The organism is Nostoc sp. PCC 9305, assembly GCF_963920915.1.
Classification (GTDB): Bacteria; Cyanobacteriota; Cyanobacteriia; order Cyanobacteriales; family Nostocaceae; genus Nostoc.
The window spans coordinates 1-57671 of sequence record NZ_CAWUDN010000029.1 but is presented as its reverse complement, the minus strand read 5'-3'; the positions used below and the strand labels follow the sequence as shown (position 1 = coordinate 57671).

The 57671-nt window shown below is 41.4% G+C and carries 61 protein-coding genes and 2 pseudogenes (1 of these 63 running past the window's edge); 43 read left to right on the top strand and 20 right to left on the bottom strand.

Annotation, left to right across the window (positions count from 1 at the left end):
- Positions 1-596, bottom strand: the 5' portion of a protein-coding gene (locus ACM0OX_RS13215) for a peroxiredoxin-like family protein (protein WP_414515375.1). 208 nt of this gene lie to the left of the window's left edge; only the first 596 of its 804 coding nucleotides appear in the window; the start codon lies at positions 594-596; its stop codon lies off the left edge, out of view.
- Between the two features lie 265 nt (positions 597-861).
- Here ACM0OX_RS13215 and ACM0OX_RS13210 point away from each other — a divergent pair, with 265 nt between their 5' ends.
- Together ACM0OX_RS13210 and ACM0OX_RS13205 are read left to right on the top strand one after the other, a co-directional pair.
- The gene (locus tag ACM0OX_RS13210; RefSeq protein WP_334836724.1) at positions 862-1053 is read left to right on the top strand and encodes an NblA/ycf18 family protein; all 192 of its coding nucleotides are present in this window, start codon (positions 862-864) and stop codon (positions 1051-1053) included.
- 252 nt (positions 1054-1305) lie between these two features.
- Positions 1306-1440 (top strand): hypothetical protein, encoded by a 135-nt coding sequence (locus ACM0OX_RS13205; RefSeq protein WP_414515349.1) that lies wholly within the window; start codon positions 1306-1308, stop codon positions 1438-1440.
- Positions 1441-1524: 84 nt separating this feature from the next.
- Here ACM0OX_RS13205 and ACM0OX_RS13200 read toward each other — a convergent pair whose 3' ends face one another.
- Positions 1525-1734 (bottom strand): hypothetical protein, encoded by a 210-nt coding sequence (locus ACM0OX_RS13200; protein ID WP_414515347.1) that lies wholly within the window; start codon positions 1732-1734, stop codon positions 1525-1527.
- 535 nt (positions 1735-2269) lie between these two features.
- Here ACM0OX_RS13200 and ACM0OX_RS13195 point away from each other — a divergent pair.
- From ACM0OX_RS13195 to ACM0OX_RS13160, 8 genes and pseudogenes are all read left to right on the top strand, one after another.
- A complete protein-coding gene (locus tag ACM0OX_RS13195; protein ID WP_094350800.1) occupies positions 2270-2698 on the top strand; it encodes a hypothetical protein in 429 nt (142 codons plus the stop codon).
- A gap of 566 nt (positions 2699-3264) precedes the next feature.
- Positions 3265-4623, top strand: coding sequence for an APC family permease (locus tag ACM0OX_RS13190; protein ID WP_414515346.1), 1359 nt, complete (start codon positions 3265-3267; stop codon positions 4621-4623).
- Positions 4624-4849: 226 nt separating this feature from the next.
- Complete coding sequence (locus ACM0OX_RS13185; protein WP_414515344.1) at positions 4850-5503, top strand: class I SAM-dependent methyltransferase; 654 nt, start codon at positions 4850-4852, stop codon at positions 5501-5503.
- 659 nt (positions 5504-6162) lie between these two features.
- Positions 6163-6709 (top strand): annotated as a pseudogene (locus ACM0OX_RS13180) (SDR family oxidoreductase).
- A 320-nt stretch (positions 6710-7029) separates the two neighbouring features.
- Positions 7030-8433, top strand: a complete 1404-nt coding sequence (locus ACM0OX_RS13175; RefSeq protein WP_414515342.1) for a glycoside hydrolase 100 family protein — start codon at positions 7030-7032, stop codon at positions 8431-8433.
- Positions 8434-8947: 514 nt separating this feature from the next.
- Complete coding sequence (locus ACM0OX_RS13170) at positions 8948-9250, top strand: hypothetical protein (RefSeq protein ID WP_414515340.1); 303 nt, start codon at positions 8948-8950, stop codon at positions 9248-9250.
- 103 nt (positions 9251-9353) lie between these two features.
- A complete protein-coding gene (locus ACM0OX_RS13165) occupies positions 9354-9821 on the top strand; it encodes a hypothetical protein (RefSeq protein ID WP_414515338.1) in 468 nt (155 codons plus the stop codon).
- Positions 9822-10341: 520 nt separating this feature from the next.
- Positions 10342-10983, top strand: coding sequence for a DUF938 domain-containing protein (locus tag ACM0OX_RS13160; protein ID WP_414515337.1), 642 nt, complete (start codon positions 10342-10344; stop codon positions 10981-10983).
- A gap of 174 nt (positions 10984-11157) precedes the next feature.
- On the opposite strand, the gene ACM0OX_RS13155 is transcribed toward ACM0OX_RS13160, so the two are convergent.
- Positions 11158-13407 (bottom strand): family 10 glycosylhydrolase, encoded by a 2250-nt coding sequence (locus tag ACM0OX_RS13155; protein WP_414515335.1) that lies wholly within the window; start codon positions 13405-13407, stop codon positions 11158-11160.
- A gap of 205 nt (positions 13408-13612) precedes the next feature.
- Between ACM0OX_RS13155 and ACM0OX_RS13150 the strand changes: the two genes are divergently transcribed.
- Complete coding sequence (locus tag ACM0OX_RS13150; RefSeq protein ID WP_414515333.1) at positions 13613-14074, top strand: DUF3592 domain-containing protein; 462 nt, start codon at positions 13613-13615, stop codon at positions 14072-14074.
- A 6-nt stretch (positions 14075-14080) separates the two neighbouring features.
- Here ACM0OX_RS13150 and ACM0OX_RS13145 read toward each other — a convergent pair whose 3' ends face one another.
- From ACM0OX_RS13145 to ACM0OX_RS13135, 3 genes are all read right to left on the bottom strand, one after another.
- Positions 14081-14353 carry a Precorrin-3B methylase gene (locus ACM0OX_RS13145; RefSeq protein ID WP_414515331.1) on the bottom strand — a complete coding sequence of 91 codons (273 nt, stop codon included), beginning with the start codon at positions 14351-14353 and terminating at the stop codon, positions 14081-14083.
- A 262-nt stretch (positions 14354-14615) separates the two neighbouring features.
- Positions 14616-15029 (bottom strand): GFA family protein, encoded by a 414-nt coding sequence (locus tag ACM0OX_RS13140; RefSeq protein ID WP_414515329.1) that lies wholly within the window; start codon positions 15027-15029, stop codon positions 14616-14618.
- A 147-nt stretch (positions 15030-15176) separates the two neighbouring features.
- Positions 15177-16460: an MFS transporter gene (locus ACM0OX_RS13135; protein ID WP_414515328.1), complete on the bottom strand. Its 1284-nt coding sequence runs from the start codon at positions 16458-16460 to the stop codon at positions 15177-15179.
- Positions 16461-17260: 800 nt separating this feature from the next.
- On the opposite strand from ACM0OX_RS13135, the gene ACM0OX_RS13130 reads away from it, so the two are divergent.
- Together ACM0OX_RS13130 and ACM0OX_RS13125 are read left to right on the top strand one after the other, a co-directional pair.
- Complete coding sequence (locus ACM0OX_RS13130; RefSeq protein ID WP_414515325.1) at positions 17261-17842, top strand: NADPH-dependent FMN reductase; 582 nt, start codon at positions 17261-17263, stop codon at positions 17840-17842.
- Between the two features lie 177 nt (positions 17843-18019).
- On the top strand, positions 18020-18208 hold the full coding sequence (locus ACM0OX_RS13125) for a hypothetical protein (RefSeq protein ID WP_334703386.1): 189 nt from the start codon (positions 18020-18022) through the stop codon (positions 18206-18208).
- Between the two features lie 81 nt (positions 18209-18289).
- Here the strand turns inward: ACM0OX_RS13125 and ACM0OX_RS13120 are convergent, their stop codons facing one another.
- A complete protein-coding gene (locus tag ACM0OX_RS13120; protein WP_289798102.1) occupies positions 18290-18472 on the bottom strand; it encodes a hypothetical protein in 183 nt (60 codons plus the stop codon).
- A 208-nt stretch (positions 18473-18680) separates the two neighbouring features.
- Between ACM0OX_RS13120 and ACM0OX_RS13115 the strand changes: the two genes are divergently transcribed.
- The 3 genes from ACM0OX_RS13115 (at position 18681) to ACM0OX_RS13105 (ending at position 20006) form a co-directional block, all read left to right on the top strand.
- Positions 18681-18818 (top strand): hypothetical protein, encoded by a 138-nt coding sequence (locus ACM0OX_RS13115; RefSeq protein ID WP_414515324.1) that lies wholly within the window; start codon positions 18681-18683, stop codon positions 18816-18818.
- Positions 18819-18999: 181 nt separating this feature from the next.
- Complete coding sequence (locus ACM0OX_RS13110; protein WP_414515323.1) at positions 19000-19155, top strand: hypothetical protein; 156 nt, start codon at positions 19000-19002, stop codon at positions 19153-19155.
- 8 nt (positions 19156-19163) lie between these two features.
- Positions 19164-20006, top strand: coding sequence for an aldo/keto reductase (locus ACM0OX_RS13105; RefSeq protein ID WP_414515322.1), 843 nt, complete (start codon positions 19164-19166; stop codon positions 20004-20006).
- A gap of 173 nt (positions 20007-20179) precedes the next feature.
- Here the strand turns inward: ACM0OX_RS13105 and ACM0OX_RS13100 are convergent, their stop codons facing one another.
- A complete protein-coding gene (locus ACM0OX_RS13100) occupies positions 20180-20377 on the bottom strand; it encodes a hypothetical protein (protein WP_414515320.1) in 198 nt (65 codons plus the stop codon).
- A gap of 31 nt (positions 20378-20408) precedes the next feature.
- Between ACM0OX_RS13100 and ACM0OX_RS13095 the strand changes: the two genes are divergently transcribed.
- The 8 genes and pseudogenes from ACM0OX_RS13095 to ACM0OX_RS13060 all read left to right on the top strand — a co-directional run.
- Positions 20409-20909 (top strand): DUF4174 domain-containing protein, encoded by a 501-nt coding sequence (locus tag ACM0OX_RS13095; RefSeq protein WP_414515318.1) that lies wholly within the window; start codon positions 20409-20411, stop codon positions 20907-20909.
- A 531-nt stretch (positions 20910-21440) separates the two neighbouring features.
- Positions 21441-21713 (top strand): GlsB/YeaQ/YmgE family stress response membrane protein, encoded by a 273-nt coding sequence (locus ACM0OX_RS13090; RefSeq protein ID WP_104909288.1) that lies wholly within the window; start codon positions 21441-21443, stop codon positions 21711-21713.
- Positions 21714-22877: 1164 nt separating this feature from the next.
- Complete coding sequence (locus ACM0OX_RS13085) at positions 22878-23576, top strand: hypothetical protein (RefSeq protein WP_414515317.1); 699 nt, start codon at positions 22878-22880, stop codon at positions 23574-23576.
- Between the two features lie 315 nt (positions 23577-23891).
- Positions 23892-25244: a hypothetical protein gene (locus tag ACM0OX_RS13080; RefSeq protein WP_414515316.1), complete on the top strand. Its 1353-nt coding sequence runs from the start codon at positions 23892-23894 to the stop codon at positions 25242-25244.
- 258 nt (positions 25245-25502) lie between these two features.
- Complete coding sequence (locus ACM0OX_RS13075; protein ID WP_414515314.1) at positions 25503-25652, top strand: hypothetical protein; 150 nt, start codon at positions 25503-25505, stop codon at positions 25650-25652.
- 56 nt (positions 25653-25708) lie between these two features.
- Positions 25709-25861 carry a hypothetical protein gene (locus tag ACM0OX_RS13070; protein WP_414515313.1) on the top strand — a complete coding sequence of 51 codons (153 nt, stop codon included), beginning with the start codon at positions 25709-25711 and terminating at the stop codon, positions 25859-25861.
- A 68-nt stretch (positions 25862-25929) separates the two neighbouring features.
- Positions 25930-26391 carry an efflux RND transporter periplasmic adaptor subunit gene (locus tag ACM0OX_RS13065; protein WP_414515312.1) on the top strand — a complete coding sequence of 154 codons (462 nt, stop codon included), beginning with the start codon at positions 25930-25932 and terminating at the stop codon, positions 26389-26391.
- Positions 26357-26527 (top strand): annotated as a pseudogene (locus ACM0OX_RS13060) (ABC transporter permease); the annotation flags it as partial. The gene ACM0OX_RS13065 and the pseudogene ACM0OX_RS13060, both read left to right, overlap by 35 nt.
- A gap of 169 nt (positions 26528-26696) precedes the next feature.
- On the opposite strand, the gene ACM0OX_RS13055 reads toward ACM0OX_RS13060, so the two are convergent.
- From ACM0OX_RS13055 to ACM0OX_RS13035, 5 genes are all read right to left on the bottom strand, one after another.
- Positions 26697-27494 carry a superoxide dismutase gene (locus tag ACM0OX_RS13055; RefSeq protein WP_414515310.1) on the bottom strand — a complete coding sequence of 266 codons (798 nt, stop codon included), beginning with the start codon at positions 27492-27494 and terminating at the stop codon, positions 26697-26699.
- A gap of 336 nt (positions 27495-27830) precedes the next feature.
- Positions 27831-28394, bottom strand: coding sequence for an exonuclease domain-containing protein (locus tag ACM0OX_RS13050; RefSeq protein WP_414515308.1), 564 nt, complete (start codon positions 28392-28394; stop codon positions 27831-27833).
- 189 nt (positions 28395-28583) lie between these two features.
- Positions 28584-29018, bottom strand: coding sequence for a hypothetical protein (locus ACM0OX_RS13045; RefSeq protein ID WP_414515373.1), 435 nt, complete (start codon positions 29016-29018; stop codon positions 28584-28586).
- Positions 29019-29143: 125 nt separating this feature from the next.
- The gene (locus ACM0OX_RS13040) at positions 29144-30406 is read right to left on the bottom strand and encodes a sensor histidine kinase (protein ID WP_414515306.1); all 1263 of its coding nucleotides are present in this window, start codon (positions 30404-30406) and stop codon (positions 29144-29146) included.
- A gap of 30 nt (positions 30407-30436) precedes the next feature.
- Entirely contained in the window at positions 30437-32323 is a 1887-nt protein-coding gene (locus ACM0OX_RS13035; RefSeq protein ID WP_414515305.1) for an ATP-binding protein, read from the bottom strand.
- A 258-nt stretch (positions 32324-32581) separates the two neighbouring features.
- On the opposite strand from ACM0OX_RS13035, the gene petN reads away from it, so the two are divergent.
- From petN to ACM0OX_RS13000, 7 genes are all read left to right on the top strand, one after another.
- Positions 32582-32671, top strand: a complete 90-nt coding sequence (gene petN / locus ACM0OX_RS13030; protein WP_012408302.1) for a cytochrome b6-f complex subunit PetN — start codon at positions 32582-32584, stop codon at positions 32669-32671.
- 7 nt (positions 32672-32678) lie between these two features.
- On the top strand, positions 32679-32840 hold the full coding sequence (locus ACM0OX_RS13025; protein ID WP_094350864.1) for a hypothetical protein: 162 nt from the start codon (positions 32679-32681) through the stop codon (positions 32838-32840).
- 152 nt (positions 32841-32992) lie between these two features.
- Complete coding sequence (locus ACM0OX_RS13020; protein WP_414515302.1) at positions 32993-36142, top strand: GAF domain-containing protein; 3150 nt, start codon at positions 32993-32995, stop codon at positions 36140-36142.
- Positions 36143-36267: 125 nt separating this feature from the next.
- Positions 36268-36504 (top strand): hypothetical protein, encoded by a 237-nt coding sequence (locus ACM0OX_RS13015; protein ID WP_414515301.1) that lies wholly within the window; start codon positions 36268-36270, stop codon positions 36502-36504.
- 22 nt (positions 36505-36526) lie between these two features.
- Positions 36527-36826: a type II toxin-antitoxin system PemK/MazF family toxin gene (locus ACM0OX_RS13010; protein WP_414515300.1), complete on the top strand. Its 300-nt coding sequence runs from the start codon at positions 36527-36529 to the stop codon at positions 36824-36826.
- Positions 36827-36982: 156 nt separating this feature from the next.
- On the top strand, positions 36983-37285 hold the full coding sequence (locus tag ACM0OX_RS13005; RefSeq protein WP_414515299.1) for an HNH endonuclease signature motif containing protein: 303 nt from the start codon (positions 36983-36985) through the stop codon (positions 37283-37285).
- A 61-nt stretch (positions 37286-37346) separates the two neighbouring features.
- Positions 37347-38069, top strand: coding sequence for an HNH endonuclease (locus ACM0OX_RS13000; protein WP_414515297.1), 723 nt, complete (start codon positions 37347-37349; stop codon positions 38067-38069).
- Positions 38070-38234: 165 nt separating this feature from the next.
- On the opposite strand, the gene ACM0OX_RS12995 is transcribed toward ACM0OX_RS13000, so the two are convergent.
- The 3 genes from ACM0OX_RS12995 to ACM0OX_RS12985 form a co-directional block, all read right to left on the bottom strand.
- On the bottom strand, positions 38235-39641 hold the full coding sequence (locus ACM0OX_RS12995; RefSeq protein WP_414515296.1) for an NAD(P)(+) transhydrogenase (Re/Si-specific) subunit beta: 1407 nt from the start codon (positions 39639-39641) through the stop codon (positions 38235-38237).
- Positions 39638-39931, bottom strand: a complete 294-nt coding sequence (locus tag ACM0OX_RS12990; protein WP_012408294.1) for an NAD(P) transhydrogenase subunit alpha — start codon at positions 39929-39931, stop codon at positions 39638-39640. The genes ACM0OX_RS12995 and ACM0OX_RS12990 overlap by 4 nt, the downstream gene beginning before the upstream one ends.
- Positions 39932-40010: 79 nt before the next feature.
- The gene (locus ACM0OX_RS12985) at positions 40011-41183 is read right to left on the bottom strand and encodes a Re/Si-specific NAD(P)(+) transhydrogenase subunit alpha (protein WP_414515294.1); all 1173 of its coding nucleotides are present in this window, start codon (positions 41181-41183) and stop codon (positions 40011-40013) included.
- A 769-nt stretch (positions 41184-41952) separates the two neighbouring features.
- On the opposite strand from ACM0OX_RS12985, the gene ACM0OX_RS12980 reads away from it, so the two are divergent.
- The 7 genes from ACM0OX_RS12980 to ACM0OX_RS12950 all read left to right on the top strand — a co-directional run bounded on the left by ACM0OX_RS12980 (position 41953) and on the right by ACM0OX_RS12950 (position 46035).
- Complete coding sequence (locus ACM0OX_RS12980) at positions 41953-42465, top strand: DUF2808 domain-containing protein (protein WP_289798079.1); 513 nt, start codon at positions 41953-41955, stop codon at positions 42463-42465.
- Positions 42466-42571: 106 nt separating this feature from the next.
- A complete protein-coding gene (rpmH, locus tag ACM0OX_RS12975; RefSeq protein WP_084227158.1) occupies positions 42572-42706 on the top strand; it encodes a 50S ribosomal protein L34 in 135 nt (44 codons plus the stop codon).
- Between the two features lie 25 nt (positions 42707-42731).
- A complete protein-coding gene (rnpA, locus tag ACM0OX_RS12970) occupies positions 42732-43154 on the top strand; it encodes a ribonuclease P protein component (RefSeq protein ID WP_414515292.1) in 423 nt (140 codons plus the stop codon).
- On the top strand, positions 43141-43533 hold the full coding sequence (locus ACM0OX_RS12965; RefSeq protein ID WP_414515290.1) for a PH domain-containing protein: 393 nt from the start codon (positions 43141-43143) through the stop codon (positions 43531-43533). Before rnpA ends, ACM0OX_RS12965 begins: the two co-directional genes overlap by 14 nt.
- Before the next feature lie 153 nt (positions 43534-43686).
- The gene (yidC, locus tag ACM0OX_RS12960) at positions 43687-44838 is read left to right on the top strand and encodes a membrane protein insertase YidC (RefSeq protein ID WP_334903882.1); all 1152 of its coding nucleotides are present in this window, start codon (positions 43687-43689) and stop codon (positions 44836-44838) included.
- Positions 44835-45362, top strand: coding sequence for a protein jag (locus ACM0OX_RS12955; protein ID WP_334703401.1), 528 nt, complete (start codon positions 44835-44837; stop codon positions 45360-45362). The genes yidC and ACM0OX_RS12955 overlap by 4 nt, the downstream gene beginning before the upstream one ends.
- A 154-nt stretch (positions 45363-45516) precedes the next feature.
- The gene (locus ACM0OX_RS12950; RefSeq protein WP_414515288.1) at positions 45517-46035 is read left to right on the top strand and encodes a YceD family protein; all 519 of its coding nucleotides are present in this window, start codon (positions 45517-45519) and stop codon (positions 46033-46035) included.
- Between the two features lie 266 nt (positions 46036-46301).
- Here ACM0OX_RS12950 and ACM0OX_RS12945 read toward each other — a convergent pair whose 3' ends face one another.
- Positions 46302-46730, bottom strand: coding sequence for a putative toxin-antitoxin system toxin component, PIN family (locus tag ACM0OX_RS12945; protein ID WP_414515286.1), 429 nt, complete (start codon positions 46728-46730; stop codon positions 46302-46304).
- Positions 46730-46951 carry an AbrB/MazE/SpoVT family DNA-binding domain-containing protein gene (locus ACM0OX_RS12940; RefSeq protein WP_094327679.1) on the bottom strand — a complete coding sequence of 74 codons (222 nt, stop codon included), beginning with the start codon at positions 46949-46951 and terminating at the stop codon, positions 46730-46732. Before ACM0OX_RS12940 ends, ACM0OX_RS12945 begins: the two co-directional genes overlap by 1 nt.
- Before the next feature lie 467 nt (positions 46952-47418).
- On the opposite strand from ACM0OX_RS12940, the gene ACM0OX_RS12935 reads away from it, so the two are divergent.
- The 4 genes from ACM0OX_RS12935 to ACM0OX_RS12920 all read left to right on the top strand — a co-directional run bounded on the left by ACM0OX_RS12935 (position 47419) and on the right by ACM0OX_RS12920 (position 53509).
- Positions 47419-49398, top strand: coding sequence for an ATP-dependent nuclease (locus tag ACM0OX_RS12935; RefSeq protein WP_414515284.1), 1980 nt, complete (start codon positions 47419-47421; stop codon positions 49396-49398).
- Between the two features lie 183 nt (positions 49399-49581).
- A complete protein-coding gene (locus ACM0OX_RS12930; protein WP_414515282.1) occupies positions 49582-51093 on the top strand; it encodes an AAA family ATPase in 1512 nt (503 codons plus the stop codon).
- Positions 51094-51382: 289 nt separating this feature from the next.
- Positions 51383-51892: an SH3 domain-containing protein gene (locus ACM0OX_RS12925; protein ID WP_414515372.1), complete on the top strand. Its 510-nt coding sequence runs from the start codon at positions 51383-51385 to the stop codon at positions 51890-51892.
- A 195-nt stretch (positions 51893-52087) separates the two neighbouring features.
- Complete coding sequence (locus ACM0OX_RS12920; RefSeq protein ID WP_414515280.1) at positions 52088-53509, top strand: peptidoglycan-binding protein; 1422 nt, start codon at positions 52088-52090, stop codon at positions 53507-53509.
- Between the two features lie 32 nt (positions 53510-53541).
- Here the strand turns inward: ACM0OX_RS12920 and sbcC are convergent, their stop codons facing one another.
- Both sbcC and ACM0OX_RS12910 read right to left on the bottom strand, forming a co-directional pair.
- A complete protein-coding gene (gene sbcC / locus ACM0OX_RS12915) occupies positions 53542-56568 on the bottom strand; it encodes an exonuclease subunit SbcC (protein WP_414515278.1) in 3027 nt (1008 codons plus the stop codon).
- A gap of 330 nt (positions 56569-56898) precedes the next feature.
- The gene (locus ACM0OX_RS12910) at positions 56899-57090 is read right to left on the bottom strand and encodes a hypothetical protein (protein ID WP_414515276.1); all 192 of its coding nucleotides are present in this window, start codon (positions 57088-57090) and stop codon (positions 56899-56901) included.
- Positions 57091-57252: 162 nt separating this feature from the next.
- Here ACM0OX_RS12910 and ACM0OX_RS12905 point away from each other — a divergent pair.
- The coding region (locus tag ACM0OX_RS12905) for a helix-turn-helix transcriptional regulator (protein WP_414515274.1) at positions 57253-57671 on the top strand (419 nt) is incomplete at its 3' end.

Below are 57671 nucleotides of genomic sequence, written 5' to 3'. Positions count from 1 at the left end.
ACCATATTCCGTAGCCGTAGAGTAGCCAATTCAAAGGGACGTTGAAACCCACTTCCGCCAGCTAATTTGAAAAACGAGCCTTTAAAAGCAGGTAGAGGAGTACCTTGAATAATTTCATCATCTTCAACGAGTTGAGGGGCTTGACGATCTCCCCTGTATCCCCGGAAAACTTCTCTTAGCGTTCCAGGACTTCCAAACCCTGCACACATTAACACTAGATTTAGCCAAGCTTTCTGAGCAGGGGAAAGTCCAGGGAGAGGAAGATTGAAACCTGAATAAAGTTTGAGTTGGTGATGTAGTTCTCCATTAGGTTCAACAAATAAATTTTCAGGTGGAAATCCTGTATATTCACAAAATCTTATTCCAGAGGCGCGATTACCAATTCCCACTGCCCGAATAGCGAGTTTTTTATCTGACAATTTTTTAGCTTCGCGCTGTAACCACCACGCATATTCAAGACTATCAAAATCCCCAAGTTGGGGCCAGACTAAAACAAGGATATATGAGGCAGTCTCGCAATTTTCTAGTAGGGGGCGGGTCATGCCATCACTAACACGCTGAAGTCCGGTCTGATTAAGGATAGTGTAAGGATTCATCACAAATGATTACTCGGATATTTGGGGTATCAGTGACACAGGATTTACTAAAGCATTAATATGCCATCATCTCAGGTTTGTAAATATTTTGTTATACTAGTTAACAGAAGTTCATATTTAGGTTTGACACCGCTAAGTAAGGGAATACCCAGTAGGTGGCTTGATGAGTGTATTACTGCTAACGGCAGCTAGATATGAAAGCTTCTTTTCAAGATTGCCAACATTGACCCTTTAGTTTTCGCCTAGTTGGGCGATTGACCCTGCGATGAATCAACCCATTACATTATCCTTAGAACAAGAATTTAGCCTTAGAACTTTTGCTGACCAAGTGGAGCAGATGTCGCGCGAACAAGCTCAAGAGTTTTTGCTTATGCTCTATAAGCAGATGATAATTCGGGAAACGACTTATCAAGAATTGCTCAAACATCAGTGGGAACTTGATTCAGACTCAATCTAGGGCTAAAGCATAAGCTGTTCCACATTTAAATTGCATAATTACGGCGGGCAAGATGCCCACCCCACAAGAGTTATATAAATTTTAGATATGCAAACTAGATGTGGTTTAGCTTACAAACAAATAAATGTTTTGAATTTAGCAGCGACAAAGAAATATTGGTATAAAGTTGTGGGAGAGAGGAGCAGCCATTGATTGCTCCTCTCTCCCATATTTTTAATTGATTATTATTCTATTTATTGCTGATTTTATTTTTTGGAAGTCCCTTCGCATATATTTTCTGGGCTATTACTAGGTGAACAAATTACGCCTTTGATGCTGGTAGTCTCTGGTATCGTGATTGCTAGCATCGCAGTGGGAAAACAGGCATTAATTGAACGCAAGATTTAACTAAGTTATAAGTTATCAAAACAACCATTGATGCGCCAAAAAATTCGTCATTACGCAGAACTGCCAGCTGTCTGTTCGCTTTATTTATTCATCACGAGCAATCCCCATCACCCATAAACTTGCGTTCACAGTTCCGGTAATGTTGGAAATTAGGAGGCAGCGCAGAGATGTTGGGCAGCCTTTTGCAGATGCGCGGCGGACACCTTGGGCAAACACCAACCGCCAGAAACGTGAGGGTTTCTGGCGGTTGGTGCGGTTAAATGGGATGGCAATGTACGCTTGCGCACCACACACACAAATGAGTTCAAAAATCAAATAAGATTGCTATATATATTAGACCTCTTGCAAAAGTCCCTAACAGCCCACCCCCAACCCCTCCCCGCTTGCGGCTATCCATTACCCGGATCTTTCTCAACATTTACGAGAGTATTCACTCACGCTTTTTCTAACCCTGATTCGTTCGTCGTCAATTCTCAATAAAAACCTAATTTTAGCGAGAAGACTAAGAGCCAATCTGTCAAGTATGTTTGACACCTCAGTGTTCAAGATGCCTACAAAACAAGCGTTTCAAGATTGTAAAGAAAGATGTGACTAATGGATAGCCGCTTGCGGGGAGGGGAGACAAAGCGTAGCTTTGGCGGGGTGGGGTTCTTTCTTATTTTTGATTTATGCAAGAGGTCTATTGTCATGACGAAAGAGTATCTGCTTCAATTGGCTCTATAGATAGAGAAATATCCTGAGCAAAGCTGGTATATTTACAAGTTTTAGTAGTAACATTTTTTGAATAGAATTAAGAGATTAACCTGGTATTTTTACAAGCCTTGGCAGTATGAATATGGAATTTTTTAACAGGATTCCTTTGATGCCTTTAGTATTACTTTTATTAGCTTACATTCTCCTGGGATGGTATCTTGCTGCTAATCATATTATTTGGTTAGTAGGAGCTTTTGTTGTTGCTATGGTTATAGCTGTAGTACGAAAGAGCTTTTCTTGGTTCGAGCGTTTAGTTGAGTTTGGCTCGAAAACTTTAGTTGTCATCTTGTTTTTAAGTATATCAATTGCTTTGGTAGCAACTTGGTCGATATTATTAAGGCTCTTCATTATCCCCTTAGCCACTACGCTTTTAGCTGATTTGGAAATGCGCTTTTCTGGCTGCAATAAACTAGATTCATTTTGGATTATAACTGTTCTAGCTGTATTGGGTTTGGTGGTAGGTGAAGTAATAGATATTTTACTTTTTCCCAGTAGCAGATACTAAAGAATTACGGATAAAAAACTGATACATTATTTATTAATTAACAGCGCACAGATGTGCATTCATACTTAGTCAAAACTATGGAGCGATCGCTGTCTGTGGTACAGCAGAGTATAAATAATGCATCCATTTTAAATCAATGAAACGTTGGCTGTCTAAAAATTACGCATAGCAGTATCAGTTTTTTAATCAAACAAGGCACGATTACCCCTTATGAGTCAATCATTCTTTAGATGACTATAAATCTCACTAGTGGAAGACGTTTTACCAATTCAGATTTTTTAGCCTATTTGCAGAATAATGTTGTCTAGCAAGAGAATTTAGAGCGATTGCAAAGAGGTCGATCTTAATGTAATCAGATGAATATAACTTGCAATCTGCTGTATCACTGCTGACTGTCACTTTCTCATCACATTTATTGTTAACCATAAAAGTACAGATAAAACAGTGATTTAAGGTCTTATTGAATCGTGAGTTCCCAAATCTGGAGTACATAGATGATTCCTCTGTTGAACAAAGACTGTAAAACAAAGCCAAAAGTCCCAACTCAACACTAATAAGGAAGTAACGTGAGTAGACGTAAAAACTTCAATTTGCTCGATCGGACAACATCAACTGAAGTAGCAACACCCAAACCATCCCTGACATTATCAGACGCAGTGGCTCTAATTGTCGGTATTGTCATCGGAGCGGGAATTTTTGAAACCCCGGCTTTAGTGGCCAGTCAAGCAGGTAGCAATATTGCTGTACTGCTTTTTTGGCTAATGGGTGGTGTGGTATCTCTGGTAGGAGCGCTGTGCTATGCAGAGTTGGCTACTGTCTATCCCGACGTTGGTGGTGTCTACTATTATTTGAAACGTGCATTCGGGCGGGGAGTTGCCTTTTTATTTGCCTGGGCGCGGATGACAGTGATTCAAACTGGTTCCATTGCTCTTTTAGCATTTGTTTTTGGTGATTATATTTCTCAGATATGGCGGTTAGGCACGTTTTCGTCTTCTATATATGCAGCCATAGCGATCGCACTTTTAACTGCTTTGAACATCATCGGTTTGCAACAGAGTAAGTGGACACAAAACTTGCTCAGTGCTGCAAAAGTTCTAGGTTTGTTGCTGGTAGTCATTATTGGGCTTACCGCCATTCCTCATTCTGCCACCCCTGTAGAATCTGCATCATCGGGAAGCTGGGGACTGGCAATGGTGTTTGTGTTGCTATCTTACGGTGGTTGGAATGAGGCGGCTTACATCTGTGCAGAAATTCAAGATGGACGACGTAATATTGTGCGATCGCTAATGTGGAGTATTGGTATTATCACTGCCATTTATCTGCTAATCAATCTGGCTTACCTGCGGGGACTGGGATTAGCAAACATGGCCCAGTCAGAAGCAGTAGCCGCAGATTTAATGCGCTCTCTTTGGGGTGAACCAGGAGCTTTGTTTATCAGTGTGCTGATTGCGATCGCTACTTTCGGAGCAACCAACGCCACAATCTTTACTGGAGCGCGTACCAATTACGCACTGGGACAGGATTTTTCGCTATTTGGTTTTATGGGACGCTGGCAACAACGTCCCAGCAGTCCTACCTATGCCTTATTCTTGCAAGCTGCGATCGCCTTAGCACTGGTTGTTTTAGGCACGCTTACCCGCAAAGGCTTTGAAACAATGGTGGATTACACTGCCCCGATATTTTGGTTTTTCTTCCTGCTTTCCGGCATATCACTGCTGGTCTTGCGCATCCGCGAACCCCACATAGTTCGCCCTTTCCGTGTGCCATTTTATCCTTTCACTCCATTACTGTTTTGCGCTGTCTGCGCTTACTTGCTGTACTCCAGCTTAGTTTATACAGGTGTGGGAGCGATCGCAGGTGTTTTAGTGGTGGCAGCAGGTATTCCCCTGTTGTTCTGGAATAACTACCGTCAAGGTAGGACTTAATACAATTTTGGATTGTGCAACCTAAACCTCACACAACAAGCAATTCAAAATTTTCTGACTATAGGATTCCTATTTGATTTTTGAACAAGACTCAGTACGAATCTATCCATTCTTTCCTGTTCTCTGTCCCCTATTCCCTGTCCCCTGTCTACGCAACTAAATTCAGGAATCAAACCGGATTCTTATATCAGTTGTTTTACTAACTACTCAATCAAGGAGAAAATTTATGAACTTCAAAAAAATTCTGTTTTTACTGGTTACAGGCGTTAGTATTACCAGTTTAGGAATTGCTGGGTGTACGCCGCAACAACAAGATTTGGAAGCCGGAACACAACAGCCTTCTACTTTAACAGGTCAGACCGAAACCGAAACACCATCAGCGACAACTCAAGTCCAAGAACGTCCTGGAGATGTTCCTTATGTACCGACACCACAGCCAGTGGTAGATGCAATGTTACAAGTGGCAAAAGTGGGTAAAAATGATGTGCTTTACGACCTTGGTAGTGGTGATGGCAGAATTGTTAATACTGCGGCACAAAAGTTTGGTACGCGCGGCATCGGTATAGATATTGACCCCGATCGCATCAAAGAAGCGAATGCTAATGCCCAAAAGGCAGGAGTAAGCGATCGCGTCAAGTTTGTCCAACAAGATTTGTTCAATACTGATTTGAGTGAAGCAACAGTAGTTACACTTTATTTACTGCCAGAGATCAACGCCAAACTCCGTCCCAAGCTCTTGAAAGAACTTAAACCTGGGACTCGCATTGTCTCCCACGCCTTCGATATGGGTGATTGGAAACCACAGCAGACTCTCAATGTAGAGGGCAAAACTGTTTACTATTGGGTAGTCCCGGAACAAGTACCAGCGAATTTGCGATAGGGATTAATAGCAATTCGTAATTAACAGGCGTCAGATTCAAGTTATATCATGTCCGCTTAATTGCTTATTAAACCCGAAGAACCCCACCCCGCCAAAGCGTAGCTTTGTCTCCCCTCCCCGCTTGTGCTACGGTGTACACACAAGTCTTCTAGAGTTGCACCACAGCCTTTTGATCCCCCCAACCCCCCTTTTTAAGGGGGGCAAAAAGCTCTCAAAGTCCACCTTTTTAAGGGGGATTTAGGGGGATCTACGACGATTTTGGTTTTCTAGAAAGATGTGTGTACACCGTAGCCCCGCTTGTGGGGAGGGGTGTAATAACTGTGGTTAGCATAACTAATTACGCGGACATGATATTAATACCAATTTGAAAAAAGAATGCGACAAATAGACCATTTGTAGAAACGCGATTCATCGCGTCTTTACCCCAGGATGTGTTGCAATCATTAATTGAATTGGTATAAGTTTCCATCTCTTGAATCTGTAGCCTGATTTTTGAGAATTGTTTTCAGAAATTCAAAATTATCAGATACTTATTTTGAACTTTAAATTACCTCCAATGGGGGTTGACAGTACCAGCCTTAAATATAGAAAAGAGTAATCTAAAATCCAAAATTGTTTGACTGGTGCAAATTCAAATCAGGGCAGCTTCGGGAGGAAATATGATAGGCTTAAAAGGAAAGAATGCTTTAATTACAGGTGCAACTTCAGGTATCGGTCAAGCGATCGCTATCAGACTCGCTTAAGAAGGGTGCAACATCGCCATCAATCTCCGGGGTGCTTATCTCTGCGACCGTGAAACTATTAAACACCTCCTGTCTGTTAATCGTCCAGGAGCGATCGTTAATATTTCCAGCGTTCACGAAATTATTGGGCGACCGATATATATCAGTTATTCCATTAGCAAAGGCGGGATGGAAAACCTCACCAAAACTTTAGCTTTGGAATATGCAAGCCAAGGTATATCGTGTCAACGCCATTGCCCCCGGAGCAACAGTCACGCCAATAAATCAAGCCTGGATAGATGACCCCGAAAAAAAGGCGATTGTGGAAAGTCACACAATGAGGCGTGCTGGCACCTGTGAGGAGATGGCAGCCGCAGTAGCTTTTTTAGCTTCGGATGAAGCCGCCTACATCACCGGACAAACGCTATTTGTAGATGGTGGATTGACTCTATATGCTGACTTCTGGGAATCTTGGTCAGCTTGAAAAAGAGGCAAGGGAGCAGGGAGCAGGGAGCAAGGGGGATTCGACAGTTGACCTAACTCTTAGAGAGGCTGCGCCCTAAGCGTAGTTATGCCGCAGGCTTTACGGCAGAGCTAGCTGACCACTCCGCCTGTTGCATTAGCTTCCCGCTCTTACGATAACCACGCTTGGTTGTTGCGGGAGACTCAGACCCATGTTCTGCTCTGCTCCACAACAATTACTGATGAGGTCATTTCCCCCTGCCCCCTGCCTCTCCGTTGAGATAAGGCTGGCGTACTTTCCACAATTAAGCCGATACATACCATTAGTGGAATTAAACGCCCATGACTAGCGCGATCGATAAGAACAGTCAGATGGAAACAGAAGCCTGGGAATTATTGGAAGATTCCATAATTTATTACCAAGGAAAACCCATTGGGACTGTAGCCGCCAAAGATGCGGAGGCAGATGCACTCAATTATGACCAGTGCTTCCTCCGCGATTTTGTCCCTTCTGCCTTGGTGTTTCTCATGCACGGCAAAGCAGAGATTGTGCGTAACTTCTTAGTAGAAACACTAAAATTACAAAGTCATGAAAAGCAGATAGACTGCTTTGAACCGGGAGCGGGATTAATGCCTGCCAGTTTTAAAGTACACTCTAATGGGAATGAGGAATTTTTGGTCGCTGATTTTGGTGAACTAGCGATCGCTCGTGTTCCCCCAATTGATTCTTGTATGTGGTGGATTCTCTTGCTACGAGCTTATGAAAAAGCTACAGGCGATTTGTCACTAGCGCGTCAGCCAGATTTTCAAGCTGGAATCAAACTAATTTTGGATCTTTGCTTAGTACATCGGTTTTCTATGTACCCAACAATGTTAGTTCCCGATGGTGCGTTTATGATTGACCGTCGCATGGGAGTTTACGAACATCCTTTAGAAATTCAGGTGTTATTCTACGCGTCTTTGAGAGCTGCTAGTGAATTGCTTTTACCAGATGGGGATGGCGATAGCTACCTTGGCAAAGTCAATAGGCGATTGGGATCTTTGAAATATCATATCCGCAACTATTATTGGCTAGACCTAAAGCGATTGGGGGAAATCTATCGTTACAAAGATAACGAATTTGGTAAAGAAATTGTTAATAAATTCAACATCAACTCAGAATCCATTCCTAGTTGGTTGACCGAGTGGTTGCCCGAAACTGGAGGATATTTAGCGGGAAATTTGGGGCCGGGACGGATAGATTTTCGCTTTTTTGCGCTGGGAAATCTGATGGCAATTTTAACTTCCTTAGCCGGCGAAAAAGAATCTCAAAGCATTATGAATTTATTTGCCCAACGTTGGCAAGACTTAATCGGCTATATGCCTGTTAAAATTTGCTTTCCCGCTTTAGAAGGTTTAGAGTGGAGAATTGTTACAGGATGTGACTCTAAAAACAGGGCTTGGTCTTATCACAACGGCGGTAACTGGCCGGTTTTACTATGGTTATTTACTGCTGCGGCACTAAAAGCCGGTCGAACAGAACTTGCTCAAGCAGCGATCGCTATTGCCGAAAGGCGTTTATTTAGAGATAAATTCCCGGAATACTACGATGGCAATAATGGTCGTTTAATTGGCAAAGAAGCCCGAATTTATCAAACTTGGAGCATTGCCGGATTACTAGCTGCTAAAAGGCTTGTGGAAAATCCAGAATACTTGGAATTAATCAGTTTTGCAGAGGGTCTGGAAGTCCCAGGCTGTAGCCTGTAGGTAGATTGTAGAGACGGCGATTCATCGCATCTCTTGCCTAAACCGAAGAGTATTGGGTAGTGAATACCTGGCAAAGTTTGACCCCAAAAATGATTTAGTGGTGTAATTATACAGGGTGTTTCTACTAAGTAGTACAACTTGGTGTAAATCCAGTTACCATCTCGATTCACCAGACAATAGACAGACAAGTTGTTTTGAGTAACTGGTTACAGGTAGACAAACTTTCGGCTGTACTAGCTATACTGACATAACATTACAAGCGGGCAAACTTTTGGTAAGTATAAGTTAGTAAATAGTATGTTTGTACCATAAAAATCCTGATTAAAAGGTGACAGCGATCGCACAGCCTACTTCTCTATGAGAATTTACACCAACGAGTTAACCTGCCTCTGAATACCCTTCTCAAATACCCGATAACTGATACACTAGACTGTAAGAGGTATCTGAAGTGTCATACTTAGTAATATCACCAGATAGTCTTTGCATAATTAGCACGTTTTAACGTGTATTAACCATGAAAAATACTTCAGATTTAATTCTAGAATTTGAAAAACTATTCAGACAAAAATTGCAACTAAATAATTGTAAACTTAGAAAGAAAAGACAAGAGAATAATTATGAAATTATTACTCCAGCTAAAGACATTTTTTTGATGTATTGGTCTGAATTTCCGGAAGTTAACTTAATATATCAGGCTGTAGGGGTACGCACTCAGCAGACTAGTGTTTATGAACGAGCTATCCGCTCCCACATTAGTTCTAGTTTGAGTAGTATTCAGGAGAATCCTCACTCTGAATCACCATTATTGGTGAAATAGCTGACGCTCAGATAACACAGACAATATTTACCAAGCTCTCGCCAGTTTTGTTATATAACTGACGAGAGTTAATCGCCAAAAATGTGTTGATCGAGAGATAAAAATGCAATCCGAAAAAAATCAAGATCGGCTAGATTATAAAGCCTTGTTAGCCAATGCAAAGCAAGCCTTAAAAGTTGAATATCAAAAATCAGCCGCTTTAGCATCCCAACTGAAAGCCATCAAAACTCAGTTAGAACAGGTTCTGGCTGAAAACAAAACTCTGAGAGAAAGTGCCTATGAAGATGTAGTTAAGCACTTTGAGGCGCGTACTCAAGCAGCAGAAGCACTTGCACTAAAAACAGAAGTACGCCAAAAATTCCTGGAAGCCAATGGTTGTAAGGATGATGAGAGCTTCGATGCTCTATGGGATATTATTAAAAATAAGATTCAAATCCAAGACAATGAAGTGAGAATCGTTGCTCAAAATGGTACTCCTAAGTTCACGTTAACAGGCAGCATGATGACTTTGAGAGATTTTATTCAATCCCTCAAACAAGATCAAATCTCTGGAAAATTTTTCTTGAGCTAGAGAGCCAAATTCATGAAAGCCTCTGGCTAAAAGCAAACTAAAGATTGTAGTCAAAAGTTATTTATCTTCGTCTCGTGGCGGCTATTCGCTCTGACTTTGTTGGGCATTCCACTCCAAAGCAATGAACTCCCAATAAGTAGGTAGACATAATTAAATATAAAATAAACTCCTAGTTTGTAGTGAGCGATTTATCGCTCAGAGCAAGGGTTATCAGGACTAAAGTCCTTACTACAAACAATAAATTTATTTATGCCTAAATATTTACTTCTTCGGTTAAGGGTAAAAGGGAAGGAAAAAGATAAAGAAAAAACCTTTAATCCTTCCCCTTTTCCCTCTTCCCAAAACCCGATTCCGAATCAAAAATGCACAAAGCGAGAAGTTACCGTGATGATTTAATAAAATGGTTGTATGGCGGTGAGTCTGCAAAAAGTGACTTGCTCAAACTTATGCAAATATTTTATAAAAATTTGTCGAGTTCTTAGTTTGATATTTGAGATTAATTATAAATATAACGAGCCAGATGACACCACAAGACACACGAAAATACGCACCAGCAACCGAGCGTAACCGCGAACCAATTCTAGAAGTACTTTTACAAGTGTTACCGAAGAGTGGCACTATATTAGAAATAGCAAGTGGTACTGGTGAACACGCGGTCTTTTTTGCATCCAGGCTCAAAGATTATCTGTGGCTCCCAACCGATGTAAATCCACAATCAAGAGCTAGCATTATTTCATGGACTAAACACAATGTATGTGATAACGTTTATGCACCGCTTGAACTAGATGCAAAAGAACCAGTTTGGGCTGTGGAAAATAGTGGATTTGATTGGCTGAATACGAAGCCAATTGTCGCCATTGTCAACATCAATATGATTCACATTTCACCTTGGTCAGCCTGTTTGGGGTTAATGGCAGGGGCAGGTCGTATCCTAAAAGCAGGAGGTATCCTCTATTTATATGGCCCCTTCAAACAAGGTGGAGAACATACAGCTGCGAGTAATGCAGCTTTTGACGAATATTTACGCACTGAAAACCCAGAGTGGGGTGTGCGTAACTTGGATGATGTCATAGCAGTAGCTAGCGCCCAAAATCTGAGATTGCAACAGATTTACCAAATGCCAGCTAATAATCTTTCAGTAGTGTTTCAACGTTCTACCTAGTGATTGACTTTTATTGGGCTAAAAGCCAATACCCTTAAGTTAACGGTTATTGGTGTAAATAATTGCTCTTTCAAGACGCGATAAATCGCGTCTCTACATCAGGGTTTCGGTAATGTTTGTGTAAATCCTAGGTTAGTTGAACGCTCTCTGAGTAAGCAAGTCTTTACTTTTTTCTTATCGCCGACTGCGAAAACCTTGTTTACCATTAACTTGGTCAAAGAGTACATCGTATTTATCAAACAAAGCGATTCCAGGATTTACAAATATAGTCAGTTCTGATTGTGGCGAGATACTCAAATTCCAGCGATTAAATCCGTCACGGCTTCCTGGTGTCAAACTGTAATCAAAAATGCCATTAATTCCTACTTTCACAGCATTTGCCGATCCTAATACTCCGGGTTCGAGTTTACCTGCTGTAGAAGCTGACTTGAATTCAGTCAAACCATTAATAGTTCCAGTATCAGCGATCGCTCTGCTATTACACAAATTTTTTGCAGAACTCCCAGCAATAGTTAAACAAACTTTGTTCAGTCGAGAATCCCATCTTTTACCGGGTACACCATTAATTTCGGGTTGTTGACTCCAAGAAGCCATTTTGAAACCTGCTTGATTCTCGGCAGTTAAACCGAGAATTAGGCTGCCATTATTACTACCACCATTTCCAGTGACAATAAATCCGTTACTCAGATTTCCTGATAATTTTCTTAACGGGTTATAGGGAAGTGATTTTTCAAAATAGTTAACACCGATAATTCCCGAAAATGGTACACCACTATTGGCTGAACACTTAGGTTTTTGGGCAGTACATTGGCGACTAGTAACAACCTGTACGGGAACAGGTTCGGCGGTGGGAATCAAACCAAATCGGACATTAGTGTAAACTAATTCTCCTTCCAGGATAGTACCATCGCTTAATACCTCCTTGATATTTTGACCTGTTCTTTGGATCGGAGAATTACCTAAAAACTCTTTGGGAACTCTTAGCCCTGCTGACCCTGTATCTAATAAAATACGTTTTGGTTGACCATTTGCGATCGCAACTTCCAAAAAATAGCCGCGAACACGTTGCCCAAGGGAAGGTTTTGGATATAAAGGTAAGCTTATGGTGTTAAAAGTTGCCTTGCGGGGTGTATTTTGCGAGATATCGCGCAACGCTGAATTTGGGAAAAGAGCCGCAAATGCCGACTGGCGTTCTGCTGCTGGTTCAGGGGCAATATCCCAAAGGCTTTCGTAGTAGAAAAAACCGATACCTAAACCACGTTGTTGCGCTGCTTCTACCTGGGATTTGATTTGTGGTATAGAAACTGGGCGATTTCGTAAACCCGCCATAATCCCGATACCAGTTGGGATGATTTGTTGAGTTTCTAAAATTTCTGGGCGGGTAATTTGAGCGATAAAACTTTCCAAATCATTACGGTACACCTGCATGACCAACTCATCAACAATACCCAACCGTACCCAGTTGAGCCAATCTTGCAGTTGCATTTTATAGGCGAAATTATAGTAATTAGGAGCAACTGAAAAAATGGCATTCGGTTTTCTGGCTTTCACAGTTTGGTAAAGGTCTACCATGAAGGCAGTAATTTTATCTGCCCGCCATTTTATCCATGCTTGGGCTTGGGGATTAGGTGGTGGAGGATTGCCAGTTTCTTGAGTATATAGACTTATCGTGTACTTATCATAACCAAAATCCACAGGTAAACTCATGTGGTCGTCAAATTGAACGCCATCAGCATCGTATTTAGCGATAACTTCCACGACAAGTTCCCTGATAAAATTTTGTACTTCCGGGTGAAAGGGATTCAACCACGCTACTTCACCAGCAGCACTAATTGAAGTTTGAGTCCCATCTCCTTTTTGTGTTAGCCAATCTGGATGCTGCGATGCGAGTTCCGAAGTTAGAGGAACCATAAAACCAAATTCAAACCAGGGTATTGCTAGTAACCCTTGGCTGCGGGCTTGAGTGATGATGTCTGCAATTACATCTTGTCCATCTGCTCCCTTGAAGAAAAAGGGTATTCTCTTTTCCTGCATGATAGCGCTGGGGTATTGTGTATAACCATCATTCCAAACTACGGGATAAACAGTATTAAAGTTTAACTGCCGCAGTTGGCTCATAGCTGCTTGCACCTGTGAACGATTTCTAAAAACGCTAAAATCGTTACCACTTAGCCACACTCCCCGAATTTCCTGACGAGGTTGAGGAGGTAGTTGGGCAACGGCAGGGGCAAAACTGTTTAGTAGCAATATTAGAAAGAATGATATCAAACATAATAATGGCAGCAGACGCTTTTTCAAAAGCCACCGCGATGTCTCTTGAAGCTTGCTTAGACCTACTAGTACTCGTCTATGTACAGGCTTAAATAGTAAGTTAGTTAGAGTTGCATTAATTTCTCTACTTTTTTCCCAAAACTGAGTTGTCATTACTTCTGCTTACTAAATGAGGTTAATTGGTTATATTTAATACCATATAAACGTTAAATTACTGCATCAGTTTTCTGATGTAGTAATTTAGCTGCAAGATATTTGACGCAGTTATAAGGTTAGTGGTGCCAAATAAAAATGTTTCAAATGTAAGCTGTAATCGAGATGCTGTGATGAAATTTATTGTTGTGCCATCCTCAAACCCATGAATTTCCAACCTCACCAAAATACTTTTGACGACAAACTAAGCGCAAGTATTGGACTGGCCATTGGATTGCTGTTCATTGGGGGCGGTTTTTGGGTACGTAACATAATTGCCCACGAAGGTGCAACGCTAAACGAAACACGTGGTACGGTGGTAGACAGCATTAGTCGTCGCGATCGCAGCAGTACGAATAACAATGAGCAAAAAGAAACCTATGCGCCAGTTATCGAGTTTTTAGCCAACGGTAAACGCACTCGCTTTACAGGCAATTATGAGTCCTACCGCTCCAGCAACGGCCAGATGGTGGTGATACGTTACAATCCTCAACAACCCATAAGTACTGCGCGTGTCGTTAATCCGCTAGAAGGTTTAGTACCTTGGGGAATGTTTGGTATGGGTGGGTTAGCTGTGGTTTTTAGCGTGGGCGCACTGTTGCCTATACGCTGGTCTTCAGGTGGGTAATATAAATTAGATATATTTTGATTTTCGTGCTGACTTTGGCGGCGTTCTATGTGCGCCAAAATATTTCTCACTGCGGTAACGCAACCACACCCGCAACACTTGCGGAATCTGGTCTTTTTGTTCTTTAGTCAGGGTGTTGTAAAGGGCTAAAGCGCGATCGCGTTCGCCCCGACAAGCAGCATTGTTGTGAGCATCCCAATAGCTGCGGGCTACTCGAATCCGCCGACAGACTTCTTTAATCAGTGCGTCTCCTGTAAGTGGAGTATCTTCCTTGGTCATATTCAAATGCGATAAATTTCTAATGCTATCCTAGCGAGTCAGATTTATCTTGACACTTCAAATTTCAAGCTGACTGATTTCACTGAGTTAATTCATTGCTGTTCCTCATGGTTATCCAACCAGATGAGAAGTAGAGCAATAATATCATTCGATAGATATGATTGCACCGCGATCGCAACTTGAAGAGTTACTTGCCCAAATCTGGTCTAAAGTCTTGGGAAAAGGGCAAGTAGGTATTCACGACAGAACAACTTACTAGATCCTACTCCGTGCGTGGCATCTTAGCGAACTTGGGTAGATGTGGGTTCATGTAATCCCACGGCTGGGCACTGGCTGTGTAAAGATCCATCGCAGGTTGAAACCAGCTTGCGTCATCGAGACTTCCTGCCATAATACCCATAAGCTCAGGGATCGGGGGCTTGCTAAATAATCGGGAACCGCAGTTTGGGCAAAAGCCTCGACCAACAATGCTTCCGCTATCACCAACCACGTCATAGTATTTCACATCTCCGGTAATAGTCACTGCACTCTGCGGCACCAGAAGTCCAGAGGCATAGGCACTTCCTGTGGCTCGTTGACAATCACGACAGTGGCAATTCCCTGTTGTAATGGGTTCCGCTGAACATTCGTAGCGCACAGATCCGCATAGACAACCGCCAGTAAATTTTCTAACCATAAGAATACCTCTCCTTGGAAGCACACTTAATTTACCTAAATTTTAGCCTTGTATATTTTCCTCCTGTCTTCTGCTGGCTCCTAATTATGAGCAGCCAGCGCGCTAGCACATTCAAATTAGGAATTACGAATTAGTATCAGATGCTTACTACTCAGGCAAAACATTAACTGAATCGTTACTAAAATTCTGTTCAAGATCGCGTGGATTGCTTACTCCTACGTGCAAAAGCAGTGCTGTAACTAATGCCCCGATAGCTGCTACTAAGAAGGTAGTTTTATAGTCAATATTCTCCACTATCCATCCACCTAGTAAGGGAGCAAGGATAGTGGCAGGGGCAACAAGGGTATTACCAAGACCAATATAAGCTGGTCGTTGGTACTGGTTGCCAAACTCTAAAGTCATTACCGCAGCAATGTTTTGCAGAGCCATCATACCTATTCCCGCTCCTATAAATACCAAGTAAAACCAGTTTGCATTGGGTGCTAGACAAGCTAAAACTGAACTGAATGCACAAGCAATACAACCAGTTTCCAAGACTAACTTACGACCCGTGCGATCGCCTAACCAACCCATAACTAATCCAGCAATAGTTTGTGTAACCATCAATAGAGTCGTAATTAACCCAACAGAAGCTTTTCCCATCCCATATTGATGTACGGCATAGAGTGTATAGAAAGGAAGTGGCATCAGTGCTAACTGTGAGATCATACGTGCGATCACAAAGCAACGAAAATTCTCATCGCACCGGAGAATTACACCCAGACTGTCCCAAAATTCACGTCTAGTTTCAAAGGCTGATGATGTGGTGTTTACTGGCTCTCGCGTCCTAGACATAAAAAACCAAGATAGAGCCATTGCCAAACTGGCACACAAAAAACACAGAGCAAAGTTAAATGGTTGAGCAATTTCCTTAAGTAGTAAACCAGCGATCGCAGCACCACAAATACTCATAAAATTACCAGATGCTGCTAATGTACCGTAAAAAATACCAATCTTTTTGGAGGGAACAATTTTAGCAATCATGCTTTGCCAAGCAGTGGCGCTAACCCCACCACCTAGCCCTTGCCAAATGAGTATGGCAAATGTCAACAGTAAGATAGTTTGGTGATTGAGTTCTAGTTGTAATAAAGCCACCAGTGCTAATCCCAAAAAAGGAAGCTTTTGATGAATTGTCAACAACATTACAGTTGGTTTGTAACACTGTAGACGAGCTACTTTATTAGCTGTTAATAGCTGAGGTAATTGCCAGCCTAAGCGTGGAATAGCTGGGATCAAGCCGATGAGCAATGCAGAATCGGTAAGAGTGCTAACAAATAGCGGAAGAATCGTGAAAAATGAAGCAAAACCACTCCCAAAACCAAAAAATCCACTTTCAATAACACTGACAGTAAAGTTATGGCGAAGGTCTTTTTGAATTTCAGAATTAAGCATTTTTATAGATATTACAAGTTCGGTGATTTATTCCCTTTTGGGGAAACTCAGGCTGCCTTTTAAACAGGTTTATCTTCTTTTTGTAGGTACTTAGAAATCATCTAAGTACCTACAAAAACCTGAGTTCCATAAATTGTTCCCAAATGCTGTGCTTAAATCACCCTTGAAAAATATTTTTGTAAAATCTCCCAATTTTTGATGGTGAGCCTTACTGCAACGGAGTTTGGGTCAGTGGCAGGGCAGGTGTAGGCTAACCTTGAAGTAATGCGTGATTAGCAAACGGTGTAGATTATGCGCTCACAAAGCTCACACCTATTAATCACAGAGATTGACTTGACAATAAAATAGCTAAAGCATAGACGTAGATCGTTGTAGACATCGCCCAAAAGTTATTGATAAAGTTTGATTTGAAACTGGACTCTTTGGGTTGAGTCGAAAGAAAACCGGAAGTGTGTCTATTGGTTTGTTGACCTACAGGATTGTCGTGAGTTAATTTTAGGGCAGTGGGTAAATCAGTTATCAGTTATCACTGGAGAGTCAGAGCTTGAGACTTTGTGTTGAGTGTAAACTTTTTGCTGTTCGCTGATTTTGGTGTCAGTCACCGATAATAATATAGATGTGTATACACCAGTCACTGACACCACCACACAAGACATTCTCCAAAAATTGCAAAAAGTTGTGAAAACTGGTGCTACCCAAGGCTGAAAAAGATTGGGGGTGGGTGCGAATCCGTGGTGTGTGATTGCTTGCTGGTGGTATCCCTAGACTTAAAACTATTTAGTTATTAAAAATCATCGATCGTGAAATTCAAAACAATAGTCTTCTATGGTTCCTACAGGAGCGATCGCCAGGGCATCAAAGCTGCTAGATTCATGATTGACCAGCTTAACCAAAGAAACCATGAGGTGATTTTTGCGGATGCAAAGGAGTATGACTTTGGTATCTTAAACCGGATGTATAAAGAATATGGCAAAGGTCAGGCTCCTGCAAAAATGGAAGAACTGGCAGAACATATCCGAACCGCAGACGGTTTTGTAGTTGTTGCAGGAGAGTACAACCATTCCATTCAACCAGGATTGAGTAATCTGATGGATCACTATCTAGAAGAATATTTTTTCCGTCCTGCTGGTATTGTTTGTTACTCATCTGGTAGCTTTGGAGGAGTACGGGCAGCCATTCAGTTACGCGCTTTTCTATCAGAGATGGGAATGCCTACTATTTCAAGCATTTTTGCTATTTCTAAAATTGGAAACTCTCTGGATGAAGCAGGTACTTCACAGGAAACTGCTTTGACCAAAAGAGTCGGTCAATTTTTAGATGAATTAGAGTGGTACGAAGAAGCATTACAACGACAAAAAAAAGAAAAAGGAACTCCCTTCTAATCAAGTCAGCTTTACCTGCTTTGTATACCAATTAGCTTGGGGATATTGTGTTTCTTTTAATACTGGGAGCCAAACGCAACCTTTAGTCACCCTTTAAGAGAAACTTGTGTGAAGCTGTAAGAGAGTGAAGAATCAAACTCTCTTCTACTAATCAGTTCTGACTTACCCTTTGTAAATATGCCTTCAATTAGCTACAATCGCACCGACAGCCAGCAGCCACAAAGCATTACCATTGAAGGTTATGTTGTCCGGCCAGGATTACACATTCTCAGTTACGAGCAACTCAAGTTGCTACGAGAGCAAACACAGCATCATTCTCAGCTTGAATCTTTAGTGAGCCAAGGTGTCATTAAGTTGACTGGTTAATAGTTGTCAATTCACTTGCAATTCATCCGATCGCCTGCTTATTGGGTAGGCGATCGGATGAATTGCTATATCAGCTAAGTTCTAAGTAGATGAGTCTGAACGTTCTATTTGCTGACGAATGGTATCAATAGAAGCATTAATACCAGCCAGTTTGGACTCTAAATCATCTCGCAGCCAAATTAAGAATTTTAATTTCCGCTCTAAGCTAGCTTTGTGCGAAATGGGTTCGCTTCCATAACATGGATTACCCCAAAAAGGAAACATAGTTTACCTCTGAATTTAGCTTTTGTAAGAGTGCAATATATTGCACCACTACATTCTGACGAATAACAATCAGACTGATGTATGTAAGAACCGACCATTATTGTGCGTGCTTAACGAACTTTTGCTAAAAGTGAACAAGTTGAAGTGACGATACCATATTCAAAGGTTCTGGCAATTTGGCATTACAACTGTGTATTTTGCAGTTTAAATGAGATATCAACAGAACAGAACAACCACAAATCGCCAGTTGTTGACCCAACGCTGTAAAAATAACTCAGCAGCCAATTTACAGCGTTTGGTCATCGCTTCGCTACAACTGGCTAGTAATTCACTAGAAAATACATAATAAATGTGCGTAAGCTAAAAAGCTGTTTTAACACGGCTGGTAAAATGAATGTGAAGCGCCCACAAATCAACGTACTTATATCAGTAAATACTTCTAATAATAGATGACTTGGTGGAAGGGAAAGGGATAATGCTGAAAAGGGTAATATTCTAAGACCAATTACTGAGTAGGAAATTCTTTTATGAGAACCAGAAAGCTAGGCAAACAAGGGTTAGAAGTTTCAACTATCGGGCTTGGTTGCATGGGAATGTCTGAGTTCTATAGCGGTCGTGATGAAATTGAGGCGATGTCTACGACAAGCCGCTTCGCGTCTACGCGACAATTCATCGGGCATTAGAACTCGGAGTGAATTTTCTTGATACTGCTGATATGTATGGGCCGTTTACCAACGAGCAACTAGTAGGCAGAGCAATTAAAGATCGCCGAGATCGAGTAGTTTTAGCAACTAAATTTGGCAATGTCCGTACTGAAGATGGTGGTTTTAAAGGGGTTGATGGTAGACCAGAATATGTCCATCAAGCTTGCGATGCCTCGTTAAAACGTCTGGGAGTGGAAGTGATTGACCTCTATTATCAACATCGCGTAGATCCAACTGTCCCCATTGAAGATACTGTCGGGGCAATGGCAGAGTTAGTCAAGCTGGGAAAAGTGCGTTATTTGGGGCTTTCGGAAGCTGCCCCGGCGACGATTCGACGGGCTGTAGCAGTTCACCCCATTACTGCACTGCAAACAGAATACTCTCTTTGGAGTCGAGAGCCAGAGGATGAAATTTTACCTACTGTGCGGGAATTAGGAATTGGGTTTGTTCCCTATAGTCCATTAGGAAGAGGATTTTTATCAGGTGCGATCGCTACCCCTGACGATCTCGCACCGGATGACTATCGAAGAAATTCTCCTCGTTTTCAAGGTGAGAATTTTTATAAAAACCTACAATTAGTAGAGCAAGTCAAAGCGATCGCCAGCGAAAAAGGAGTAACTTCTAGTCAGCTTGCTTTAGCATGGCTATTCGCTCAAGGAGAAGATATTGTCCCAATTCCTGGTACAAAACGCCGTACTTACTTGGAGGAGAATGTTGCAGCTACCGAAATTATCCTGACTGAACAAGATTTGAATCGACTGGAAACAGTTGCACCAAAAAATGTGGCAGCTGGCGATCGCTATCCTGATATGAGTACTGTTAACCGTTGATCTATCTGAAAAGCTGGAGTATTTTTTCAAATTCCGCTTTAGATGCACAAGCAGACATTACCGCAGTTTAACAAAGCAATCACCCAGAATTCTGAGAGGAAATGTCAAAAGTAGCGTAGGCGCAGCCCGTCGTAGACATCGCTATTTTATCGGCTACATATCTCGATACTCATTCAATCATCTGGAAACTGCCAGCATGAGATATGTTCAATATCTTTGCTGCCGCATTTACTACAGACTGCATCCATCACAGAGTCCACCCATTCATAGCTGCAACTACGACAATGACAGAAAATGTTATTGCGGTTAGCCATTTCAATACCTTGATGCCACTGTTGTAGTTGAGAAGAGTCTGCCCAAGCTTCTGACATTTCATCAAACCTCGTTCATGTCATTGTCATTATGAGCCTAACAACCTCCAAAGTGAATAACTCAGTATTAATTGCCCTAACGATCGCCGTATCTATAGTTCTATCGCCCGTCAGCATTGCTGGTACTGTCCAAGGTTCAACCCATACTATCAAAATGTCTTCATTTAACCTCAATTCTCAAAAATGGCAAAACCGGGTGCTGCTAATCTTTGCACCATCTGTTGATAACCATAACTATCAGCAACAGATGCAGGTATTTAACCAGCGCCAAAACGATTTTAAAGATCGGGATTTAGTTATGGTTAAAGTTTTGGCAACAGATAAAAGCTATGCCAATGGACAGTTAATAGATGAGTCTTCTGCTGCCAATTTGCGAAATCGCTTTGGGGTTGATAAAGAAAATTTTCGCGTCATTTTGATTGGCAAAGATGGTGGTGTTAAGCGCCAAGAAACTACACCAGTGCAAGCGACAGCAATTTTTGAGCAAATTGACGCTATGCCTATGCGTCAGCAAGAAATGCAAGAACGATAAATTGGCAAAGCAGTTGGTTTTATTGTTTAACACTAATGCAAGTACAGGCAATTGCCCTTTAAGCTAAAACACATTTAATTTGCATATTAAAATTTCCTCAATATCTTGTGGGGTGGGCATCTTGCCCGCCCTGATTATGCAACTTTAATGCTGATTAGCTTACTACAAATGCTACGCCAACCCCTAAGCGCAAACCTCTTACAGCACCAGAATTCTACAAGTTGAGTAAACTTAAGTGCAAACCTACAAGAGTATCTGCTTTTAAACCTGAGTTCAATGCTTCAAGTAGATGAGAACGATCATTAAAAATGCATATACTGCAATTATCAAGCAATGAATTTATTAGCTCCTGGTTTTAGACCTACCAGGAGCTTTTTTTTATTATCCATCTTAATAAAGGGAGTTCATCACAAGAAGTAATAGCGTTCATCCTCAAGGCTATTAGTAATTGCTTCTGTTGGTAGATTGAATGTCAATATTTGGATTGCTATTGTGTATTTGTCACTAAAAAACGTTTATCAAATAAAAACAATGAATATTCTTGCTTGGATTGTTTTAGGTCTAATTGCTGGTGCGATCGCAAAGGCTATCTACCCCGGTCATCAAGGCGGCGGAATTTTAGCAACAATTTTATTAGGAATCGTTGGTGCTTTTATTGGTGGTAGTTTGGGTGTATTCTTCAGTACAGGAAGCTTTGCTCTAGCGGCTCCCTCTTTGAGTATTCCCGGTATTGCAGTAGCAGTTCTGGGTGCCATTGTTGCAGTCTTCTTGTGGAACGCGTTAACTAGCCGCAGTGCTTTGTAATAAATTAAATTGAATTAACTAATTTAGAACTTACGCACTTTTTGTCTTACCTGTCAATGCGTAAGTTCTGTTTATCAACAATTATTGACATAATTTGCCGCTTGTCACACTGATAGCCTCAACATTATCAACCTGAATAATGTTGAGGCTATGATTTTATTTTGGATGCCCTATCTGTTGCAAACATTTTTTGAATTGGTATTAGAGAAGTCGTAAATCTCTGTCTTACAGACCTATAAGGTCTCTGGTAACAACAGCAACAGCGTGCTAAATCGCCAATTTTATACTTGTAATCTAACTTAACTTTGCTTGGAGCATAGGCGTAGCCCATCATAGGTATCGTCTGGAAGGATAATTAAAAACTTGGGTTAGCGATCGCAATCTCTTACTTGTACGTATTTTATCTAAAATAAAGTTATATTTAATACGTGAAAACAGTGGTTTACTAACAATAGTATTAAGTTCTTAAATACTAGTAATGTGTAAATAGATTAAGCTTGCCTCTCACCTATTTGCTATGGAATTTAATGAAGAGGTAGTTACGATTCCCAGTGTACAACTTTGATAACTGTCCACAATACTGTTGCATGTCTCAAGCTCATGGTAATATTATCTTACTGTCAGGGAGATATTATTTATACATCAATTTGTAACCATGCTGAAAGAGCTAGTTAGGTGCGCTACCTCCAAAAAACAAAAAATTATTCAACCTATCCAGGAAATCAACAAAAGCCCTAACGTGCAAAGCACAGAGCTTTTTAAACTCTGCTTATATAAGGTACTGAAGAGCTAGCTAAAGCTCTTTTTTAGGAATCATCATAGCCAGCAATAAAGGCATAAAACCCTCTTAGGATGGCAAAAAATTAGACAAGAGTAAATAGAAAAGTTTTGACATAATGTCAATAGTTTTTTGTATATGTAAAAATATCAAAAAGCCTAATTTGTCTTGTCAAGAAGACATTAGCATTGTGTGTTTTATTTAAATATTGATTCTCTTTGGGCTTGTTACCTATATATAAAAGTCCTATTTGATGAGTAAAAACTTAAGCTACTCGATCAAATCAGGCAAACACTTAAATTTAATAAATAATTTAGGACTGCTAGATAATCTCGATCTAGCAAAGATTCGATTATTCACAAAGTCAGTAAGAGTAACAGGAAACCATGAATATCATAGTTCGTTTGTTTGGAGCGATCGTTCTCCAAGTATCTGCGTTGGCTGCAATGTCTAGCATGGCAATGTCTGATGACAACCCCTTTCGCGTCAATACCCAACAGACTCCTGCTGTTTATCCACGAAAAACAACACAGCCCTTTCGCGTCAATACTCAGCAGACACCTGCTGTTTATCCACGGAAAACAACACAGAGGATTTGCTCTTTAGATCCCATTGAAGATTTATTACCTCCACCACAAACTAAGACAAGTAATTCTTTGCTTTCTTACCTTGCTGAACAGGGTTTTACACAAAATAAAGAGGGTTCCTGGGTCTGTTATGCGAACGATCCTAAAAAAGAAGGACGTTACTTTACTTTATTTAAGGTCAAACAAGTTAATAGCAGGCTCATAGCAAGTTCTTTCCTAGATGAAGGCAGTCTAATTCAAGGTCAGGAAAATCGTAGCTTGGACTTCTTTATGATGCTGATTGAGCATCATACGAATACTACTAAAGAGAATCGTCAAGGTATACGTAGATATCTACAAGCCTTCGTTTCCTTAGTTAAGGAAGGGAAGATCAAACCTACACGTCGTGGGTATCTTTTTGACCAACCAAACAGGGCTATGGTCTTGTATCACACACTCTCATCAGGAAACCTTAAAGGTACGGGAATCACGATCAACATTTATTTACCTAAGAGTTGAATTGGGAAAGTAGGGAAATAGGGGAGCAGAGGAGCAGGGGATAATGGCACTAAGAAAAGCCCAAAGGCTTGTGTCGTCTTGTTCCCAGCCTCCAGGCTGGGAATGTATCTAAAAGAGGCTCTGCCTCTTGTCAAGCTCCTGGAGGCGGAGCCTCCCAGAATGGGTTCCCAGCCTCTAGGCTGGGAACTAGTCAGAGCAAGGGCTGTATCTTTTCTTAGTGCCATTCCAGCAGGGGAGAAGTAGCAGTAAGTCTTTCCCCTCTGCCTCTTGTGCCCAATCCCCAATTAAATAGCTGTCGTTTAGTGGAGGTGCATCTTGTCTAAATCAATTGTTCAAAGAATTGCGATGCCGAAGGTAGTTCGCTTTGCAGCGATCGCATTTTCATCTGTTGCAGTAGTACTCACTACGTGTCAGTCTGCTTTTGCACAGCTAAATGTTGGACGCTATGGCATCCAACAAGGACTGGAGTCTGAGTATCTCCAGTACCAAATTAAGAACCAGAATTTGAGCCAGATGCGAGTCATTCCTGGATGTGATGTAGGATTTGGTCTGACCTGCAATAAGACTGGATCGGTAATCCAACGATTAGTGGAGTTAAACAATGGAACTAGTTATCAAAACCTTCTGATCCGAGCAGCCGGTGGGGAAAAAAACTTCCAGAATTTCGCTAGCTTCTACGGCAATAATCCTAATCTCTCTGCGGTTCCTTACGCCTCATTTTGGAGAAATGCATCCCCCACAATCATGGATGGATCTCAATACCTTCTTGGACAACCTTTTGGTCGCAATCCAGTAGAAGGACTCGGACTTGTAACCAAGCAGTTCTACTGGGCACCATACTCAGGAGTCAATGACTCTGTTAGCCTTCGTAATGGATTACTAGACCTGAAATTGTCATACGGACGACTGCTGTTTGAAGAGGCCTCAAAAATTTCTAACATTCAAGAGCAGATTCAGTCTCTAGGTCTGTCGCCAGAGATGACAAATTTTTATTTAGATAAAATCTCTACAGGCTTGGATGTGTTGAGTTCTGGAAATCAGAACCAACTCCAACAGAAGATTTTTGAAGTACTATCCTTTCCGTACTCCGAAGATGGTGGGGAACTCGGACGCCCCAATAATGCGATTCCAGCGGAATTTAATCAGCTCTTAGGAGAAGGTATCCCAGGAGATACTTTGCTGAGTGAAAATCCACTAGCGTTGGATGGAGAAACAATAGCTTTTGATGCTTTCCCTGGCTCTACGGGAGATGTCTTGGTACCAGACAGTTCTAATTCCTTTCCACTTTGGCCAATAATCGGCGTTGGGGGTCTTGGTTTAATTCTGCTTCTACTACTGAGTGGTGATAGTTCTTCAGCTCAAACACCTACACCTGTTTCTTCAGCTCAAACACCTACACCTGTTTCTTCAGCTCAACCACCTACACCTGTTTCTCCAGAAAATACACCTTTGTCTCTCACCAGTAAAGGCGAATGCGATCTGACTCCTAGTGGTAATGGTTCCAATCACACACAGATAATTGAGGTTCCGTGTAATGTTACTCCTCAAACCCCCACGGAAGTGAAGAAGGTAGTGGAGCCATCAACAATCAAAGCGCTTGTATTGCTAATTGTTCTACTATGGATAGTCCGTAACAAACACCAAACTTTAAAAATCCGTCATTCGTAATTATTTTACATCAAGGGATTTAGCAAAGAGTCAGAGCGCTAGTTTCCAGCGATGTCTACGAGCATCAGGCTTAGAAAGAAATAATTAACCACTTAGGGTAGCACAGTTAGCTGTGCTACCCTACCCGTGTAACTCATTCAAACGAGAATCGCTATTATTACAATTTTGTAATTCAGACAAAGGGAAAGCTGTCATATTGGGCTGGTGTAATTAAAACTATCAACTCTTTCCAATCTCAGCAAAACAAGATTGATTGTTATGATTATTCGTCAATTTCTAGCCTTGGCAGCCATTTCCCTCACGCTTGCAGCCTGTGGTCAAGCAGGTAGTAACCCGAATCTGACCGCCCAAAACCCCCTCAAGCGGGTGAGCAACCATCGCAAGGGAGGCGATCGCACCGTCAGATAGATTTTACAGCCGCGGCTCAAAAACTTGGTGTTACCGAAGCCAAGTTAAAAGAAGCTTTGGGAGTACCTACTAATCCAACCAATCTACCAGATGGAGAGCGTCGCCGTCCCGACCTAAAAGCGGCAGCTACAAAGCTTGGTGTTACTGAAGAAAAATTGCGGGAAGCCTTGGGAATTCCGGCACGTCCTCCAAGCAATTCTTCTAATTAATCAATTGCTTGTAGGAGTCGATCGCAACGACTCAATTGTTGTTTACAACCAAGGTGCATTCATAACCTATGACACTTAATTCTCCCCAACAAATTACACTCAAGCCTTTTAAAGAAGGTTTGATAAAAGGCAAACTGACAAGATGGCTGATGGGGTTATTGATACTCAGTTCACTCACTGGTGGTGGATACCTCCTTTACCGTCAGACGGTGATTTCCTCCACTCAGTCAGCCAGAAGCAAAATGCAGACAGTCCCAGTCAAGCGAGAAACCTTACCGATTACCATCTCAGCCAACGGTACTGTTGAAGCCAAACAATCAACCAACGTCAGTCCTAAAAGTTCTGGACAGCTAAAGAAATTGCTCGTAGATGAAGGTGACTCTGTGAAAGCGGGGCAAATCCTCGCATACATGGATGATTCAAATCTGCAAGGGCAACTAATTCAAGCACAGGGATCTCTGGCTTCAGCTCAAGCGAATTTGCAAAAGGCGATCGCTGGCGATCGCCTTTGCCGCCTCAAATCTATTTAAATTTCCCTTCGTGATTTCACTCTGGTCAATACTGTTCGGCTTTGGTTTAACGTTTGTCATTGGGTTACTGGCTGGCGTAATTCCGGCTCGTAATGCTGCTAGTCTTGACCCAATTACGGCGCTCAGAAGTGATTAAAACATTCTTGAACAGGACTTACGCAAAATCATGAAAAAACGAACCACAGAGGGCGCAGAGGACACGGAGAAATAAGAGTTTCAGAAAGCTCTTGCGTAAGACTGGATAATGTGCATAGCATGTAAAACCTGATGAAAATAGGATACTTTACCAGCCCTTTATGTAGCGTTTAGTTCGAGGAGCGTCCCGTAGAGAAGGAAAGGTATCGCCTGTTAATCTGCGGCCAATTCACTACATTCCACCAATTATCCAAATACTCAGCTCGACGGTTGCGATATTTTAGGTAATAAGCGTGTTCCCACAGATCGTTACCCATAATCGGATATGAACCCTCCATAATCGGGTTATCCTGATTTGCTGTGGTAACAATCTGGAGCTGCTTTTGAGGATTGCGTACTAACCAAACCCAACCACTACCGAAACGAGCTGCACCCGCTGCATTAAACTGTTTTTTAAAGGCATCAAAGCTGCCAAAAGTTTTGTTAATTTCTCCAGCGATCGCTCCTGATGGTTGTCCCCCACCTTGAGGACTCATCAGTTGCCAAAAAATCGTGTGATTTAGATGACCACCAGCGTTATTACGTACCTTTGTCCGAATAACTTCAGGTACGCTGTTCAAATTCACTAGTAAACCTTCAACACTTCTTTTTTGCAAATCTGGATACTGCTTCAATGCATCATTTAAGTTCTTGACGTAGCTAGCATGATGTGCATCATGATGCAATTTCATCGTTTCAGCATCAATCACTTTTCCTAGTGCCCCATAAGCATAAGGCAATGGTGCTAGTTGTGCGGGAGAAGCACTTAATGACCTATTAGGATAAGCTACAGTGGCAAACGGTCTAGTAGGTGTTGGTGTAGAAGTTTGTGCCTCAGCTATTGGTACTGGTTCGTGATAAATTAGCAGAATTGTCAACACAATTGTTGTGAAGAAAAAAACTATTTTTTTTCGCCAAAATCCGATCATAAATTGTAGCCTCAAAATCAATATTATTGGCTTATAACCCGATCGTAGACTGTTATTTTGCAGTTACATTAAGCCAAATATTATATATATTACCTTAGTTGTCAGTTAACTCAAACAAAATAAATCTAGCTGAAATTTTATTTTTAAAACCGAGAATTCAAACCTTGTAAAGAATAAATCTCTTGAATTAAGAATAATAATTATTCATACGACTCCTAATTTTATTATGTATGTGAGTCTCATTTGCCTGTATGAACATCTTGTTTACAGCATAATAGCTAGATTTTATCCACTATTTTAACTAGGCTACACTACTATAACTTTTCTATTATTTATTCACCTGATTTTTTTGCTTTTAATCTGTCTGTATATCGCTGCAATATTGCGGGCATCATCAATGCCACGATGGTGTGTGCCTTTTAATTCTATCCCCAACTCATTGAGAGCCTGTGCCATGCCAAATTTTTTAGATACGCCAAGATATTCTGAAAATTCCTCTTTGATATTTATGTGTTCTGAAGTAAAAGGATAAGGAAAATTATGAAACGCACAATCTTGAATAAATTGCTTTTTGTCATAATTGCCCCAAGAACAAAAAATATAATTGGGAAACAAATTAATCCATTCTTTGAAGCAAGAAATTGCCTCTAAAAATTTTGGTGCTTCGTCAACATCTTGCTGTCGAATACTAGTCAATTCTGTGCAAAAAGCTGTCAGTTGCGGGTGTCTCACAGGTCGGATGAATTGCTGAAACTCGGAATCAATTTCCCACGTTGCTCTATTGAGCATCACTGCACCGATTTCAATTATTTCCATTTGGTGACGGGGAATAGTCCCACTGTCACAGCACGTAGCTTCCAAATCGACTATCAAATAATAGTGGGATCTTTTTGTTTTCATATTATATAGAGTAATAATAATAATTAATACTAATAGTTATTTATACGTGGTTTTGACTAATTACACAATCACTATTGTAAGCTTATTGTATTTAAGGTACTACAAAAATGTGATGCCTACAGCCTTTTTGATTTATTTGAACTACAGCTAGCTGTAATACCACAACTTCGCAACTTAGGCAAAGGGAATTTAGATTGATGAAAAAGATTTAACCCAACGGAATTGAATAGCGATATCAAGGGCGATCGCAGCCAGCGCAAACCATAACAAACTTTCTGCCGCCAATACCAAAAAAGGCCAAATTGTGCTGTGAGAATTCCACCCAAGTTCTATTTGAGTTAATCCGCGCACCAAGCCAAAGGCTAACACGCCACCAGCTTTGAGTTGAGGATTTCGATCGGAGCGGATGATATAGCGGTAGGTGACACCAAATAGGAAACCAGTAAAAGTTGCAACTGCACCACTCACCCATAAGTGCCAATTAACATCACTTTGCAGACTTGCGAGTGTCTGAAAATACTTTGCCAGTACTAAAGTATTTAAAAGATTGGCGATCGCGAAGCTAAAACACATACATAATCCCCCAACTATTCCAGCTTTGAGGGATTCTATGCGTTCTGCCATTAATTGAGAATCTAAAGTTGGGTTCACTCTGTATAGAAGTTAAGGATTAGGTATTAGGAAAATTTTTCCTTACTCTCCAGTATGATAAATGCTTGAGCAGCTTTGTCATTAATTAAATACCCCTCTCAAGTGGGAATTTTGATGATAAACTCGGTTCCCATACCAGGTTGAGAATTAACTTCTAATACACCTTTGTGTTTATCTACAACTATTTGATATGCAATCGACAAGCCAAGTCCAGTACCTTTGCCAACACTTTTTGTCGTAAACAACGGCTCAAACAAGCGTTTTTTCAGCCGTTCAGGAATACCAATTCCATTGTCAGCAATCCGAATTATAACCAATTGTTCAGAATCTATTTCTGTGGTAATTTTAATTTGAGGAATTAGATTGCTCATTTTGCCTTCCATTATAGCTTCATCAAGGGCATCAATTGCATTTGCGAGAATGTTCATAAATACTTGATTCATTTGCCCTAGATAGCAATTTACCTCTGGTAATATTCCATAATTTTTAATAACTTCAATACCGGGACGATCGCCATTAGCCTTGAGGCGGTGTTGTAAAATAACCAGTGTACTATCTATTCCTTGGTGCAAATTAGCAGATATTTTGGCATCACTATCCGAGCGAGAGAAGCTACGGAGTGAACTAGAAAGATTTTGAATTCGTTCGCTTCCTATATGGAGTGAGTTCAAGATTTTTCCCATATCTTCGAGAACAAAGTTTAGATCCAAGTTCTCAATAGTTTTGGTAATTTTGGCTGTTGGGTTGGGATACTCTTGTTCATATAGTAGAAGCAACTCGGTTACTGCTGTAATATGTTCTTCCAAGGGTGGAATATTGCTGGAAATAAAATTGATCGGGTTATTGATTTCATGGCCAATACCAGCGATTAGCTCTCCGAGTGTTGATAGTTTCTCTTGCTGTACTAGTTGGACTTGGGCTTTTTGCAAAGCCCTGGTGCGATCGCTAACTTGTTGTTCCAAAGATTCAGTCAATTGTTTGAGTTGTAAATGTACGCGTACTCTTGCAATCACTTCTTCTTGGGCAAAGGGTTTCGGGATATAGTCTACTGCGCCAAGGGAAAATCCTTTCGTTTTGCTTTCCGTATCTGCTAAGGCAGTAGTAAAAATAATCGGAATGTTTTGGGTAACAGGATTAGCTTTGAGGCGGCGACAAGTTTCAAATCCGTCAATACCGGGCATTTGTACATCCAGCAAAATCAACTCTGGTTGATTGCGTTCGGCTTGAGCGATCGCACTTTCTCCATCGACTGCAACCCGAAAACGAAAACCCTCACTATTGAGTGCTTCACACAGGAGAGATAAATTTGTGGGATTATCATCCACAATCAAAATAAATCCGGTATCTGAGGTTTTAAGCATGATGAATTAACAATTGAAATTTAACTCAAATTAATTGATATATTGTTGAATAAAAGTTTCCAAACGTTTGAGTTGGAAATTACTAGCAAGCTGGACAATTTGCTGGACAAAAATGCTTAAATGCTCATCAGATTTAGAAAGTTCATTGGCCAGTTCCAAAACTTTTTGAATATCACCGTCTTGCGTTAGTTCGAGTAAATCTTGTAAAACCTCTTGCGTAGGATAAATCATCTCATTTGGTCGATCCAAAGCATCCGTACTGGTTTTTTTGATTTCATCTACTTTCACATCAAAAACCCATTCCAGCTGCAAAAACTGTCGTAGCATTTCCAGCAGCGTTTCAGCTTCTACAGGCTTTGGTAGAAATGCATTTGCACCTACATCAATACTTTTGTACTGGTCGGCTGCAAACACACTAGCTGAGGAAGCGATGACAGCAATCTCTTTAAATTGCTCAGACTGACGCAAACGTTCGATCAACTCAAACCCATTCAATATAGGCATCACTAAGTCAGTGATAATCAAGTCTGGTTTGTGGGCTAGAGTCTTTTCCCATCCTTCTTGACCCTGACTAGCTTCTACAACAGTAAACCCAACTGGCTCTAGTAAATTTACAATTACCGATCGATTTTCCCATTTGTCATCCGCAATCAAAATAGTACGGTTTTGTCCTTGATAACCAATAATAGTTCCTTGCTCAACCACTCTAGAAACCTTTGCCCAGTCTTTAGATTCTGGAAATTCTGCTTCAAACCAGAAAGTACTTCCTTTGCCAAATTCACTTTGGACTTGAATTTGACCACCCATCAACAAAACAATGTTTTGGCTGATTGCTAATCCCAAGCCTGTACCTTCAGATTGTCGTTTTTGATTTCCTACTTGTTCAAAGGGTTGGAAAATTTTCTGTGCTTGTTCAGGGATTATCCCCGCACCAGTATCTATTACTTCAAAACGAATTTTGTAGTTAGTTTGTCCATTAGTATTTAATTGTTGATTAATGACCTTAACTTTGAAGGTGACAGTACCTTCATTAGTAAATTTAATGGCATTACTAAGCAAGTTAATCAGTACTTGCCGCAAGCGTTTTTCATCAGTATGAATGCCCGTTGGTAAATCAGAATCGAGTTGGACGTGAAATGCGATCACTTTTTGTTCTGCTCGGATGCGGGAAATTTCAGTCACGCTATCTATAAAGGCAGGTAAATAGAAATCAACAGGATACAATTCTAGTTTCCGGGCTTCTATTTTGGAGAGATCCAGAACATCATTAATTAGGGTTAAAAGATGAGAACCACATTGATAAATGATGCTGACTCCTTTGCGTCCTTTCTCACTCAAAGATTCTGTGCGTTGGAGAATTTGTGTATAGCCTAGAATACCGTTAAGAGGTGTGCGTAGTTCATGACTCATATTGGCAAGAAATTCACTCTTGGCTTGGCTGGAGTTTTGAGCAACTTCTTCTGCAAGGCGTAATTCTTTTTCGATGCGCTTGCGCTCGACAATTTCAGTTGAAAGCGCTCGATTGATAACTTCTAACTGGGTTGGACTAGGTAGTGTTAGAGCTTGAGGCATGAGATAAAATAACGCAAATGCCGTATATATCGAAATAATGGCAGTTAGAGCTTTTAAACTACCTGCAAGCCAATAATTTGGATGCCAAAGCGTCCAAATATCCATCAAGTGTCCAGTACCGCAAGCAATGATAAAAGCACCAAATAACAAAAAGACTCCATTGAAAGGAACGTCTTTACGCTTATAAATAAAGTAAATCAGCAGGAAAGGAATAGAATAATAGGCTAGAGCGATCGTGGCATCAGAAATGATGTGCAGCGAAACTAATCCAGTTTGCCAGAGATAACAATGTCCGTGGGGAATAAAACCGTTGGAGTGGAAAGTATCGTTGAAAAATGTCGGCATGATATTAAGGGTTGCTGGATTGGAAATATATACGCATAGCCCTAGTATTCCCAAAGCATTAAATCAGAAAGCGCGATCGCTACTTTATTTATATTAGTTTTCATTATTACGTACAGCACTAAAGTATCAAAAAAAGATAGTATCTGGTTTACGGCCGCACGCAAAACTTGCAATCTTATTGATAAAAAAATCTCAGCCTGCCCAATCCCTGTATGATAAATATTAGAAACCTTTTGTAATTATTTGAAAAATGGGACTATGGAGATTTTGACACTAGGTTGGGTATCGTTGTTAGTTGTGTTCACTTGGTCAATTGCAATGGTAGTGTGGGGACGTAACGGACTGTAGAGGCATTGTGGAAAGTCCATTCTTGAGTATTTTGGCTTTATTTGCTGTAGTGCTGCTTGTAGTAGTCACTGGTGGTATTGGTTATTTGACCCTGGCAGATTGGCGCGATCGCCGTCGTCGAGATGAAGAAAAACGCACCACCCGCAGCGCCACTCCCAAGCGGCGATAGTTTTCTCGTGATTGAAAATCTTTTTGTAGGGACACGATTGTATCGCGTCCCTACATTGTTTTTATGACATTCCCAGGAAATAATTGTTACCTTTGCGATCGCAACGGGAATCATGAAATAGAAGACTTTCAATATTTAAAGTCCCACTGGGAATGGAAAACTCCTCTACTACTCAACCCATACAACCAAATTCAGAACGGCAAGAATCTCATTCAGATGTAACATGCTCCTTGCGTCAGAATGAGCAACAAAAAGCCTTATCTGGAGTTATTGCCCGTATTCGGGAGTCTCTAGACATAGAAACTATCTTCAAAATTACAGTCACTGAAGTCCGCCAACTTCTGAAAAGCGATCGGGTTGGCGTGTTTCGTTTTTATCCTGAATTGGCATGGGAAGGGGAATTTATCTATGAAGATGTGGCAACCGAATGGGATTCGGCACTATCAGCCAAACTGCGCGATCACTGCTTTAGTGAGGAGTTCGCAGGACTGTATCAGCAAGGCCGAATTCGAGCAATAGCTGATATTTATCAAGTTAATGCCAGTGATTGCTACATCCAGATTCTGGAAAAATTCCAAGTACGTGCCAGTATAATTGCCCCCTTGATCAAAGGTAAAGATTTATGGGGATTGTTGTGTATTCATCAGTGTGGTAATTCTCGACAATGGGAAGCATCAGAAATTGAGTTTGTGCAATTAATCGCTGAACATCTAGGGGTTGCTTTACAGCAAGCAGACTACCTAGAACAAGTAAAACTACAATCAGCAGAACTAGCACAAGCAAAAGCCAGAGAAAAAGCAGCCCAATGGCAGAAAACCATAGCCATCACCATTGAGAAAATTCGCCAGTCCCTAGATTTGGAAAGTATTTTCCACACAACCACCGCAGAACTTAGGCAGCTGCTAAATACCGATCGCGTGGCTATCTATCGCTTCAATCCCGATTGGAGTGGTGAATTCGTGTTTGAATCAGTGGCAGAGGGTTGGGTTTCCCTGATAGATCAACAGTCGCAACGCCCGGAATTGAAAGAGAACGTCAGCGAATGTAGCGCCAAACATTTAGCTAACCCCCCAGTCGCTGATACCTATTTACAAGATACAGAAGGTGGTAGCTTCAGCCGGTGTGAAGTGTACCGAATTTGTAATGATATTTACAATTCAGGTTTTAGTGACTGCTACATTAAAATTTTAGAGATATATCAAGCCAGAGCTTATGCGATCGTTGCCATTTACCACGGTCAGAAGCTCTGGGGCTTGCTAGCAGCATACCAAAATGCTGAAACCCGTTATTGGCAAAAAGATGAGGTTTACTTACTTACCCAAGTTGGCACCCAGCTAGGTGTGGCTTTGCAGCAAGCGGAATTTATCCAACAAATGCAGATTCAAGCAGCAGATATCAGCAAAGCTGCTGAAAGGCAAAGAGCGTTGGCGCACACAGTAGAAAAAATTCGTCAGTCACTTGAAATTGAAGCCATATTTAAAACCACTACTCAAGAAGTTCGTCGGTTATTAGAAGTGGAACGAGTCGCAATTTATCGCTTCTATCCTGATTGGAGTGGGGAATTTGTGGCTGATTCCATCGTTGATGGCTGGACACCAATGGTTAAGCCGCAGCCAGTAACAGAACGCGTTCTTGTACAAGGAAAACAAGCGGGTAAGTATGCACGTAATGAAGTTTTTGTACCCATTTCTCAGGGTGAAAAGCTGTGGGGATTGCTAGTAGCTTATCAAAACTCCCAGCCCCGTTATTGGCAAGATGAAGAAATCAACTTGTTAGCACAGGTTGGTGTTCAATTGGGGGTAGCATTACAGCAAGCTGAGTCCTTGAAACAGATGCAGGTGCAAGCCCAAAAACTGGCTAAAGCCGCCGAACGAGAACGGAAAGCAGCCGAAAGGGAGAAAGCTTTAGCCGCAACGGTAGAAAAAATCCGCCACTCTCTTGATATTGACACCATTTTTGCTACTAGTACAGAAGAAGTCCGACGGTTATTAGAAGTTGACCGAGTGACAATTTATCGATTCGGGACAGATTGGAGTGGCGAATTTGTTGCTGAGTCTTTAGCCGAAGGTTGGACACCAGTAAAGGAAATTGTACCTGCGATGTCTACGACGGGCTACGCCTACGCAAATGATTACTTGCAAAAAAACCAAGTAGGAGACTTTGCTAATGGTAAAACTCTGGTCATTAAGGATATTTATAGCACCGATGATTCTATTCCTTATATTGCCCTAATTGAACTCATGGAGGCTAGGGCATATATGATTGTGCCGATTTTTCAGGGTGAGAAACTTTGGGGATTGCTAGCAGCTTATCAAAATACCAAACCCCGTGATTGGCAAGAAGATGAGGTAGATTTGCTGATGCAGATTGGTACTCAGTTAGGGGTAGGACTTCAGCAAGCGGAATTACTCGAACAGACTCAACGTCAAAAAGAAGAAATCACCCAGACTCTTAAAGAATTGCAGGACACTCAAAGCCAGTTAATTCAAAGTGAAAAAATGGCAGGCTTAGGGCAGTTAGTTGCTGGCGTAGCACATGAAATTAATAACCCGATTAGTTTCATTTATGGGAATATCACTTATGTGACTGAACATACCGAAAATTTATTTAAATTACTGCGCCTTTATCAGAAACAGTATCCTAAGACAACAGAGGAAATTAAAAAGCAAGTAGCAGCATTAGATTTAGATTTCATTAATGATGACTTGCCCAAAATTCTTGCTTCAATGAAGATGGGGGCAGAGCGGATCTCTCAATTAGTCTTGTCGTTACGAAGTTTTTCTCGGCTTGACGAATCAGGAATGAAGCCCGTTGACCTTCATGAAGGTATCGACAGTACTTTGCTAATTTTACAACATCGACTGCAACCACAAACTAATTCTTTTGCTATTGAGGTAGTTAAGCAATATGGTGAATTGCCTCCAGTAATATGCTATGCAGCCCAGATGAATCAGGTGTTTATGAATATTCTCAACAACGCGATTGATGCACTGGAAAACTCAGCAATTAGTGGAAAAAAAATTGACAATCCTAAAATTTGGATACGTACAGAAGTCATAGAAGAGAATACTATATTGATTTGGATTGCTGACAATGGTTGTGGGATTACCGAGATTGTGCGATCGCACATTTTTGAACCTTTCTTTACCACTAAACAACCTGGACAAGGTACTGGTTTGGGGTTATCTATTAGTTACCAAATTATTGTAGAAAAGCACGGCGGTACTATCAAATGTGTTTCTGAACCTGGTAATGGCTGTGAGTTCTGGATACAAATTCCGATGAAACGGACAATTAGTTAGGAAAAAAATAGGTGATGCATTCTCTACGAGAGGCTACGTCAGAGGACACAAAAGAAAGAGGAAAAAAGCGATCGTTTATCATAATTTCACTAACATTAGTAATATAAGTTGCTCTATGAATTAATATGGAAACTAAAGAAATTCTCCAAGCACTCCCAAGTTTGAGCATAAGCGATCGCCTGAAGATAGCTGAATCAGCTCTGCAATTGGTTCTTCAAGAAAAAAACTCACTCACCAAAGATGAGCAAAAATGCCAATTAACACTAGCAGCAGTGACAGCTATTGCAGATTATGCACCTGGTAGTGAATTAGATATATTCTCTGACTTAGAGGGAGAAGACTTTTGCGACTATCCAGATTAAGACTTCCACAACTCAGGAAATTATGTATAGAGGTGAAGTCTGGTTAGTTAATTTAGATCCAACAGTAGGGACAGAAATTAGCAAAAAACGTCCTTGTATCATAGTCAATGATGATGCTATTGGGATTTTGCCTTTGAAGGTTATTGTCCCAGTTACAGATTTGAAAGAAAGATATGCTGTTAGACCTTGGATGGTGCGGCTGGAACCAAGCACAGAGAACAGTTTAGCTAAAGTTTCTGGTGTAGATACTTTTCAAGTACGTTCAGTTTCAGAAATAAGATTAGTCAGAAAACTAGGTCAACTCTCCGACTCAGAAATGTAACTTGTTTCTCAGGCATTAGCTGTTGTCTTAAATATTTCTCACCCAATATTTTAGTGATCGCACTGTGGAGATTTGGCGATCGCTTTTTTTAGCAATGTTGTTAAGTACAAATATACTATAATCTATAAACTAACTCTAATAAGCAGAAACCACAATATGTTCGGTAGTGTAAGTCCTAACCATTATTCCAGGGCACTGGCGTATCAAGCCGCTCAAGATGCAGCCCAATTAACTAAAATTCAAGCAGTGTGGGAAAAAGGTTTTATTCTTCCAGACTGTGATCCCAGGATCTGGCGGAAAGATCAATTTGGAAGATTGATAAATAGATACAAGTATGGAAAGCGTCAATCTACTTATGGATGGGAAATTGACCATATAATACCAAAATCTAAAGGGGGCAGTGATCGTATTTCCAACTTACGTCCTCTACAATGGTACATCAATATTGTCAGGCAATAGGTTAGATTCCTCTGTTGCTCTACCCCACTTACAATAAATTTTAACTGGAACAAGGTAAACAATGACTAAACGACCTAAGTCCGGAAGATGTGTACATTGTTTACAAAATGTGGAAGATTTGACAAGAGATCATATTTTCCCCTTTGCTTGGTATCCAGATAATACTCCTGAAAATTTGCAAAGATGGACAATTCCATCGTGCAAAAAATGCAACGAGGAATATGGCAGATTAGAAGAGGATCTACTATTGAGACTAGGTATGTGTATTGATCCTGAAGATGCAAAGTCAAGCGGAATTACAGATAAGGTATTGCGTTCAATAGATCCAGACTATGCAAATGATAGAACAGAAAAGCGAATAAGAGAAAGAAAAAGAGAGAAAATAAAAAAAGAAATAGTTAGATGGCAAGCAATGCCAACTATAGGTTTCCATCCAAATTTTCGAGTAGAAAGCAATGTTTACTATCCAGAATATCCATCTATACCAATATCAGTCGAGAAGTTAGAACGATTGTGTCATAAGATAGTTCGCGGTATAACTTATTTTGTTGATCAGACTTTTATAGAAAGCAATTTTGAGATTCAATTTTTTACTGTAGATGATAAAGCTGCTCAACCCATACTAGAAAAATATCAACAATATTTGGAGACATACGATCGTCCAGGTATTAAAGTAATACGTGCTATGACAAGTGACAATCCAGATGCTGGTTTTTATGCTATAGAAATATGGGGCAGATTGAAAATGTACGCCGTAGTAAAGCCAAATAAATTATCATGCTGAATGCTATAAATAGTTTATGAAAGATAAACACCAAAATCGAAATTTGCAAAACTCACTTTATTTGATTAAAAAACTTGCCTCAGAAGCATCACACTTCCAAGGCAAGCAAACTCTCTAATTTTTTCTTTACTTCGCGCCCTTTGCGCCCTTTGCGGTTCGTTTCTCTTAAAGTTGCTTCACTTCCGAAACCAACTTCGCCACCATATCCTTAGCACTACCAAAAAGCATCGTAGTTTTATCCTTGTAGAACAACTCATTATCTACACCGGCAAAACCCGTACTCATCCCACGCTTAATTACAATCGTCTGCTTCGCCCGATCTACTTCCAAAATCGGCATACCATAAATCGGGCTATTTGTATCACTCCGCGCCGCCGGATTTACCACATCATTTGCCCCAATTACTAAAGCCACATCCGCTTGATCGAACTGGGGATTAATATCATCCATGTCATACAACTGCGTATAAGGCACATTTGCCTCCGCCAGCAACACATTCATGTGCCCCGGCATTCTCCCAGCAACAGGGTGAATGGCATACTTGACATCAACGCCCATTTTTTCTAACTGATCTGACAATTCCCGGACGCTATGTTGCGCTTGGGCAACTGCCATACCATAACCAGGCACAATTACCACAGAACGGGCATAACCCAACATCATCGCTCCTTCTTCAGGATCGATACTGCGGACGCTTTGATCGGTTGCACCACCACTAGCAGCACCACCACCAGAACTAGAACCTGTACCAAAAGCGCTGAACAGCACACTAAATAAGGAGCGGTTCATTGCCTTACACATAATTTCGGTGAGGATTAAGCCAGATGCTCCTACCAAAGCACCAGCGATGATTAACATATTGTTCATCACCACAAAACCAGCCGCCGCCGCCGCCACACCTGACAAGGAGTTCAACAGCGAAATTACCACCGGCATATCGCCGCCACCAATGGGGATGACGAACATCACACCCAGCACTAAGGAAACAGCTACCACTCCCAAGAATATGGGTAAGCTATCTGGTGTAATGATTAAATAGACACTGCCTACCAAATAAGCACCCAGAAGCAACAGGTTAAATGGTTGCTGGAAAGGAAATGTAATCGGGGAACCACTAATTAAACCTTGCAATTTGGCAAAGGCTAGAAAACTACCTGTGAAGGTAACGCCACCGATTAACACGTCCAACAGCATGGAAATGTTCACATCTATGGGTATGGGTGCGCCAGAATCCAATAATCGCCAGAATTCGGCAACGGCGACTAATGCCGAAGCCGCACCGCCCAAACCGTTGAGCAAACCCACCATTTGGGGCATTTCGGTCATTTGGACTTTGTAGGCAACGATCGCACCAATTCCCGATCCAATTGCCAAGCCCAACAATATCATCTCGTAGTTCAACACATGCTGATCTAGCATTGTTGCCACAATTGCTAGTAGCATCCCCACAGCCGCTACGATATTACCGTTTCTCGCTGTAGCAGGCGATCCCAGCTTTTTCAAGCCCAGAATGAATAATGATGCAGCGACTAAGTACGTCAGCTGAATGCCAGTTGGTAAAAAGTCGCTCACGCCTTAATCTCCTTCTTCTTGAACATTTGCAACATTCTGTCTGTGACTAAAAAACCACCCACAACGTTGATTGTTGCCAGTACCACAGCAATCAAACCGAGAATTACTGACACACTTGTGTCCCTCGCACCAGCAGCAACTATTGCTCCAAGTACTGCAATGCCAGAAATCGCGTTTGAGCCTGACATTAAGGGCGTGTGTAAAGTCGGTGGGATTTTATTGATAACTTCAAAACCAATAAAAGATGCCAATACAAATACAAACAAAGCAGCAAGTAATGCCTCTGTCATGAAATCAAGACTCCTTGTATAAGTGGGAATGGGGCATTGGGCATGGGGCATTCTCATTGTCCCCTTGTCTCTCCATTCCCTAATTAACCGCCGGTTGTTGAGTATTCAAAGCTTGTAGCGCATCCCGCACTCGTTGATTGCGAATTTCACCTGCATGGGTAACGCAAGCAGCATCAACGATGTCGTCGCCAAAGTCCACCTGTAAAGCTTTGTCTTTAATTAGCAGTTGAATCAACGATGTTACGTTCTTGGAATACAATTGGCTGGCGTGAATTGGCATTGATGATGGGAGATTGATAGGGCCGATAATTGTCACGCCGTTCCATACAATATCTTTGCCGGGTTCGGTGCAGGCGCAGTTACCACCCTGATCGGCAGCCAAATCTACAATTACTGAACCGGGTTTCATTTGTGCCACCATTTCTTCTGTAACTAGCCGTGGTGCTTGTCTCCCAGGCACTTGAGCAGTAGTAATCACTACATCAGAATTCTTAACGTGTTCGGCGACAACTTCTTGGGTACGTTGTTTGCTAGCCTCAGAAATTTCCTTGGCGTAACCGCCAGCAGCAACGGTTTCTTCGTCTAATTTGACTTCAACGAATTTTGCCCCTAAGCTTTGCACTTCTTCTTTGACGGCGGGACGGATATCAAAGGCTTCTACCACTGCTCCCAAACGTCTGGCGGTGGCGATCGCTTGCAATCCCGCTACACCAGCGCCCATAATAAATACTTTCGCTGGAGCGATCGTACCTGCGGCTGTGGTTAACATTGGGAAGTATTTCGGTAATGCAGCTGCGGCAATTAATACTGCTTTGTAACCTGCTAATGAAGCTTGTGAGGACAAAGCATCCATACTTTGCGCTCTGGTGGTACGGGGGATCATCTCCATACTCAAAGCGGTGACTTTTCGATTTGCTAGTTGCTGCGCCACAACAGGATTTCCTAACGGATTGAGGAAACTGACTAAAACAGCCCCTTCTTTTAACAAGTCAATTTCTGAGCGTCCATCTTCTCGTTCTTGCGGTGGACTGACTTTCAGCAGAATATCTGTTTCGCCCCATAATTTGGCAGTATCGCTGATGATTGTCGCTCCTGCGGCTTCATAGTCAGGATCGCTGAAAAAAGATCGCTCTCCTGCACCTGCTTCTACCCACACTTCCAAACCTTGTTTTACCAATCGGGCAACGATGTCAGGAATTAATGCCACACGACGTTCGCAAACTTCAATTTCTTTAGCAACTGCTATTCTCATGAAATCTCCTGAAGATAAATACTTAATCTCTGCCAAGTAAGTGATTGTCCAGATGATGCGTGTCCCGCACTCATAGTACTTAGGCAGGAACATCAGCCATGAATTTTACTTGTAGATTGAACCTTGAATCTTTCCTCTCCCACTCTTAGCTCTCCAGGCAAAGCCTCACTTTGCCGCTCGCAGATGTCATATTTTCAGATAGTTGCAAACAGGGTTACGTATTGCACATCCTAAATTGATTCCCAAATTTTGCATCTTTATCTTTAGCTTGTTTTCGGGATTGAGAAATTTTGGTATTCCTTTCTTATAGAGTAATATTGACCGGATTTTGAAAGCTTGATAATTTCCCAATCAAATTTTAATGATTACGACTTCGATTCCAATCCAACTTATTTTAATCAATTTAGCCCAACTTAACTGGCGATCGCCGATGGCACACCTCAATTTTTATAACAAAATTCTCAAATTTAGATACACTTATACATATTTATAAACACAATCCAACCCCTAACTGTGTTTATATCTAGTTCAAATTTGACCCAGCTTAGTAATCAAATCATGGCTACATAAGGGTAATGAAGTAAATTTAATATAGGTTTGTTTTAATACTAAGTAACTTTACTGTTGCCTAAACTTCAGGCAGGATGGCACTTTTTTTGGAAATTAAACGTCCATTGTCAGGAAGCCAGTAGTAAAGTTTAGTAAAGCATACTAACACACAGTCATTATTTAGATAACAGATTTATATTTTGGTAGAGGAAGCCCGATTATGCGACGTTTACTTTCTGCTTTAGCCGTGACTAGCTTTTTGGTTACTGGATTACCAGCCTTGACTTTGGCGCAAAGCTTACCTGGATTTACGCTGTTTAGCGGCGTCAAACAAGAAAATCAGCTACCCTTCCGGTTAGATTTTGGCGGACAAGCTAATGGTTGGGATCGATACATATTGAAGATTCCAGCCAAAAGAATGAAATTGGCAGTTGGTCAATTTGCCATTACCTACCCTGATTATTACAAAGGAACTTTTGACCAGAAAAAAATTGAAGTCCGAGTCAAAGGCAAAGCAGTTCCGCTTTCTGAGGTGAAGTGGGACAAAGAAGGTAAACTGATTAATATTTTTCCTCAAGAGCCAGTGCCAGCAGGTAGTGCAGTCGAGGTAGTGTTATCTAACGTGAAAAACCCATCCTTCGGTGGAGTTTACTATTTTAACTGTCAAGTGCTTTCCCCTGGCGATGTACCACTACTGCGCTACATGGGAACATGGATTTTAAGCATTAGTTAAGAATAGGGAGTAGGGATATAACCAATCGGCGATTCCCAATTCCCTAACAAAGTGATAAAATTAGAGATTGTGAGTTTTTATAAAAATCACCTAAGAGGAGAAGAGTATGAAAAGAACACTGGGCGGTACTAGCCGTAAGAGAAAAAGAACTTCTGGTTTTCGCGCCAGGATGCGGACACCAGACGGCAGAAACGTGATTAGCGCCAGAAGAAAAAAAGGCCGTCACCGTCTGGCTGTTTAGGGCATATCAAGCTAAAAGAGCATCTGTGGCTTTGCCCAAAACAAATCGGCTAAAATCCCGAAAGGATTTCCAGGCAGTTTTCCGAGAAGGAATTCGGCGTCATGGCTCTTATTTAACATTGAGAGCCTTAAAGCCCTTGTGTTCAATAAAACCTTCTTTGGACACTGCCACTCAGACTACGCAAGCAACTGACTCAAAGCTCCTTGCCAGCACGCGGATTGGTATTTCAATTAGCACAAAAGTCAGCAAAAGGGCAGTGGTTCGCAACCGAATCAAACGGCAAATTACTGCTGCTTTACATAACCTGCTGCCAAAATTATCACCAGGATGGCGGCTAGTATTTATTGTCAAACCCACAGCAGCAGAATCTAAGTGCGTAAGCCCACAATTTCTGCAAGAATTAGAGCAGTTGTTGGCACAAGCTGAGGTGTTCGATGGGAATTCGTGAAGATGTTTATTATGAAGGTGGCCCCCATGTTGGGGATTTAATTGTCAACCTGCTGATTGGGCTAACCGTTGTCGGGCTACCATTAGCAGTTGGAGCAATTGTCAGGGCATTGTGGCTGCGTTTCCGCATCACCGATCGCCGAATTACTGTGATTGGAGGTTGGCAGGGACGCGATCGCACTGACGTAATTTACTCAGAAATTGTCAAAATCGTCAAAGTTCCCCGTGGCATTGGCTTCTGGGGAGATATGGCGATCACCCTAAAAAACGGCAGTCGTCTGGAATTGCGTGCAATTCCCAATTTTCGCGAAGTCTATGACTACATCAACGAAAGAATTGCTGCGAAAAATCCCGAATTTAGCGCGACTGCAAATCAGTGATGGGAGCAAGGGAGCAGGGGGAGATGAACCAATGCCCAATTCCCAATGCTCCATTTAAATGTGCGGCTATCCGTAGCGAAAGATAGTCGCAGACAAGTCATGATTTAGATAAATTAGATTCAGTTTACAGTACCTCAGGTTGAATTCAGAATAATGGATTTTGGTATCGGCTTTCTCTCGAACAACGTGATGCTGCCAATCATAGATTTTTTCTATGGTATAGTGCCTAGCTACGGATTAGCGATCGTTGCTTTGACCTTGATAGTCCGCTTCGCGCTCTATCCCCTGAGTGCTGGCTCAATTCGCAATATGCGGAAAATGCGAATTGTACAACCTCTAATGCAGAAGCGGATGGCAGAAATCAAAGAGCGCTATAAGGATGAACCGCAAAAGCAGCAGGAGGAAATGGTCAATGTCCAAAAAGAATTTGGCAACCCTTTGGCAGGCTGTTTTCCATTACTAGTGCAAATGCCGGTGTTATTAGCGCTATTTGCGACTTTGCGGGGTTCGCCTTTTGCAAGTGCTAACTACAGCGTTAACCTGCAAATTCTTCCCGCAGAACAAATCGAACAAATTCAACCGCAAGCCTTTGCCACTGCTCCTCAAAATATTTATGTTGCAGATGGAGAACACGTTAAAGTAGCTGCCATTCTTCCCAGCGGAAGTAAATTAGCGGTGGGAGAACAAACCAAGATACAGTATCAGACTGTTGAAGGTAAACCATTTCAGGTACTCTTAGCAGAACACCCAGAAAATAAGCTGATTCCTGATTGGAAAATAACCAAAGGTGAAGATAGGATAAAAATTGATGCCGAGGGCAATGTAGAAGCCTTGCAACCAGGAGATGTCACCATTCAAGGAACAATTCCTGGATTAGCAGCAGAAAAAGGCTTTCTATTTATTGATGCTTTAGGCAGGGTTGGCGCACAAGATCCAGATGGCACAATCCACTGGGATATCGTTGCCATGATCGTCTTCTTTGGGATCAGCCTTTATGTTAGCCAAATGCTTTCCGGGCAAAATTCCAGTGGTGGCAATCCGCAGCAGGATACAGTTAACAAAATCACCCCCGTCATCTTTTCTGGGATGTTCTTGTTCTTCCCCCTACCAGCTGGGGTGCTGATGTATATGGTGATTGGTAATATTTTCCAAACCGCCCAAACTTATCTTCTCTCCCGCGAACCTCTACCAGAAGAACTGCAAAAAATCGTAGAAACTCAGGAGAAAGAAGCAGCAGTCACAGAACAAAAAGCATTACCGTTTGAACCAAAAAGTGCCAAGAAAAAGGCTACAGGGGGATCATGAGCGACATTCCGATGCAGCGAGGTCAGCAGTGGTTAAAAACCCTGCTGGAACTCACTGGAATACCTGCTGAGATTCAGGGTCATTTAGAAACTGCCCAATCTCAAGACGGCGATTCTCCAGAACCAGATAACTACTGGTTGACTATTGACCAAACCAATTTGACCTCAGAACAAATCCAGGTGTTAATTGGTGCTGATGGTTCTGTGTTAGATGCGATTCAGTATCTAGCAAATTCGGTTCTAAACCTTAGCCAACCCCCGGAAGAACAAGCCTCTTACACCATTGAGTTAAATGGCTACCGGGTGAAAAGAGAAGCCGAAATTCGCGCATTAGCAGAAGCCGCAGCCGATGAAGTGCGCTTTTCTGGTAGAGAAGTAGAAATCAAATCTCTTAGTTCTGCTGAACGGCGTCAAGTTCATACCTTTTTGAAGGAATTTGGAGATTTAGAAACCTTCAGTCGCGGTAAAGAGCCACATCGTCATCTGGTTGTCTGTCCAGCTTCGTTGGAAGGAGTTGGGAGTTAGGAGTTAGGAGTTATGAGTTTGGAGTTAATTGAAAACTCATAACCATATATAATTTCAAAATTTCTCTTGTTCTTAAGGGATAAAATAAAGATTCAGTATCAGTATAATTGCTGGTAATCGAGATAAATTTTAGTGAGGATGTCTCACGAATCCTATGGACGCAATTTATATTCCGCAGCTAACTCAAGCCCCGGAGCGGACAGAGGAAGTTCAGGTTAATGAATTTCTGCCTGGTCTGGAAACTTTGACACCAGTTCGCGGGCACGTGCGCGTGCAGCATCATGGTAATTACTTGCAAGTGTCTAGTCAGGCAGAAACAATTATTACTTGTACCTGCAACCGCTGTTTGCAGCAATACAATCGACGTTTAGGGCTTGATACGAAAGAAATCATCTGGTTAGACGAAACTGCAAATCAGGCAAATGACTTGCCCTTAGAAAGGGAAGTAGTTATGGAAGAGTTGCTGGAAAGCTTACCGCCCGATGGTTATTTTTATCCCAACGAATGGCTGTATGAGCAGATGTGGTTGGCAGTACCACAACGGCAACTGTGCGATCGCAATTGTCCAGGTATTCCAGTAAGTACTACTGTTGAGAGTTCTGATAGTTCTGAAACTCCAGTTGATAACCGTTGGGCTTCTCTGGAAGCACTGAAAAAGCAACTTCCGGGCTAATAGCTTATTGCTTATGCCTAAAATTCTGTGATTTCCCGCCCGTGCGCAGTTTACCGCCGTAGTCATCGCTTTCGGGAATATTAACTCGACAGAGACAGCATGGGTGGTAAATATACGAGGCTTGTAAGATGCGATCGGAAAGTTTATGTTTACTATTGCATCTCGGCTCGACATTACACAAATATTCTGTGATATAGATGACTTCTGTAAGCAGTAGGAAAACTTATGGCAACAAATACCACTTTTACAAGGCATCACCGGAAAAATTAGGGTGACTGACCATCAATAACATTTAGAAAATCTTCAGCTGTGATAATCGGGCAAGAAAAATTATCTTTTAGACTGAGTAAATCGCGATCGCCCGTCACGAGATAATCAGCCTCACTGACCACAGCCAAAAGTAAAAAAGGCACATCAAACGGATCGCGACATTCAGGAATTACAGGCAAGCGGCCGGGCATCGCTACAGCTTCACAAAAGAGTATGTAATCCGATAGTAAATCTTCTTGCTCAGTTGGCGTGAGCTTAAACTTTGGATAAGCCAGCACTCGGATTAACTCAGTTGTTGTCGCTTTAGAAACCAGGGGAGTGAAGAGATCGTCCTGCCATGCCAAACGAAGCCTAGATACTCTACCCCCAAATATCAGCGCCGAGATGATGATATTAGTATCAATTACCACCCGTGGACAAGCCATTACGATTGACGCGCCCAAGCCACTGCATCAGCCACATCCTGCTCACTCAATCCTAAATCCGCCAGCTTAGATCGAACCGCATCAGCCCGATGAATTTTTACAGGAGTCAGAATAATTTGCCCCCCCTCCACCTTTACCTCAAAATACTCAGCCTCACCGATTTCACGAGTAATACTTTTAGGCAGCGTTAGTTGATTTTTAGAAGTTAACTTGGCGAGCATGACTTGCCTCCTAGCCTTTGCTATCAAATGTAAGGATTCCTTACTTGAGTATATACATCCTACCTTACTAAATCTAAAAACTTCCCAGGTTTGGTAACAGAACATTAAGAGCATCTTAACCAAGGCGATTTCCCGCCCGTGCGTAGTTTACCAACCTAGGCATCGCAATTGTCCAGGTATTCCTGTAAATAGTACTGCTGAGAGTTCTGATAGTCCTGAAACTCCAGTTGATAACCGTTGGGCTTCTCTGGAAGCACTGAAAAAACAACTTCCAGGATAATAAGACGCATTACAGTGCATCACTTTTCAGTTTAAGTTTTACAACTTATGCAGTAATTTACTAAGCTAATCTATGACATTTCCATAGAAACCCGGTTTCTCTAAAAGACCGGGTTTTTTCGGTTTTACTTGGCAAAATATGTGAAATTGCCAATAATAGAATTAACTTAGTCAATAAATAATACAAAATGTTTATCAAGAAGCTGCAAGTATTTAACTATAAGTCATATCTCGACTCTGGCCTAATGGAATTTTCACCAGGTATTAATATTATTGTTGGGCGAAATAATGCAGGAAAAACATCTTTACTTGAAGTACTATCACTTAATTTTGATAATTATCCTCATCAAAGTATAAAAACATTACCAAAAAAGGTTTCTATCTTAAAAGAAAACAAATCTAGAGTAGAAATTATTTGGCAGATTCAGACGGAAGAAGTACGAAATTTTATAAAACATTGGTCTCCTAATATTGGAATACCTGAACCCAAAAAGGTGTCTTTTATTGGTTCTGAAAATTATCAAGAAGATGATCTAAATCCACAACAAATAGTTGATGAAGAAGACTATTATTATACATTGATGGTATATCTAAATGAAGCATTAGGCAACTTTAAAAATAAATTAGAAAATCAGAAGTTATTGGAAATAAGAATATCTTTATACTCTAATAGAGTAATAGATGATAATAGTTTAAAAAAATTACTTAATTTTGAGTCATTTGAAGCAAAATTTAATAGTAAAGTTTTCTATAGAATTGAATCTGATGAATTAGGAGAGATTTCGCTCTCATTAGATGTTCAAACGCAAGAAGATGATGCTGATATAGTAAAACCTCGTAAGTATGAAGCAGAAATCTATAAAAGCATAGGTTGTAAGATATTCAAAACATTTTTAAGTTGTATTTATAGATTTCAGGCTGAACGTTTAAATATTAGTATTTGCAAATGTGAAAGCAAAGCTGATATAAACCTAAAATCAAACGCTTCTAATCTTGCAGAAGTACTCTTTATATTGCAGGGTAAAATTCCAGGAATGTTTGCTCAGTTCAATAAATTAGTTTCAAATATTTTACCGGAAATAAAATGGATATCTGTTGTAATGAGAGATGATAAAAATGTTGAAATCCTGGTTTGGAATACAGATAATCTTCACAGAAATGATTTATCACTTCCTCTTTCATCCTGTGGAAGTGGAGTTAGTCAAGTACTAGCCATTTTGTATATTCTAGTTTCTTCTGAAGAACATAGAACATTGATTATTGATGAACCACAATCTTTTTTACATCCAGGTGCAGCTAAAAAACTTATAGAAACTATTAAACAGTTTTCGCAGCACCAATATTTTATTGCTACTCATTCGCCAGAAATTATCGCATCTGCGAATCCATCTACTATTATCAAGCTTCAATATCAAGATTGTGAAACAACTGCATCAGTAATAAATCCAAAAGAGATAGAGTCACAAAACGAAATTTTAGCTGAACTTGGAGTTAGGTTATCCGACGTTTTCGGTGCTGATAGTATTCTCTGGGTGGAAGGACAAACTGAGGAAAAATGTTTTCCACTGATATTGGAGAAAGTTGCAAGAACAACATTAATGGGTATTAAAATTTTATCTGTCAATAGCACTGATGCTCTTTTGGATGGAAAACGGTCTGACCTTGTTTTTGATATTTATAAAAAACTCACAACGGGAGCAACTCTATTTCCGCCAGCCATTGGATTTATATTTGATAGGGAGAGTAAGACAGAAACAAAGATTCAAGAACTAAAAAAGAGAGGTGTGACTTTTTTACGCCTACCCATGTATGAAAATTATCTACTTTACCCTGAAGCTATATCAGTGGTAATAAATGAAGAAGCTACATGGCTAGAAACACCTATCAGTATTACTCAGATTCAGGAATATCTTGACAAAATTAAACAAGGAAAATCCTATCTGCTTCAAGGTAGAAAAAGAGAAGAAGTTTCAGATAATAATTGGTTATCTAAGATTCACGGTGCAAATATACTTTCAAGTTTATTTCAAGAATTCTGTGAGAATAAATTGGAATTTAGAAAGACTAAACACTCTAAAAAGCTTACAGAATGGCTAGTTGAGAATAAACCTGATTTATTGTCTGAATTGGCTGAAGAGTTAGGAAATTTTTTACATAAAAGTCAGTAGTTATTTTTATACTGATTATCTAATCCCAATTACCACAACCGAGCGATCGCTCACCCTTGAGGAATATCTCACATAGAGCGATCGCACTGGCAACCGCTATGAACTGGTAGATGTTGGTTTTTTAGTTGTTAGAGGCGATACAAACCTGAACAATGAGAGAAGAACAAATAACCACAGCTATATATGAACTTCCGTGAAGAGTTTAAACTGCTGCTACGCGCCCGCTACCCTTTAATTTATATTCCCACTTATGAAGAGGAGCGGGTAGAAGGAGCTATCCGGGAAGAAGCTACGAATCAGGGAAATCGCCCAGTGTATACTTGGGATTTCGTCGATGGCTATCAGGGAAACCCCAATGATGTTGGTTTTGGGCGGCGTAACCCGTTGCAAGCTTTAGAATTTATCGAAAAATTACCAGCTTCCGCACCTGCGGTATTGATTCTCCGAGATTATCATCGCTTTTTAGATGATGTAGCGATCGCTCGCAAACTTCGCAACCTGTCCAGACTTCTCAAGTCGCAACCCAAAAATATTGTCCTACTGTCACCACGCATCGCCATTCCTGACGACTTAACCGAAGTGCTGACAGTCGTCGAGTTTCCCTTACCGGCCGCCCCAGAGATTAAAACTGAGGTAGAACGCTTATTACAAAGTACTAGTAACTCACTTTCTGGCAAAGTTTTAGATGATTTGGTGCGTTCTTGTCAAGGGCTTTCGATGGAACGAATTCGCCGGGTTTTGGCAAAAGCGATCGCTACCCACGGGGAATTGCAACCAGAAGACGTGGATCTAGTTTTGGAAGAAAAGCGCCAAACTATCCGCCAAACCCAAATCCTGGACTTCTACCCCGCCACTGAGCAAATTTCTGATATTGGCGGACTGGATAACTTGAAAGACTGGCTGATTCGGCGGGGAGGTTCATTTACTGATAAGGCGCGACAGTACGGATTACCGCACCCCCGTGGTTTAATGTTGGTGGGTATTCAGGGAACTGGTAAATCGTTAACGGCAAAAGCGATCGCTCATCACTGGCATTTACCCCTGCTACGCTTGGATGTGGGAAGGTTATTTGGTGGTTTGGTAGGTGAATCAGAATCTCGGACTCGCCAAATGATCCAAGTAGCTGAAGCCCTCGCTCCCTGTATTTTATGGATTGATGAAATAGATAAAGCCTTTGCTGGGCTTGGTAGCAAAGGTGATGCCGGAACAGCCAGCCGGGTGTTTGGCACTTTTATTACCTGGCTAGCCGAAAAAAGCTCACCCGTGTTTGTCGTCGCCACCGCCAACGACATCCAAGCATTACCACCGGAAATGCTCCGTAAGGGACGATTTGATGAAATTTTCTTTGTGGGTTTGCCCACTCAAGAAGAGAGAAAAGCAATTTATGATGTTCATTTATCCCGACTGCGCCCCCATAACTTGAAAAGTTATGACATCGATAGGCTAGCTTATGAAACGCCCGATTTTTCTGGAGCCGAGATTGAGCAAACTTTAATTGAAGCGATGCATATTGGATTTAGCCAAAACCGCGACTTTGCTACCGACGACATTTTAGAAGCAGCTAGTCAGATCATCCCCTTAGCACGAACTGCCGTAGAGCAAATTCAGCAACTCCAAGAATGGGCTGCTGCTGGGAGAGCGCGTTTAGCATCTAAACACAGTCCTTTGAGCGAACGCCTCCGGCGCACTACGTGAAGCCAAAATAAATGTAGAGGCGTAGCACTTCTATGTCTCTACAAAGGTTTTGGATAACGCATATTTAATTTCACCAGATGTCTATTCAGCATAGCTACAATAATCAGTTAGTCAAAAGTCAATAGTTAATGATGAATTATTATGGACTATTGATTCTTATACTGATGGGTTACTTGCTTCTCTACTCGTAACCCTTGAGAGCCAGTTAAACAGCACTCTCCTCAATGGGGAAAATACGCAGATGACTGGCTCACCTTCACCCTTGACTCTTGATAATCAGGTTTTAATTATGTTGTCTGGCTTCACAAAGTTTATACTGGGTTTTTTCTTAGCGATCGCTGTGCTAGTAGGTGGCGGTGGTGCAATTGCACTCTATTTTATGAATCGCACCGGCATAGCCCCTGCCAAACCCATTTATTCCAATGATAGTCCTTCGGTGAAAGCCCAAGCTCCTAAAAAAACTGAGCCTGGAGGAAGTAAGCCCGCCCTTACACCTGGGACATCTACTCAATCGTCTCCAAGCTCAACCCCTACTCCCACAGAATCACCAAAGGCTACCCCATCATCAAAACCATTACCAGCAGGAGCTTACCAAGGGCGTGTTAGTTGGGCTGAAGGCTTGAGTTTGCGATCGCAACCAAATCAAGAAGCTGAAAAGATTGGTGGGGTTGGTTTTAATCAAAAAATTATTATTTTGTCAGAAAGCGAGGATAAAGCTTGGCAAAAGATCCGTTTGGAAGGTAGCGAACAAGAAGGTTGGGTGAAAGCAGGTAATACTGAAAAAGTTGATGAACAATAGGTATGGGGCATGGGGCACAAGAGGCAGAGGTGCAAAGGGGCAGGGGGGCAGAGGGGAAAAACTTACTGAAACTTCTCCCCTGCTCCTCAATCCCCACTCCCCAGGACACTTACTTGTAAAGAATCATACGAAAAGTAATTCTTACATATAGCTAAGTGGTATACTTTTTTATAGTCATTAACTTTAAAAAAGCAAGTGAAAACAGGGGTAGCTAGCCATTTAATCAAGCTTGCCTCAGTCTACGAGGCATCCGAAAGCATCAAGGTTGTTCCTATCGTAGTTAATTTTAAATTTTTAAATTGGAAAAAGTTATCGACTGTTGCTGCAATGCGTCTTTTGTCTGTGGCTCTGATTACGGGGCTTCTGAGTATTGCTGGAGAAGCTTTAGCACTTCAGAAAATAGGAAGTAATGGGCCTGAAGTTAGCAGTAGCCAGAGATGTTTAAAAAAGTTAGGCTATTTTAACGGCCCAGTGACAGGTAAGTTTGCTAGCTTGACTCAAAATGCTGTAATCAAATTCCAGCAAGCTAATAGAATATCGGCTGATGGAGTTGTGGGTATTAGTACTCAACGAGCCTTGCAGCGAGCGTGTCAAAGTAGAAGTTCTAGTAGAAATATCGGTGGCGCATCGCGATCGCCAGTTGGTGAATATCCTACTCTTTCTCAAGGCAAAACTGGTGCAGCCGTCACAAGATTACAACAGCGTCTACGGCAGTTAGGCTACTTTAATACTAATCCCACTGGAAATTTTGGACGAATTACTAAAGATGCTGTGATTGCATTTCAGCGAGGTTATCGCATAACTGCTAACGGGATTGTGAATCGACAAACTTGGAACGCACTAATGGGTTCCTCTCCGACTCCAGGAAGATCGAGTCTTTCCACTCAACAAGTGAGAGAACTCCAAGTGCATTTGCGGCAGCTAGGTTATTTAAATGCTGATGCCACTGGGAATGTTGGCCCAATGACTAGAGAAGCTGTAATGGCATTCCAGCGAAATAATGGACTACCTGTTGATGGCATTGCTAATGCCCAAGTTTTGGACTCAGTGCGTAGAGTCTCTACTGGTGGTATTCAACAACCAGGTAGAAATTATCTAACTGTAGGCGATCGCGGAGAAAATGTCAGAGTAGTTCAAGAGCGTTTGGCGCAGTTGGGTTTCTCTAATACTAATCCTGATGGACTTTTCAACGATTACACCAGACAATCTGTGGTTGCATTCCAGCAACATTCTCGAATTAATTCTACTGGAAATGTAGATTGGCAAACTTGGGAAGCGTTGGGGTTGAATGGTTCAACTGGGGGGGATTATACTCAAAATAATGGTTATGTATTAGCTGACACTAACCGCTATGCTTTACCTCCTGCCAATGACAATGTAGTACCTATTACCAATGGCAATACATTAGTTGCTAATAATCCTTACAGAGTAATAATTCCAATTTCTAGTAATGATACTCTGAGTAAAGTGCAACAATATATACCCAATGCTGTCGCAGAGCAATCCAATTTAGGGGATTATGTGAATGCTGGAGCATTTAGCGATCGCGCCCAAGCAGAAACGCTAACGAAAAAGCTCCGCTCATTAGGTCTGGATGCACGGGTAAAATACAATTAACTAATTCGTAATTCGTAATTCGTAATTCGTAATTAAATTGACAAGCTCAACTGTGAACCTTCTTGAGTTTTATTGACTTCAATGCGGGCTTGGAAGGCTTCTTTGAGATGGGGCATGTGGGTAACAGTGAGGATGCAAGCAAAATCGGAAGCGATCGCATTAATCGCGGCAATCAAGCGATCGCATCCTTCAGCATCTTGTGTACCAAAACCTTCATCCACAATCAACAATTGCAACGCCGCCCCCGCCCGTTGCGCTAATAATTTTGCCAGGGCTAAACGGATGGCAAAGTTAATTCTAAATGCTTCTCCACCAGAGTAAGTTTCATAAGATCGCGTTCCTCTAGAATCAGCGATTAAAATATCTAAGGTGTCTATCAGCTTGGCATTTTTCTTGGTTGATTTAGCACTACGCCCAGCTTTTTGAGTAATAAATTGTACATGAAATTGATTACCACTCAGCCGCGAAAGTAGTTGATTTGTCTCGGCTTCTAGTTGTGGCAACACATTCTCAATCATCAGTGCTTGGATACCATTTTTACCAAAAGCTTGCGCTAATTCCTGATAGACACGATATTCCTGCTTGCAAGATTGTAATTGCTGCTGCTGTTGTTCGTACTGAATTTGCAGCGTTTCCAGTTGAAGCGCCAGTTGTTCTAAACGCCCCAACTTTGTAATTTGCTCATCGAGTTGCCGTCTGCGTATTGCTAGCTGCTGCTCTAAAGCTTGAATTTGGGCAGAGGGGTTAGCTGTTGCTTGTAATTGCTGAATAATACTCTCGATTTGTCCGCCGAGTTTTTGCCGCTCGGTTAATCTGGCGCTTCTGGATTCCTCTAACTCTTGCAATCTCGTTTGGAGTTGCGGATACTGCTGCTGGGCTGATAGCAGTTGTTGATACCGCAAATGCCAAGATTGAGCTTTCTTTGCAGCCATACGCAGATTGTTGTGCTGCTCGGAACTGTAGCCAATTTCAGTAATGTGACGCTCAAGAGCCGCGATTTGTTTAGCACATTCAGAATCAATCTGATCTTGTTGGATTCTGGCTTGTAATTGGGCAATTTGGGATTGAAGTTCTGGTTTTCGGGCTAATAGTTGCGCTTGTCGCTTAGTTGCATCTTTAATTTGCCCTTGTTTAATTTCTGCCCATCGCCACCGCTCAACTTCACTCCGGGCGAGGGCGTGGTCTTGTTCACTATAATTAACTTGTTGCAGATATTGGTCTAGCTGCCGGAGTTCGGCTTGTTTATCGGGAGCGTAATCACCAGCTTGGAGCGATCGCTCCAAATGCTGTTTTTCAGCAGCAATTTGTTGTAACTGCTGTTGCACATCAGTTGTCGCTTCTAATTGTGCTGCCAACTGTCCCCGTTGTTCGCGTAAACCATCATAGCCCGCCAATTGTTGGGATATATCGCGATATTCCTGCCTAAGTACCTGAATTTCTCGGTCAGACACAGCCATTTGTTCGCGCACTACCCAAAACTGCCCTTGAGTATCTTCTAACTCACTCTGGGTTTTTTCCACAACCCGACTCCAGTGATGTTCGTCTAAAGGACGTTCACATAATGGACAAAGTGCTTCAGGATTTTGGAGCATTTGCAATTTCTGCTCTAATTCTCCCAGCAATTTTTCATAATCCCGTTGATGAGCTTGCAGACGTTCGATAAAGTGCCGCCTTTCTTGCCCCTTTTCTTGGACTCGTTGCAGATAAACCCGCTTTTTCTCCAGTTCCTCAATCTGAATTGCTACATCCATCACCGCTTGTTGTAGTTGCGGTTGGCGGCCGTGCTGGCGTTGCAATTGGTTCTCAGTACTTTGGAGTTGTTCGAGTCGCGCTACCAAACCAGCATGAGTGCGATCGAGTTGGTTTTGTAAAGTCGCTCGTTGTTGCAACAAGGGAGTCACTTGCATTTGCAGTTGATCTAAACGAGCAACATGGTGACGGGCTGCGGTTAACTGTGACAAAGCAGCTTCTACTTCACCTGATTTAGTCAGAGTTTGCTGAATGTCTCGCTCTTGTTGTTGCAAAGCTTCTAGCTGGGCTTGGGCTTGTTGCAGCTGCCGTTCGATTTCGTGAATTTGTTTGGTAAGCTGTTGTTGCTTTTGTTGGCGATTCTGTTGGGCGCGGGTATGTTCTTCAAATTTGACAGCAAAAGCTTCTTCTTGAGATTGTAGACTTTGATATTGGGCGTATCCAGCTTTAATCTCAACTTCTTGGTGTAATATTTTTTCTAAATCTGATAGCTGAGAGCCAATTGCAGATTGTTCTTGTTGGAGGCGATCGCAATCTTGGGTAAGATTTTGGTATTGCTGCTTTATAAAATTGAGTTGTTGTTCCCAATTTTGGCGCTGGTGCTGGACAACTTGCAAACTTTGCAATTGAATATTATCAAAAGCTTGTACCTGTTGCAGTTGGTTGAGTTCGGCTTCTAACTCCACTCTTTGCGCTTGGGTGATTTCGCGTTGTTGCAGCTGAATTTTTATCGACTCCAAAGAACGCTCTAACTCTACTGCCTGGGCTTTAAACTGACGAGAAGATTCCTTTGCCCGTTCTTCCAAATCATCATACTGATTGAGTTTCAACAACTCCGCTAAAATTTCTTTGCGTTCTGTGGGACGCTTGAGCATGAATTCATCTGCACGACCTTGACGTAAGTAGGCAGAATTAATAAATGTATCGTAATCGAGCTTGATGTGTTCTAAAATCAAATCTTGTGTCGCTCTTACCCCTTTGCAAGTGAGTGAGCGAAACCCAGATGGTATTTCTATTTGAAATTCAAGGACGCTAGTACCTCCCCGAATTCGGGTACGAATCACCCGATATTTTTGCTGGTTACTTTGGAAAGTAAAATCAACCCGAACTTCTTTTGCACCAGAATAGATGACATCATCTTCAACAGTGGCACGGCTTTCACCCCAAATTGCCCAAGTGATTGCTTCTAAAAGGGAGGATTTACCCGCACCATTGGAACCACAAATACAAGCCGTATGCAAACCGCCAAAATCTAAAGTTGCATCACGGTAACTGAGGAAGTTTTTGAGGATAAGTTGTACTGGGATCATTCACGCTATAGCGCCACATCTACTTTTAATAATTAACAGTACAGATGCACTGTTTGTTAGTTTAGCTATCTAGATATCAGGTTTCTAGTCTTGAAGACATCAAATTTACAAAAATTTACAATACTATCAGTCAATTTTTCTTATTGCATGAAAAAGTTTTACTGTCTTCAGAGAAAAATGAAACTCTCCAGGAGGCTTTTGTTATTTCTTTCTGTTGTCTGAGAAGAAAACATTCTTTTTTGATTTGTGAGAATTGAAAGTTACAGATCCCTGACTTTTCAAAGAAGTCGGGGATCTTGTCTCTTACGAATTATTTAGGATTGTCATTGGCTAGTTGCGATCGCTTGACCTTAACCGAGGTATCAACAATTCAATATATGTACCTATAGCGAATTTTGTTAAATCTAAAAATTGAGGGCGACTCTTCTCATCGATAACTGCAAGAGTGAGAGAACCAATCACCATAATCAGCGTTATAACAGCCAGCACTTCATCTCTTGAAGAAAACTTCTTGGATAACATTGATCCACTCCTAAATCGTTTGAATCATTACATCCATACTTTGACAGGTGAGTGTTTGTTGTAAGCTTAAATACAGGTTTGTGATATGAGTGACTTGTGTATGCGATGAGCATGAATTACTAAATTGGCAGTTAGAATCAGCAAAAGTGTAGTGGTTAGGTTATGTCCGGGCGATCGCTTTCCTGTTCTCCAGAAGGTATCCAAAAAGCAAAAAGAGCTTTAATTCGTTATTCCTTAACTCAAAAAGCATTAGCTGAAGAGTTAGAAGTAACTCGCCAGCCAATCGGGAAGTTCTTTACAGGTAAACCTGTTGACCGCAATCTCTTTGTTCAGATTTGTGACAGGCTAGACCTAGAGTGGGAAGAAATAGTTGCTGAACCAGCGAGTGAACCAGAGGGAAATCAAGATAACAGCATTGATATTGATGCGATCGTGCAAGAGGTACGCGAAAAGATAAAGCCCCTCATTAAAGAATGCTGCGGCACAATGCGGGTGCTGGATATGCCTCAACCCATCGGCTTGAATGACCAGGGTAAGAGCATCTCAATCAGGCTTGACGCAAGGAATCAGAAGAATCTAAT

Excerpts from the sequence above, each read along its gene's own strand:
- ACM0OX_RS13185 (WP_414515344.1), top strand. The coding sequence starts at position 4,850 with ATGAACTTCAAAAAAATTCTGTTTTTACTGGTTACAGGCGTTAGTATT.
- ACM0OX_RS12935 (WP_414515284.1), top strand. The coding sequence starts at position 47,419 with ATGTTTATCAAGAAGCTGCAAGTATTTAACTATAAGTCATATCTCGAC.
- ACM0OX_RS13075 (WP_414515314.1), top strand. The coding sequence starts at position 25,503 with ATGATTATTCGTCAATTTCTAGCCTTGGCAGCCATTTCCCTCACGCTT.
- ACM0OX_RS13125 (WP_334703386.1), top strand. The coding sequence starts at position 18,020 with ATGCCTTCAATTAGCTACAATCGCACCGACAGCCAGCAGCCACAAAGC.
- ACM0OX_RS13035 (WP_414515305.1), bottom strand. The coding sequence starts at position 32,323 with ATGCCGACATTTTTCAACGATACTTTCCACTCCAACGGTTTTATTCCC.
- ACM0OX_RS13140 (WP_414515329.1), bottom strand. The coding sequence starts at position 15,029 with ATGGTTAGAAAATTTACTGGCGGTTGTCTATGCGGATCTGTGCGCTAC.
- ACM0OX_RS13155 (WP_414515335.1), bottom strand. The coding sequence starts at position 13,407 with ATGACAACTCAGTTTTGGGAAAAAAGTAGAGAAATTAATGCAACTCTA.
- ACM0OX_RS13050 (WP_414515308.1), bottom strand. The coding sequence starts at position 28,394 with ATGAAAACAAAAAGATCCCACTATTATTTGATAGTCGATTTGGAAGCT.
- ACM0OX_RS12945 (WP_414515286.1), bottom strand. The coding sequence starts at position 46,730 with ATGGCTTGTCCACGGGTGGTAATTGATACTAATATCATCATCTCGGCG.
- ACM0OX_RS12985 (WP_414515294.1), bottom strand. The coding sequence starts at position 41,183 with ATGAGAATAGCAGTTGCTAAAGAAATTGAAGTTTGCGAACGTCGTGTG.
- ACM0OX_RS13085 (WP_414515317.1), top strand. The coding sequence starts at position 22,878 with ATGAATATCATAGTTCGTTTGTTTGGAGCGATCGTTCTCCAAGTATCT.
- ACM0OX_RS13120 (WP_289798102.1), bottom strand. The coding sequence starts at position 18,472 with ATGTTTCCTTTTTGGGGTAATCCATGTTATGGAAGCGAACCCATTTCG.
- sbcC (WP_414515278.1), bottom strand. The coding sequence starts at position 56,568 with ATGATCCCAGTACAACTTATCCTCAAAAACTTCCTCAGTTACCGTGAT.
- ACM0OX_RS13175 (WP_414515342.1), top strand. The coding sequence starts at position 7,030 with ATGACTAGCGCGATCGATAAGAACAGTCAGATGGAAACAGAAGCCTGG.
- ACM0OX_RS13015 (WP_414515301.1), top strand. The coding sequence starts at position 36,268 with ATGGAAACTAAAGAAATTCTCCAAGCACTCCCAAGTTTGAGCATAAGC.
- petN (WP_012408302.1), top strand. The coding sequence starts at position 32,582 with ATGGAGATTTTGACACTAGGTTGGGTATCGTTGTTAGTTGTGTTCACT.
- ACM0OX_RS13020 (WP_414515302.1), top strand. The coding sequence starts at position 32,993 with ATGGAAAACTCCTCTACTACTCAACCCATACAACCAAATTCAGAACGG.
- ACM0OX_RS13110 (WP_414515323.1), top strand. The coding sequence starts at position 19,000 with ATGAGAACCAGAAAGCTAGGCAAACAAGGGTTAGAAGTTTCAACTATC.
- ACM0OX_RS13005 (WP_414515299.1), top strand. The coding sequence starts at position 36,983 with ATGTTCGGTAGTGTAAGTCCTAACCATTATTCCAGGGCACTGGCGTAT.
- ACM0OX_RS13090 (WP_104909288.1), top strand. The coding sequence starts at position 21,441 with ATGAATATTCTTGCTTGGATTGTTTTAGGTCTAATTGCTGGTGCGATC.
- ACM0OX_RS12910 (WP_414515276.1), bottom strand. The coding sequence starts at position 57,090 with ATGTTATCCAAGAAGTTTTCTTCAAGAGATGAAGTGCTGGCTGTTATA.
- ACM0OX_RS12955 (WP_334703401.1), top strand. The coding sequence starts at position 44,835 with ATGAGCGACATTCCGATGCAGCGAGGTCAGCAGTGGTTAAAAACCCTG.
- ACM0OX_RS13170 (WP_414515340.1), top strand. The coding sequence starts at position 8,948 with ATGAAAAATACTTCAGATTTAATTCTAGAATTTGAAAAACTATTCAGA.
- ACM0OX_RS12965 (WP_414515290.1), top strand. The coding sequence starts at position 43,141 with ATGGGAATTCGTGAAGATGTTTATTATGAAGGTGGCCCCCATGTTGGG.
- ACM0OX_RS12940 (WP_094327679.1), bottom strand. The coding sequence starts at position 46,951 with ATGCTCGCCAAGTTAACTTCTAAAAATCAACTAACGCTGCCTAAAAGT.
- ACM0OX_RS13210 (WP_334836724.1), top strand. The coding sequence starts at position 862 with ATGAATCAACCCATTACATTATCCTTAGAACAAGAATTTAGCCTTAGA.
- ACM0OX_RS12950 (WP_414515288.1), top strand. The coding sequence starts at position 45,517 with ATGGACGCAATTTATATTCCGCAGCTAACTCAAGCCCCGGAGCGGACA.
- ACM0OX_RS13160 (WP_414515337.1), top strand. The coding sequence starts at position 10,342 with ATGACACCACAAGACACACGAAAATACGCACCAGCAACCGAGCGTAAC.
- ACM0OX_RS12990 (WP_012408294.1), bottom strand. The coding sequence starts at position 39,931 with ATGACAGAGGCATTACTTGCTGCTTTGTTTGTATTTGTATTGGCATCT.
- ACM0OX_RS13065 (WP_414515312.1), top strand. The coding sequence starts at position 25,930 with ATGACACTTAATTCTCCCCAACAAATTACACTCAAGCCTTTTAAAGAA.
- ACM0OX_RS13165 (WP_414515338.1), top strand. The coding sequence starts at position 9,354 with ATGCAATCCGAAAAAAATCAAGATCGGCTAGATTATAAAGCCTTGTTA.
- ACM0OX_RS13010 (WP_414515300.1), top strand. The coding sequence starts at position 36,527 with ATGTATAGAGGTGAAGTCTGGTTAGTTAATTTAGATCCAACAGTAGGG.
- ACM0OX_RS13095 (WP_414515318.1), top strand. The coding sequence starts at position 20,409 with ATGAGCCTAACAACCTCCAAAGTGAATAACTCAGTATTAATTGCCCTA.
- rpmH (WP_084227158.1), top strand. The coding sequence starts at position 42,572 with ATGAAAAGAACACTGGGCGGTACTAGCCGTAAGAGAAAAAGAACTTCT.
- ACM0OX_RS12925 (WP_414515372.1), top strand. The coding sequence starts at position 51,383 with ATGTTGTCTGGCTTCACAAAGTTTATACTGGGTTTTTTCTTAGCGATC.
- ACM0OX_RS13040 (WP_414515306.1), bottom strand. The coding sequence starts at position 30,406 with ATGCTTAAAACCTCAGATACCGGATTTATTTTGATTGTGGATGATAAT.
- ACM0OX_RS13000 (WP_414515297.1), top strand. The coding sequence starts at position 37,347 with ATGACTAAACGACCTAAGTCCGGAAGATGTGTACATTGTTTACAAAAT.
- ACM0OX_RS13195 (WP_094350800.1), top strand. The coding sequence starts at position 2,270 with ATGAATATGGAATTTTTTAACAGGATTCCTTTGATGCCTTTAGTATTA.
- ACM0OX_RS13115 (WP_414515324.1), top strand. The coding sequence starts at position 18,681 with ATGAGATATCAACAGAACAGAACAACCACAAATCGCCAGTTGTTGACC.
- yidC (WP_334903882.1), top strand. The coding sequence starts at position 43,687 with ATGGATTTTGGTATCGGCTTTCTCTCGAACAACGTGATGCTGCCAATC.
- ACM0OX_RS13045 (WP_414515373.1), bottom strand. The coding sequence starts at position 29,018 with ATGGCAGAACGCATAGAATCCCTCAAAGCTGGAATAGTTGGGGGATTA.
- ACM0OX_RS13145 (WP_414515331.1), bottom strand. The coding sequence starts at position 14,353 with ATGACCAAGGAAGATACTCCACTTACAGGAGACGCACTGATTAAAGAA.
- ACM0OX_RS12930 (WP_414515282.1), top strand. The coding sequence starts at position 49,582 with ATGAACTTCCGTGAAGAGTTTAAACTGCTGCTACGCGCCCGCTACCCT.
- ACM0OX_RS13135 (WP_414515328.1), bottom strand. The coding sequence starts at position 16,460 with ATGCTTAATTCTGAAATTCAAAAAGACCTTCGCCATAACTTTACTGTC.
- ACM0OX_RS13150 (WP_414515333.1), top strand. The coding sequence starts at position 13,613 with ATGAATTTCCAACCTCACCAAAATACTTTTGACGACAAACTAAGCGCA.
- ACM0OX_RS13055 (WP_414515310.1), bottom strand. The coding sequence starts at position 27,494 with ATGATCGGATTTTGGCGAAAAAAAATAGTTTTTTTCTTCACAACAATT.
- ACM0OX_RS13100 (WP_414515320.1), bottom strand. The coding sequence starts at position 20,377 with ATGTCAGAAGCTTGGGCAGACTCTTCTCAACTACAACAGTGGCATCAA.
- ACM0OX_RS12980 (WP_289798079.1), top strand. The coding sequence starts at position 41,953 with ATGCGACGTTTACTTTCTGCTTTAGCCGTGACTAGCTTTTTGGTTACT.